The organism is Mycobacterium intermedium (genome assembly GCF_002086275.1).
GTDB classification, from domain to species: Bacteria; Actinomycetota; Actinomycetes; order Mycobacteriales; family Mycobacteriaceae; genus Mycobacterium; species Mycobacterium intermedium.
Map to the genome: position 1 here is coordinate 1 of NZ_MVHT01000058.1, position 42,759 is coordinate 42,759.

The 42,759-nt window shown below is 65.8% G+C and carries 44 protein-coding genes and 1 pseudogene; 18 read left to right on the forward strand and 27 right to left on the reverse strand.

From position 1 onward, the window contains the following. Positions 1 to 621 (reverse strand): PE family protein (locus BST27_RS19285; protein WP_139805244.1); only part of this gene is annotated, 621 nt, incomplete at its 3' end. Positions 622 to 1,140: 519 nt separating this feature from the next. After that, complete coding sequence (locus BST27_RS19290; RefSeq protein ID WP_069419835.1) at positions 1,141 to 2,445, reverse strand: mannosyltransferase; 1,305 nt, start codon at positions 2,443 to 2,445, stop codon at positions 1,141 to 1,143. Between the two features lie 94 nt (positions 2,446 to 2,539). Here BST27_RS19290 and BST27_RS19295 point away from each other — a divergent pair, with 94 nt between their 5' ends. Both BST27_RS19295 and BST27_RS19300 read left to right on the forward strand, forming a co-directional pair. After that, entirely contained in the window at positions 2,540 to 3,265 is a 726-nt protein-coding gene (locus BST27_RS19295) for a hypothetical protein (protein ID WP_069419836.1), read from the forward strand. A gap of 48 nt (positions 3,266 to 3,313) precedes the next feature. Then, a complete protein-coding gene (locus tag BST27_RS19300) occupies positions 3,314 to 4,336 on the forward strand; it encodes an Rv1157c family protein (RefSeq protein ID WP_069419837.1) in 1,023 nt (340 codons plus the stop codon). Between the two features lie 90 nt (positions 4,337 to 4,426). On the opposite strand, the gene BST27_RS19305 is transcribed toward BST27_RS19300, so the two are convergent. The 4 genes from BST27_RS19305 to BST27_RS19320 form a co-directional block, all read right to left on the reverse strand. Beyond that, entirely contained in the window at positions 4,427 to 4,573 is a 147-nt protein-coding gene (locus BST27_RS19305; RefSeq protein WP_069419838.1) for a DUF1059 domain-containing protein, read from the reverse strand. Then, complete coding sequence (locus BST27_RS19310; protein WP_069419839.1) at positions 4,570 to 5,163, reverse strand: HhH-GPD-type base excision DNA repair protein; 594 nt, start codon at positions 5,161 to 5,163, stop codon at positions 4,570 to 4,572. The genes BST27_RS19305 and BST27_RS19310 overlap by 4 nt, the downstream gene beginning before the upstream one ends. 88 nt (positions 5,164 to 5,251) lie before the next feature. Further along, a complete protein-coding gene (locus BST27_RS19315) occupies positions 5,252 to 5,437 on the reverse strand; it encodes a DUF5302 domain-containing protein (RefSeq protein ID WP_069419840.1) in 186 nt (61 codons plus the stop codon). Between the two features lie 18 nt (positions 5,438 to 5,455). After that, positions 5,456 to 5,899, reverse strand: a complete 444-nt coding sequence (locus BST27_RS19320) for a PPOX class F420-dependent oxidoreductase (RefSeq protein WP_069419841.1) — start codon at positions 5,897 to 5,899, stop codon at positions 5,456 to 5,458. 42 nt (positions 5,900 to 5,941) lie between these two features. Between BST27_RS19320 and BST27_RS19325 the strand changes: the two genes are divergently transcribed. Together BST27_RS19325 and BST27_RS19330 are read left to right on the forward strand one after the other, a co-directional pair. Beyond that, positions 5,942 to 6,484, forward strand: a complete 543-nt coding sequence (locus BST27_RS19325) for a DUF1697 domain-containing protein (protein ID WP_069419842.1) — start codon at positions 5,942 to 5,944, stop codon at positions 6,482 to 6,484. Further along, positions 6,481 to 7,317: a class I SAM-dependent methyltransferase gene (locus BST27_RS19330; RefSeq protein ID WP_069419843.1), complete on the forward strand. Its 837-nt coding sequence runs from the start codon at positions 6,481 to 6,483 to the stop codon at positions 7,315 to 7,317. Before BST27_RS19325 ends, BST27_RS19330 begins: the two co-directional genes overlap by 4 nt. Positions 7,318 to 7,325: 8 nt before the next feature. Here BST27_RS19330 and BST27_RS19335 read toward each other — a convergent pair whose 3' ends face one another. After that, positions 7,326 to 7,694 carry an Rv1152 family transcriptional regulator gene (locus BST27_RS19335; RefSeq protein ID WP_069419844.1) on the reverse strand — a complete coding sequence of 123 codons (369 nt, stop codon included), beginning with the start codon at positions 7,692 to 7,694 and terminating at the stop codon, positions 7,326 to 7,328. A 37-nt stretch (positions 7,695 to 7,731) separates the two neighbouring features. Between BST27_RS19335 and BST27_RS19340 the strand changes: the two genes are divergently transcribed. After that, positions 7,732 to 8,445 carry an NAD-dependent deacylase gene (locus BST27_RS19340; RefSeq protein WP_069419845.1) on the forward strand — a complete coding sequence of 238 codons (714 nt, stop codon included), beginning with the start codon at positions 7,732 to 7,734 and terminating at the stop codon, positions 8,443 to 8,445. A gap of 19 nt (positions 8,446 to 8,464) precedes the next feature. Here BST27_RS19340 and BST27_RS19345 read toward each other — a convergent pair whose 3' ends face one another. From BST27_RS19345 to BST27_RS19355, 3 genes are read right to left on the reverse strand one after another with little or no spacing between them, the layout of a single operon-like run. Further along, positions 8,465 to 9,106, reverse strand: coding sequence for a class I SAM-dependent methyltransferase (locus BST27_RS19345; RefSeq protein ID WP_069419846.1), 642 nt, complete (start codon positions 9,104 to 9,106; stop codon positions 8,465 to 8,467). Then, complete coding sequence (locus BST27_RS19350; protein WP_069419847.1) at positions 9,103 to 9,822, reverse strand: TetR/AcrR family transcriptional regulator; 720 nt, start codon at positions 9,820 to 9,822, stop codon at positions 9,103 to 9,105. The genes BST27_RS19345 and BST27_RS19350 overlap by 4 nt, the downstream gene beginning before the upstream one ends. Beyond that, positions 9,815 to 12,133, reverse strand: a complete 2,319-nt coding sequence (locus BST27_RS19355) for an MMPL family transporter (protein ID WP_069419848.1) — start codon at positions 12,131 to 12,133, stop codon at positions 9,815 to 9,817. Before BST27_RS19355 ends, BST27_RS19350 begins: the two co-directional genes overlap by 8 nt. A 253-nt stretch (positions 12,134 to 12,386) precedes the next feature. Between BST27_RS19355 and BST27_RS34555 the strand changes: the two genes are divergently transcribed. Continuing rightward, positions 12,387 to 12,518, forward strand: coding sequence for a hypothetical protein (locus BST27_RS34555; protein WP_139805246.1), 132 nt, complete (start codon positions 12,387 to 12,389; stop codon positions 12,516 to 12,518). A 147-nt stretch (positions 12,519 to 12,665) separates the two neighbouring features. On the opposite strand, the gene BST27_RS19360 is transcribed toward BST27_RS34555, so the two are convergent. Both BST27_RS19360 and BST27_RS19365 read right to left on the reverse strand, forming a co-directional pair. Then, positions 12,666 to 13,418: a 3-hydroxyacyl-CoA dehydrogenase gene (locus BST27_RS19360; RefSeq protein ID WP_069419849.1), complete on the reverse strand. Its 753-nt coding sequence runs from the start codon at positions 13,416 to 13,418 to the stop codon at positions 12,666 to 12,668. 41 nt (positions 13,419 to 13,459) lie between these two features. Beyond that, positions 13,460 to 14,542, reverse strand: a complete 1,083-nt coding sequence (locus BST27_RS19365) for a CaiB/BaiF CoA transferase family protein (protein ID WP_069419850.1) — start codon at positions 14,540 to 14,542, stop codon at positions 13,460 to 13,462. A gap of 474 nt (positions 14,543 to 15,016) precedes the next feature. On the opposite strand from BST27_RS19365, the gene BST27_RS19380 reads away from it, so the two are divergent. Continuing rightward, entirely contained in the window at positions 15,017 to 15,817 is an 801-nt protein-coding gene (locus BST27_RS19380) for an enoyl-CoA hydratase (RefSeq protein WP_069419851.1), read from the forward strand. 4 nt (positions 15,818 to 15,821) lie between these two features. Here BST27_RS19380 and BST27_RS19385 read toward each other — a convergent pair whose 3' ends face one another. The 3 genes from BST27_RS19385 to BST27_RS19395 all read right to left on the reverse strand — a co-directional run bounded on the left by BST27_RS19385 (position 15,822) and on the right by BST27_RS19395 (position 18,310). Next, a complete protein-coding gene (locus BST27_RS19385; RefSeq protein WP_069419852.1) occupies positions 15,822 to 16,544 on the reverse strand; it encodes a CPBP family intramembrane glutamic endopeptidase in 723 nt (240 codons plus the stop codon). Next, positions 16,541 to 17,680 (reverse strand): NAD(P)H-binding protein, encoded by a 1,140-nt coding sequence (locus BST27_RS19390; RefSeq protein WP_069419853.1) that lies wholly within the window; start codon positions 17,678 to 17,680, stop codon positions 16,541 to 16,543. Before BST27_RS19390 ends, BST27_RS19385 begins: the two co-directional genes overlap by 4 nt. Positions 17,681 to 17,785: 105 nt before the next feature. Beyond that, positions 17,786 to 18,310 carry a gamma carbonic anhydrase family protein gene (locus BST27_RS19395; RefSeq protein WP_069419876.1) on the reverse strand — a complete coding sequence of 175 codons (525 nt, stop codon included), beginning with the start codon at positions 18,308 to 18,310 and terminating at the stop codon, positions 17,786 to 17,788. A 143-nt stretch (positions 18,311 to 18,453) separates the two neighbouring features. Between BST27_RS19395 and BST27_RS19400 the strand changes: the two genes are divergently transcribed. From BST27_RS19400 to BST27_RS19410, 3 genes and pseudogenes are all read left to right on the forward strand, one after another. Further along, positions 18,454 to 19,503, forward strand: coding sequence for a type III polyketide synthase (locus BST27_RS19400; protein ID WP_139805247.1), 1,050 nt, complete (start codon positions 18,454 to 18,456; stop codon positions 19,501 to 19,503). A gap of 18 nt (positions 19,504 to 19,521) precedes the next feature. Next, entirely contained in the window at positions 19,522 to 20,022 is a 501-nt protein-coding gene (locus BST27_RS19405) for an isoprenylcysteine carboxyl methyltransferase family protein (RefSeq protein ID WP_069419877.1), read from the forward strand. Beyond that, a pseudogene (locus BST27_RS19410) lies at positions 20,019 to 20,942 on the forward strand (NAD(P)/FAD-dependent oxidoreductase); the annotation flags it as partial. The gene BST27_RS19405 and the pseudogene BST27_RS19410, both read left to right, overlap by 4 nt. A 235-nt stretch (positions 20,943 to 21,177) precedes the next feature. Here BST27_RS19410 and BST27_RS35090 read toward each other — a convergent pair. The 5 genes from BST27_RS35090 to BST27_RS19435 all read right to left on the reverse strand — a co-directional run bounded on the left by BST27_RS35090 (position 21,178) and on the right by BST27_RS19435 (position 26,805). Further along, positions 21,178 to 21,345, reverse strand: a complete 168-nt coding sequence (locus tag BST27_RS35090) for an excalibur calcium-binding domain-containing protein (RefSeq protein ID WP_079220034.1) — start codon at positions 21,343 to 21,345, stop codon at positions 21,178 to 21,180. A 390-nt stretch (positions 21,346 to 21,735) separates the two neighbouring features. After that, on the reverse strand, positions 21,736 to 22,539 hold the full coding sequence (locus BST27_RS19420) for a crotonase/enoyl-CoA hydratase family protein (RefSeq protein WP_069419857.1): 804 nt from the start codon (positions 22,537 to 22,539) through the stop codon (positions 21,736 to 21,738). Next, positions 22,536 to 23,684, reverse strand: coding sequence for a thiolase family protein (locus BST27_RS19425; RefSeq protein ID WP_069419858.1), 1,149 nt, complete (start codon positions 23,682 to 23,684; stop codon positions 22,536 to 22,538). The genes BST27_RS19420 and BST27_RS19425 overlap by 4 nt, the downstream gene beginning before the upstream one ends. A gap of 212 nt (positions 23,685 to 23,896) precedes the next feature. Next, positions 23,897 to 25,855: a PE domain-containing protein gene (locus BST27_RS19430; RefSeq protein ID WP_069419859.1), complete on the reverse strand. Its 1,959-nt coding sequence runs from the start codon at positions 25,853 to 25,855 to the stop codon at positions 23,897 to 23,899. Between the two features lie 251 nt (positions 25,856 to 26,106). Beyond that, positions 26,107 to 26,805, reverse strand: coding sequence for a hemerythrin domain-containing protein (locus BST27_RS19435; protein ID WP_079220035.1), 699 nt, complete (start codon positions 26,803 to 26,805; stop codon positions 26,107 to 26,109). 226 nt (positions 26,806 to 27,031) lie between these two features. Here BST27_RS19435 and BST27_RS19440 point away from each other — a divergent pair, with 226 nt between their 5' ends. Together BST27_RS19440 and BST27_RS19445 are read left to right on the forward strand one after the other, a co-directional pair. Beyond that, positions 27,032 to 27,340, forward strand: a complete 309-nt coding sequence (locus BST27_RS19440; RefSeq protein ID WP_069419860.1) for an Rv3488 family transcriptional regulator — start codon at positions 27,032 to 27,034, stop codon at positions 27,338 to 27,340. Further along, on the forward strand, positions 27,294 to 27,905 hold the full coding sequence (locus BST27_RS19445; protein ID WP_232007306.1) for a DoxX family protein: 612 nt from the start codon (positions 27,294 to 27,296) through the stop codon (positions 27,903 to 27,905). The genes BST27_RS19440 and BST27_RS19445 overlap by 47 nt, the downstream gene beginning before the upstream one ends. Here the strand turns inward: BST27_RS19445 and BST27_RS19450 are convergent. The 7 genes from BST27_RS19450 to BST27_RS19480 all read right to left on the reverse strand — a co-directional run bounded on the left by BST27_RS19450 (position 27,887) and on the right by BST27_RS19480 (position 36,613). Next, on the reverse strand, positions 27,887 to 29,374 hold the full coding sequence (locus tag BST27_RS19450; RefSeq protein WP_069419861.1) for an aldehyde dehydrogenase family protein: 1,488 nt from the start codon (positions 29,372 to 29,374) through the stop codon (positions 27,887 to 27,889). The two genes, BST27_RS19445 and BST27_RS19450, sit on opposite strands and share 19 nt — an antisense overlap. 146 nt (positions 29,375 to 29,520) lie before the next feature. After that, a complete protein-coding gene (locus BST27_RS19455) occupies positions 29,521 to 30,738 on the reverse strand; it encodes a cytochrome P450 (RefSeq protein ID WP_069419862.1) in 1,218 nt (405 codons plus the stop codon). A gap of 12 nt (positions 30,739 to 30,750) precedes the next feature. Then, positions 30,751 to 31,743: an SDR family oxidoreductase gene (locus BST27_RS19460; protein ID WP_069419863.1), complete on the reverse strand. Its 993-nt coding sequence runs from the start codon at positions 31,741 to 31,743 to the stop codon at positions 30,751 to 30,753. 9 nt (positions 31,744 to 31,752) lie between these two features. Then, positions 31,753 to 32,886 carry a spirocyclase AveC family protein gene (locus tag BST27_RS19465; RefSeq protein ID WP_069419864.1) on the reverse strand — a complete coding sequence of 378 codons (1,134 nt, stop codon included), beginning with the start codon at positions 32,884 to 32,886 and terminating at the stop codon, positions 31,753 to 31,755. Positions 32,887 to 32,900: 14 nt separating this feature from the next. Then, positions 32,901 to 34,013 carry an ABC transporter substrate-binding protein gene (locus BST27_RS19470; RefSeq protein ID WP_069419879.1) on the reverse strand — a complete coding sequence of 371 codons (1,113 nt, stop codon included), beginning with the start codon at positions 34,011 to 34,013 and terminating at the stop codon, positions 32,901 to 32,903. A gap of 93 nt (positions 34,014 to 34,106) precedes the next feature. Further along, the gene (locus BST27_RS19475) at positions 34,107 to 34,919 is read right to left on the reverse strand and encodes a CbbQ/NirQ/NorQ/GpvN family protein (RefSeq protein WP_069419865.1); all 813 of its coding nucleotides are present in this window, start codon (positions 34,917 to 34,919) and stop codon (positions 34,107 to 34,109) included. A gap of 11 nt (positions 34,920 to 34,930) precedes the next feature. Beyond that, the gene (locus tag BST27_RS19480) at positions 34,931 to 36,613 is read right to left on the reverse strand and encodes a nitric oxide reductase activation protein NorD (protein ID WP_079220037.1); all 1,683 of its coding nucleotides are present in this window, start codon (positions 36,611 to 36,613) and stop codon (positions 34,931 to 34,933) included. A gap of 127 nt (positions 36,614 to 36,740) precedes the next feature. Here BST27_RS19480 and BST27_RS19485 point away from each other — a divergent pair, with 127 nt between their 5' ends. The 6 genes from BST27_RS19485 (at position 36,741) to BST27_RS19510 (ending at position 42,645) form a co-directional block, all read left to right on the forward strand. Then, positions 36,741 to 37,880: an acyl-CoA dehydrogenase family protein gene (locus tag BST27_RS19485; RefSeq protein ID WP_069419867.1), complete on the forward strand. Its 1,140-nt coding sequence runs from the start codon at positions 36,741 to 36,743 to the stop codon at positions 37,878 to 37,880. After that, positions 37,877 to 38,968, forward strand: a complete 1,092-nt coding sequence (locus BST27_RS19490; RefSeq protein WP_069419868.1) for an acyl-CoA dehydrogenase family protein — start codon at positions 37,877 to 37,879, stop codon at positions 38,966 to 38,968. The genes BST27_RS19485 and BST27_RS19490 overlap by 4 nt, the downstream gene beginning before the upstream one ends. Beyond that, positions 38,965 to 39,894, forward strand: coding sequence for an SDR family NAD(P)-dependent oxidoreductase (locus BST27_RS19495; protein WP_069419869.1), 930 nt, complete (start codon positions 38,965 to 38,967; stop codon positions 39,892 to 39,894). Before BST27_RS19490 ends, BST27_RS19495 begins: the two co-directional genes overlap by 4 nt. A gap of 11 nt (positions 39,895 to 39,905) precedes the next feature. Further along, complete coding sequence (locus BST27_RS19500) at positions 39,906 to 40,553, forward strand: nitroreductase family protein (protein ID WP_069419880.1); 648 nt, start codon at positions 39,906 to 39,908, stop codon at positions 40,551 to 40,553. A gap of 147 nt (positions 40,554 to 40,700) precedes the next feature. After that, the gene (locus BST27_RS19505) at positions 40,701 to 41,960 is read left to right on the forward strand and encodes a TetR/AcrR family transcriptional regulator (protein ID WP_069419870.1); all 1,260 of its coding nucleotides are present in this window, start codon (positions 40,701 to 40,703) and stop codon (positions 41,958 to 41,960) included. Positions 41,961 to 42,003: 43 nt separating this feature from the next. Beyond that, complete coding sequence (locus BST27_RS19510) at positions 42,004 to 42,645, forward strand: SDR family oxidoreductase (protein ID WP_069419871.1); 642 nt, start codon at positions 42,004 to 42,006, stop codon at positions 42,643 to 42,645. The last annotated feature ends 114 nt before the right edge of the window (positions 42,646 to 42,759 follow it).

Here is a 42,759-nt window from a genome sequence, read left to right on the forward strand (position 1 = left end):
TCCGCACCACGCCGTACAGCGAGGCCACGATCGCGGCGTGCCACAAGAAGGCGACGAGCCCGAATGGCAGCAGGTGCGGGTGGCTTCTTCGGCGGCTTTGGGGGCCCCGCCGGCCCCGCCGTTGCCGAACAACAGGCCGGAGTCACCCCCGGGCCCGCCGGCCTGGCCGGTCCCGCCCGAACCGCCGTTTCCGCCGTTGCCGATCAGGAAGCCGGCCGGCCCACCGGCTTGCCCGGTTCCCGGAGCGCCATCGGTTCCATTACCGATTAGCGGACGCCCGAACAATATGTTGGTGGGCAAATTGATCAGGTCGAGTATCGGCTGGAGAATTCCCGCGTTGGTGGCCTCGGCGGTCGAATACATCAAACCGCCCGTCGCCACCGCCCGCACGAAATTTTGATGGAACAGCGCCACCTGCCCGCTGACGGCCTGGTACTCAAGGGCATAGCCGCCGAACAGGGCCGAAATCGCCGCCGACACCTCGTCGGCTGCCGCGACCGCCAACGATGTCGTCGAGTTCGCCGCCGCCGCGTTCGCCGCCGTCACCGCGGATCCGATACTGGTCAAATCCTCTGCGGCCGTGGCCAATACCTGGGGCAAAGCGATCACATATGACGACATAGTTGCTCCCCTGAACTCACTAGTGCGGCCACCTCATTGTCATCCAGCAAAGCGTCGGAAAGTGGCGTGTTGGAGAAACTACATTCTCGGCGCCCAGCTACTCGTCGACCTTCGGTTGGACCTCGACCCCCACGCAAAGCCGGTGGGGAACCCGGTCGGATTTCATTCGTCGATCCCGTCGGCCGTTCGGCCCGTCACCCCAACGTGACGCTCGACGTCGACAGCCACCCCAACGTGACGCTCGGCGCGTCGCCACCGCACCAGCCCACCCGACACCGCCGGCCCGTCACGCCAACGTGACGCTCGACGTCGACAGCCACCCCAACGTGACGCTCGGCGCGTCGCCGCAAACGCAAACCCCCCGACACCATCGGCGTGTCACCCTGGCGTGACGCTCGGCGTCGACGGCCACACCAACGTGACGCTCGGCGCGTCGCCACCACACCAGCCCACCCGACACCAACGTCCGTCACCCCAACGTGACGCTCGGCGGGTCGTCATGGTGACGTCGGGCGGTGACTACTCGACTTCCGCCGGCGCATCTCGGCGCGTCCGCACATATTGGCCGGCGATCCAGCCCAACGTCGCCAGCGTCGCCACCACGTAGATCAGCCCCGCCCAGGCCAGATACCAGGGCCTGCCGATCTCCCAGATGGTCGGTTGCTGGAAGCTCAGCAGCCACGGCACGCCGACGACGGTCAATGCCAACCAGCCCCAGCCCAGGATTCGCGTGCCCAGCCGCTCGCGCATCGGGCCCTGCAGCAGCCACATGATCAACGGCACCAGCCACACCCAGTGGTGGGTCCAGGAGATCGGTGACGCCAATAACCCGAAGAGTTCGACCACCAGCAGCTTGCCCAGCCGATCCGACTCGTCGAGCGCTCGCCAAGCCAACACCGCCACGACGGCGGTGACCGCGAGCGCGGCCAGGACCAGCGGGCCCATGCCGGCGTCGTGACCCAGGATCCGGGAGATCGCGCCGCGCCAGGACTGGTTGAACGAGGTGCCGACCGGCCCGACCCGCCGCGCGTCCCCCAGCAAATCGGTGAAGTAGAAGCGCGCCTGCTCCCCCGCGATCAGCAGCGATACGCCGATGGTCCCCAGGAAGACGACGACCGAGAATGCGGCCGCAGCCCAGCGCCGCACGCCGAGAAAATAGACGACCGTGATCGCCGGCGTCAGTTTGATCCCGGCGGCCACACCGACGAGCAAACCCGACAACCACCATCTCGCGGTGTAGACGCCCCACAGCAACGCCAAGACCAGCATCACGTTGATCTGGCCGTAATCGAAGTTGCTGCGCAGCGGTTCGAGCCAGATGGCGATGGCCGTCCACAACATCGCAACACGCCGGCCCGCGCCTCCGTCGCCGATGCCCATCAACCGCTGGCTGATCCGCACCACGCCGTACAGCGAGGCCACGATCGCGGCGTGCCACAAGAAGGCGACGAGCCCGAATGGCAGCAGGTGCAGCGGGTAGAACACCACCGCGGCGAAGGGCGGGTAGGTGAACGGCAGCGGGAAATCCGGCGTCTGATCTGCGTAAACGTAGCTGTAGAGGGTGCCGGGATGGTTGAGTGCGGCGGCTCCACTCACGTACACGTGCAGGTCGACGAAGTTCGCCCCGCGCGGCGCGAGGTAGGTCAAGGCGAAACGCACGCCAACGCTCAGGGCCAGCAGTAATGGCCCCGCGCGAGCGATCCGTCTGGCCAGTGGTTGGCCCGGGGGTGCCGCCGGGGCGGCCGAGATGGTGTCTATTCGTCCGACTCTATCGAGGGCCGCGGATCCGGTCACTGTGACCACTCGTATGAATAACGATCCCATAAATGCCACACGTGTCACTTGAGTCACTTCTGTACCGCGATAGCTTCGGCATCAGGTCCTGTGGGGGACCTGTCATCGACAACCAGGGAGAGCCATGCCAACCACTTGGACCGTCGTACGAGCCGCCGCCATCCTTCTCGGTTCGTCCGCCGCACTATTGACGGGCGGTATCGCCCATGCAGATCCGGCACCGGCGCCGGCGCCCGACGTGAGCAACATTCCTCAGCAGCTGATCGCTACAGCCGCCAATGCACCGCAAATCCTGCAAAATTTCGCGACGGCGCTGGGCGCGACCCCGCCGCTGGCCACGCCGCGGGCACCCGACCCAGTACCCGCCGCGACCTCGTTGCTGCCAGGTTTGTCCCCGGCCGCACCGTCGACGCCCGCCGGCTCGCCCGCATCGGTCCCGTCGATTCCGGGAGTGAACACTCCGATCCCTGGCCTCACGGCCCCCATCGCTGCACCGGCAGCACCGGCACAAGCGCCCGCGAGCGTGCCATCCATTCCGGGTGTCAACACGCCGCTCCCGGCCCTCGCCGCGCCGGCTGCAGCCAACACCGCACCGCCGGCCGGGGTTCCGACCATCCCCGGGGTGAACACCCCACTTCCGGGGCTCACCGCGCCGGCGGCTCCGGCCGCGGCCACGGCGCCTGCAGCGGCGCTTCCCGGCATCGCATCGGCGCTGCCCGGTTTGGCCCAGGCGGCGCTGCCGGGCCTGACCAACGCAATTCCGGGATTGCCCGCGGCGGGTGCTCCCGGGGCGCCGGCCAACCCGGCCGCACCGGCTCCGCCGCAGACGCTGCTTGCGGCACTGCCCTGAGCCATCCATTCGACGACTGACCACTACAACCACCACCGGGAGAACACCGTGGCAAGCACTTGGCGTCTGTCCAAAGGTTTGGCCGCAGTCGTCGTCACTTCGGCTGCCGCGCTCGCTCTTAGTCCGAGCGCGGCAGCCGACCCGGCGACACCGCCGCCCAACCCCATCCAACAGCTACCGGGGCTTCCCGCGTTAGATCAGTTAAGCCCGATAATCCAGCAGGCGGCCACCAACCCCGGCCAAGCCACCCAGATGCTGATGGCCGCGGCTCAGGCGTTCACCCAACGCAATCCCACTGCTCCCGCCGAGGCCCAGAACGTCGCCAAATCGGTCGGCGAGTTCGTCGCGGAGCCGTCCGGCCCCAACGGCGTGGTCCCGACCGAGGGCGTTCCGCACGTGCCTCCGGCGGGGGTGCAGCCGGGCACTCTTTCGCACCTTCCGACGGGCATCGACCCCAATAACGCGGCTGGCCCGCCGCCCGCTGCCCCGCCGGCTCCGGAACCGCACCTTTCCTCGCAGCGCCCCGTGGACCCGGTGCGCGCCGAGGTTCCCGTCCGGCAGCCGGGCGCGGCCACGGCCGCTCCCCCGGCGGCGGCTCCGGCACCCGCGCCCGCTCCGGCTCCCGCGGCGGCCGCGTCCCCGGCACCGGGTTTCGGGCCGGACACACCCGTCACCCAGGACTTCATGTACCCGTCGATCGGCTCGAACTGCATTGCCGACGGCACCAACGCGTTCGCGACGGCGTTGTCGGTGGCCGGTCCGGCCCCCATTCCCGCGCCCGGTCCCGGACCGGGTCAGACCGCCTACGTGTTCACCGCCGTCGGCACCCCGGGGCCGGCCGATGTGCAGAAACTGCCCCTCAACGTGACCTGGATAAACCTGACCACCGGCAAGTCCGGGAGTGCGACGCTCAAGCCGCGCCCCGACATCAACCCGGACGGGCCGACGACGCTGACCGCGATCGTCGACACCGGATCGGGCAGCATCATGTCGACGATCTTCGGGCAGGTCACCACCAAGGAACGGCAGTGCCAGTTCATGCCGACGATCGGCTCGACGGTGGTGCCGTAGAACTTTCGGCCGCGAGGGTGCGCAAATGTACGTCGTACACGGCGTGTCGCTGTACAAACACGCGCGCTCGCGGGTACTGGGGGGGCTAGGTCAGTAGGCCATGAACAAGATTGCGTCGCGGTCGTATTCGAGACCCGGGTGAACAGCGGCCAAGTGAGCCTGCGTCAGCTCGACCAGTTCATCCTCGTCCTTGCCGACGATGGCCTCGCCGCACGGACACGTGATGTGCGTCTTCATTTGGCCGCCTTTCCTTTAGCTTTCTCAGAGGCCTGAGCTTTCATCTGCTTTTTATAGGAACGCACTCGCCCCAGGGATTCGGCATCGACGATATCGGCGACGGACAGGTAACTGCCCGATTTCCCGTAGTCGCCGGCGGCGGCTTGCCAGCCCGGCGGCCGCACGCCGTACTGCTTGCCCAGCAAAGCCAGAAAGATCTTCGCCTTCTGCTCGCCGAAGCCGGGCAGCCCCTTGAGCCGCTTCAGCAGTTCTTTCCCGTCGGGGTCACCGGCCTGCCACACCGCTGCCGCGTCGCCGTTGTACCGGTCCACGATGATCTGCGCCAGGGCCTGGATGCGCTTGGCCATCGAGCCCGGAAAGCGGTGTATCGCAGGCCTTTCCGAGCACAGCGCGGCGAACTTCTCGGGGTCGTAGTCGGCGATCTCGGCGGCGTCGAAGCTACCCATCCGATCAGCGATCTTCTTCGGCCCGGCGAAAGCCACTTCTAGGGGAATCTGCTGATCCAAGAGCATCCCGGTCAGCAGCGCGAACGGGTTTTCGGCTAGCAGTTGATCGGCCTCGGGTTCTTGCGCGAGGCAGAGCTGACTCATGGTCGAACTCTAGCTCTCACCCGCTCGGCCGCTTAGCGCAGCCCGCGGTCCCGAGAGCTCAGCGCCCCAAAACGGCTCGCCGCCAACGCTACCCGCCGCTCTTGCGCCGGAATTCGCGGCGATTCCCCTCCGGCCCGTGGCCGTGCGGTCCGTGCGACTTCTTGTCACTGCCGTCTTTGTGGTCCGAGCCGCCGGACGACTTGGCCAGCTTGCGGTCGAGCGCCTCGCGAAACTTGCGCTTGGTCTCGTCGGCCGGGGATTCCGATTCAGGCATATCAGCAGCCTAACCCGGTTACCGCTTACCTGGTGGCAAGCCGTAGACGTGCGTGATCGGCATCGTCATGAGCACCCGGCGGTCGGTGACCATCGCCTCCCGGAACTCATCCCAGTCTGGATGTTCACCAGCGATGTTGCGATACAAGGTAATCAGTCCCTCGACGGTGTCGTCGTCGGGAGCCGCGGCCGGCGGCGTGAGCTCCGCCGTACCTTCCGCCACGGCGTACGACCAGCCGTCGTCGGCATCGACGAGCAGCGACGCCCGCGGGTCACGACGCAGGTTGCGGGTCTTGGCCCGCGGCTCGGTGATCGACACCTGGATCACCAGGCGACGCGGGTCAAAGTAATAGGAAACATTGGACAGCTGGGGTCGCCCGTCACGCTTGATGGTGGCCAAAACCCCGAGAGAGTTCCCACTGATCACGGCCAGCAGCTTGTCGTCGAAGACTTGGCGTCCCATGCCGAAAGCCTACGTCTCGACCCGGACTGGTGGAATTGGACCATGACTCGATCCGAGGCGACCGAATTCGCGGCCTTCCTGCGCGGCGTCAACGTCGGCGGCGTCAACCTCAAGATGGCCGACGTGGCCGCCGCGTTGACCGACGCCGGCTTCACTGCCGTCCGCACCATCCTGGCCACCGGCAACATCCTCCTCGAATCGAGCTCATCAGTCGCGACGGTACGAAAGAAGGCCGAAGCCGCCCTGCGCGAACGGTTCGGCTACGACGCGTGGGTGTTGGCCTACCCGGTCGAGACGGTCCGCGAGATCGTCGCGGCGTACCCCTTTGAGCGCGAGGTCGAGGGCTACCAGTCCTACGTGACCTTCGTTGCCGACGCCGATGTCCTCGACGAACTGGCCGCGCTGACCGCCGGCCCGGACGAGCGGATCAGCGCCGGCGAGGGAGTCATCTACTGGCAGGTGCCCAAGGGCAGCACCCTGGACAGCACCATCGGGCAGACAATGGGCAAGAAGCGTTACAAGTCCTCGACCACGACCCGCAATCTGCGGACCCTCGAAAAGGTGCTGAACAAGGTGTTGCCATGACCCCTCCCGAAGACTCGTCGCGAGCAAAGGTCACCCTGGCCGGAGTCTCCGAAACGGCGCTGCTGACGCTGAATTCCCGGGCCACCGAAGCGCGCCGGCCCGATTCACTGATCGATGATCCGATGGCGGTCAGGTTGGTCGACTCGATCCAGTTCGACTTCGCCAAGTTCGGACGCACCGGCCAGGACATCGCGCTGCGGGCACGCGCTTTCGACATCCAAACGCAGCTCTACCTGCGCCAGCACCCGTCGGCGACCGTGGTGGCCCTGGCCGAGGGTCTGCAGACCAGCTTCTGGCGTTTGGACGCGGCGATCCCAGACGGCCAGTTCCGTTGGCTCACAGTCGATCTACCACCGATCATCGATATCCGCGCACAGCTGCTGCCGACGGACCCGCGAATTTCGGTGTGCGCCCAGTCGGCGTTGGACTACAGCTGGATGGACTCGGTCGACCAGTCCGACGGCGTGTTCATCACCGCCGAGGGGCTGCTGATGTATCTGCAACCCGAGCAGTCCATGGATCTGATCGCGCAATGTGCCAAGAATTTCCCGGGTGGCCAAATGCTCTTCGACCTGCCGCCCCGCTGGTTCTCGATCTGGAGCCGGCTTGGTATGCGGACGTCGTTGCGCTACAAGGTGCCGCAGATGCCGTTCAGCATGTCCGTCGGCGAGGCCGCAGACCTGGTGAACAAGGTGCCCGGTGTCCGCGCGGTTCGCGACATTCACCTGCCGCCGGGCCGCGGCGCGCTACTCAACGCCGCCATGTCCACCGTCTACAGGATGACGGTCTTCGATTCGCTACGCCCGGTGCTGACCCTGCTCGAATTCGGCTGACCGTTCGGTTATCCGTCGTCGTTGACGGCCAGTAGGTAGCGCATGGCGTCTTCCTTGGTGAGCCCCAGCGCCTTGGCGACCTCCACGTACTCCTTGGCCGCGGCGGCCATCGCCGCGTCGGTCGGGTCGAAGCGGGAGATGAAAGTGCCGAAACGACCCCGCGTTTCGATGATCGCCGCCGACTCGAGCTCCCGGTAGGCGCGGGCCACCGTATTGGCCGCGACCCCCAGCTGGCCCGCCAAATCACGCACCGTCGGCAACCGCGTGCCGGGCGGCAACTGGCCGGCCCGGACCCCCTCGATCACTTGAGTCCTGAGCTGGTCGAATAGCGGCTTGCCCGCCTTGACGTCAACCCGCAGTAAATCTCGCAGCTCCACATCCCCAGTATTCATCACGCACGACTATGTTTGTGGGATGCGAGTGGCGGTGCTGAGCGGCGCGGGCATCTCCGCGGAGAGCGGGGTGCCGACGTTTCGCGATGACAAGAACGGCTTGTGGGCCCGTTTCGACCCATACGAGCTGTCCAGTGTGCAGGGTTGGGAACGCAACCCCGAGCGCGTGTGGGGCTGGTATCTGTGGCGCCACTACCTCGTCGGAACGGTCGAACCCAACGCCGGCCACCGAGCGATCGCCGACTGGCAGAAGGACGCCGACGTCACCGTCGTCACCCAGAATGTCGACGACCTACACGAGCGCGCGGGCAGCTCTCCCGTGCACCATCTCCATGGCAGCTTGTTCGAATTCCGTTGTGCGCATTGCAATAAGCCCTTTCACGAGGAGCTGCCGGCGATGACGGAGCCGGCCATCGAAGTGGAACCTCCGGTCTGCCATTGTGGCGGCCTGATCCGGCCGGACATCGTGTGGTTCGGCGAGTCGTTGCCTCAGGGACCCTGGCGGCACGCGGTTGACGCGATGGAGTCCGCCGACGTGGTCGTCGTCGTGGGGACGTCGGCGATCGTGTATCCGGCGGCCGGGTTGCCCGAGATGGCCTTGGCGCGGGGCACCGCCGTGGTCGAGGTGAATCCCGAGCCGACACCGTTGACCCCATATGTCACGCTCAGCATCCGCGAGTCGGCGAGTCGCGCCTTGCCCGGCCTGTTGGAGCGGTTGCCGACGTTGCTGAAGTAGTCGGGTCGGCTGCCAAGTCTCAGGCGGCCTTGCGCGCGCGGCCGAGCGCCAATTCGGACACCGGCAACGGCGCCCACACCGGCAGCGTCCATTCCCGCCGGGCTTCGGCCACTTCGAAGCCGGCGCCGATTATCGCGCGCTCGGTATCGCGGTGGGTGTGGCAGTTGCCCAGCATCCTGGGCCAGAAAGTGGCGTCGACGAGCCGCTGGAATCGTCCCCGGCCACCGGCACTGGCCACGTGTTCGAGATACCGCAGTTCCCCGCCCGGGCGAAGCAGTGAGTGCAGGCGCCGCAGCACTGCGTCTTGGTCGTGCACCGAACACAGCACCAGCGAGCAGACGACGGCGTCGAACTGTTCCCCGTCGCTGAACGCTTCGACCGTCTCGGCCGTGACCGCGACCGGAATCGCCGCGCCGGATGCCGCATCACGTGCGATGGCCGCCAGCCGTGGTTCCGGCTCCACTGCGACGACCTGCTCGACGGACTCCGGATAGTAGGCGAAATTGGCCCCGGTACCGGCGCCGACTTCCAGCACTCGGCCAGACAGGCCGGCCAGGTTCTCGCGGCGCAAGGCCTTCACCGCCTTGGCTTCGTGAGCGACGAAGACGGACCAGAATCGGGCGAAAAACGGGTGGTGGACTTCCGATGCCGCGGCGGTCATGCCGGTCGCTCCTCGCTTGGTGAATGGCAGGATTGATGAGCCAACGCCCAGTCGGTGAGTTCACGGAACGTCGCCCCGGTCCCGACCAGGCCAGCGACCATGTGGCCGCAGATGACGGCCCCGAACACGCGGTCGGCAAACGCCTCGACGTCGCCGAACGGCAGGTGCGGCTTGGAGATGAACATCGCCGCGATCCCGTGCGAAACGCACCACAGTTCCAGGGCAATCGTCGTCGCGTCGTCGCTGCGGTAGACGCCTTGATCCATCAGCGTCTGCACCGAGGCGCGCATGTGCTTGAACGCCGAACTGTGCAGGGCGATGTCGACATGGCGTCCGGACCGAAACTCACCCATGGTGGCGAGGCGGTACAGCTCAGGGGTCTGAAGGGCGAACCGCACGTACGCCATACCCTGCGCGCGCAGCACGTCGACCGTCGGCGGCTGCCCGATGGCCGCCTGCTCCATGGCTTCGTCGAGCCTGTCCAGGAAGCGGGCACACACCGCGTCAAGTAGCGACTCTTTGTCTTCGAAATGCAGGTAGATGGACGGCGGCGTGACGCCGACGCGCTGGGCAACCGACCGGATCGACACGGCCTTGGCCTGCCCCGTTTCCAGCAGCAGCTCGGTTGCCGCGTCGAGGATTTGCTGCCGGAGCAGATCGCCGGACCCACGGCGAGCGCGAGACCGGCGAATACCCTCCGTAGAAACGTCAACCATCGCGGCTCACGGTGGCGGCTATCGGCTCTTCATCCCGCGGGTCCGCGCCGGCATCGGACTGATCGAGAGCACCCGCCTCACTGATGCCGAACCGTTCGTGCAACCACACCAACGGCTTGGGCGCCCACCAGTTCCACCGGCCCATGACGTGCATGAACGCGGGCACCAGGACCATCCGCACCAGCGTGGCGTCGGCAATGACGGCAAGCGTCAGGCCGAGGCCGAACATGCGCATGAACGACACGTGCGCGGCGATCAGTGCGGCGAACGACATCGACATCACCAACGCGGCAGCGGTGATGACCCGGCCGGTCCGCGCAACGCCGAGCGCCACGCTCTCGTCGTTGGCGGCGTGCGCCTCGGCTGGGGTCGGCTTGGCCGGACGAGCGGCTCCCGAGGTCAGCCAGTACTCGCGGATCCGCGAGACCAGGAACACCTCGTAGTCCATGGACAGCCCAAAAGCGATGCAGAACAACAACACTGGCATGTTAGCGACGAGTGTCCCGCTGGGCGTCGTCCCCAGCGCACCGAGATGACCGTCCTGGAAGATCCACACCAGCGCCCCGAACGCCGCGGTCAAAGACAGCACGTTCAGCACCAACGCCTTGGCCGGCAACACCACGCTGCCGGTGAGCAGGAACAGCAGTATGAAGGTGATGACGGCCATCAGGCCCAGCACCAACGGAAGCCGATGGGTAACCGCATCGACGCTGTCGCGGTTGACTTGCGCGACGCCGGCCATTTGGACCGCGCGGCCCCCGGGCCCGGCGACCTGGTGCAGACGCTTGAGCTGGGCGTCGGAGGCATCCGAAAACAGCGGCGCGGCGCTGCTCACGGTCACGAACGCGCTGCCGTCGGCCAGGCCCGTCGGCGCAGTCGGCGGCCCCTTGCGCTCCCCGCTCACGAACGTCCCGCTGGGAGCGCTGACGGCCGACACGTCGGGAATGCGCGAGAGCGCCGCGGCGTAGGCGTCGAGGTCCGCCGGGTTCAGTCCCCGGGCATCGGGGATCACGATGGGCACTGCGGTCGCGGAATCGTGCTCGAAGTTGGTGCGCAGTTCGTCGCCGACTTGGTGGGCCGACTTCGAATGCGGGAGCACCCTGTCGTCAGGGAAACCCCACTTGACCGAAAAGAACGGCAACCCGAGCAGGATCAGCAACGCGACCACGGCCCCACCGAGGGGCAGCCAGCGGCGCATCACGAACTTGCTCGACCGGTACCAGAACAGCTGCTCGACGGGCTTGTGCACCGGCTCGGGGCGGCCCAGGACCCGACGGATCAGGCGGCGCACGTCCAGTGCGTCCAGCCGGTTGCCGAGCAGCACGATCGCCGCCGGAGTGATCACGATGGACGCGGTCGCAACAAAGGCCACGGTGGCCACGCCGGCATAGGCGAACGACTTGAGGAAGTACATCGGGAACAGCGCCGTCGCTGACATCGACAAGGCGACCGTGACCGCGGAGAACAACACCGTGCGACCGGACGTCGCCATCGTCCGGATCAGCGCCTCGTCGCGGTCGACGCCCTCGGCCAGCTCGTCGCGATAGCGGCTGACGATCAGCAATGTGTAGTCGATGGCCAACGCCAGGCCCAACGCGGTGCTCAGGTTGAGCGCGAAAATCGACACCTCGGTGGTGAAGGTGACCAACCGCAGCACCGTCATCGAGCCGACCACGGCCAGCGCGCCCAGCGCCATGGGCAACGCCGCGGCCAGCAACCCGCCGAAGACCCAGACCAACACCAGGAAACTGAACGGGATGGCGATCATCTCCATGACCAGGAGGTCGTCCTGGTTCTGGCTGTTGATCTGGGCGTACTCCACCGCCGGGCCGCCGGCGCGTACCGTGACGCCGTCACGGTCGTGAACGATGTCGTCGGTCAGCGTTTGGGCGTTCTTCTGCGCGTCGTTCTCGCCGCCCTTGAGGTTGACCACGATCAACCCCGACTTGCCGTCGCGGCTGGTCAACTCAGCCGCGGCCGTGGGGTCGGTCCACGGCGAAGTGGCGTTGTACACCAGCGGGGATCGCTGCAGCTCGTTGACCAGGTCGGTGCCCACCTTGCGGGCCTGATTGCTGTTGACGCCGTCCGGTGCCGTCACCAGCACGAGCATCTTCTGGCCGCTCTGGCCGAACTTCTTGGTCAAGACTTGGATCGCGCGCGCCGACTCAGAGTTCGGATCTTGGAAGCCACCCGGCGACAGGCTCTTGGCGACGGGGATGCCGAAGATCGCGGCGCCTACGAAAACTAAGAGCGCGACGGCGATGATTCGTCGCGGGAACGCAATAGCCAATCGAGCTATCCACTGAAGCATGTGCGTCCCTCCACCGCAGGCGCGATCCCCCCGGATGGACACGCACCGTATCCGCGATAACTTATCAACGCTAACTGACAGGCGTCAAACAACATTGCCTTGATGACGGATGCAGTTCAAAAACGGTTCAACGCTGACGTGAAGTGGGTATACTTGCGCCGCCTCGACGCAACCTACCCGTCGGTAAGAATTGCCATCATTTTCCGAATCGTGACTCAAGGAATCCTTAACCGCGACTCCTACGCTCAGTGTCATGTGGATCGACGACACCAGTGCCGATGTCATCAAGGCTGACTTCGAGGCTCTCTACCACGGCGACATGCTCGTGGAGGGCGAGACCTCGGAGCAGTTCGAAGAGTGGGCTCCGCTGCCCACCGCGAGCTAAGGACGATCATGGGCGTAATTGCACGGCTTCTCATGGCCGAACCGGACATCACTCGGTGGTTCCGTCGATAACCGACTCCGTGTCGTACAGATAAGCCCCCCGCTAGGTGCGGGGGGCTTTTCCGTCTGCAGTGCTATTGCGCCTGGCTTACCGCGGTGCCATGCGGATGGCGCCGTCGAGGCGGATCACCTCGCCGTTGAGCATCGGGTTTTCGACGATGTGCACCGCCAGCGCGCCGTACTCGTCCGGGTCACCCAGGCGGGCCGGGTGCGGAACCTGCTTGCCCAGCGACTTCTGCGCCTCCTCGGGCAGCGAACCCAGCAGCGGCGTCTTGAACAATCCCGGCGCGATGGTGACCACCCGAATGAGCTCACGGGAAAGGTCCCGCGCGATCGGCAGCGTCATGCCAACCACGCCGCCCTTGGAAGCCGAATAGGCGGCCTGGCCGATCTGGCCGTCGAAGGCGGCAACCGAGGCGGTGTTGATGATGACGCCCCGCTCTTCACCGATCGGCTCGGTCTTGGCGATCCGCTCGGCGGCGAGGCGAAGCACGTTGAACGTGCCGATCAGGTTGACCTCGACCACCTTCCGGAACCCTTTGAGCGGGAACGGCCCGTCCTTGCCCAGCGTCTTGATGGCGTTGCCGATGCCGGCGCAGTTGACGTTGATGCGCACCGGACCCAGGGACTCGGCGAGATCCAGCGCCTTGGCGACGCCGTCCTCATCGGTGACGTCGGTCTGCGCGAACTTTGCGCGCTCTCCGAGTTCGGCGACCGCCTCCTCACCCTTGAGGTCGATCACCACCACTTGTGCTCCGGCGTCCAACAGCCGCTTGGTGGTGGCCAGGCCCAGACCTGAGGCACCTCCGGTGACGACTGCGACGGCGTCCCTGATCTCCACGTGTATATCCCTCCGTTAGCCAACCTACTGGTTGGTTGGGACTATACCCAGTCGTTGAGAATGGCTTCGATGTCCCCTACTTCCTGCGCCGGGCGGGGTGTGCCCGGCGAGGTGCGCGAGAAACGGGGGGCGGGCATCGGCTGCAACCCACCATTGACTTCGTAGAAGGTGTTCCGCTCGGTGATGTGCGGCTCCGTCTGCACTTCGCCGAACGCCAGCACCGGCGTCACGCATGCGTCGGAATCGGCGAACACCTTGGCCCAGTGGTCGCGGTCGTGGGCGGCGAACGCCTCGGTGAGCACCGCCCGCAGTTCGGGCCAACGGGTGACGTCGTTCTGCGGGGGCAGACTGGCGGCGTCCAGTCCCAGCCCTTCGATCATCGCGGCGTAGAACTGCGGCTCGATCGCGCCGACCGCAACATAGCGGCCGTCGGCGCACTCGTAGGTGTCGTAATAGGGCGCGCCGCCGTCGAGCATGTTGGTGCCGCGCACATCGGTCCACAGGCCAGCGGACCGCATCTGCCACATCATCTGCACCAACACGCTGGACCCGTCGACCATCGCGGCGTCGACCACCTGTCCCTTGCCCGAGGTCTGCCGCTCCCACAGTGCCGACAGAATGCCTAGCAGCAGGAACATCGAGCCGCCGCCGAAGTCGCCGACCAGGTTCAGCGGCGGCACCGGCCGCTCGTTGACCCGGCCGATGGCGTGCAGGATGCCGTTGATCGAGATGTAGTTGATGTCGTGGCCGGCTTGCTGGCTACGCGGCCCGGTCTGGCCCCAGCCGGTCATCCGCGCGTAGATCAGCCTGTCGTTCACCTTGGCGCAGTCTTCCGGCCCTAGGCCGAGGCGCTCGGTGACGCCGGGGCGGTAGCCCTCGATCAGCACGTCGGCCTTGGCGACGAGCTTGAGTACCAGTTCTCGGCCCGTTTGGGACTTCAGGTCCGCGGTCACCACGCGCCGGTTGCGGTTCATGGCGTCCTTGACCACGCCACCCGGGGACCCGGAGGGACGGTCGACGCGCACCACGTCGGCGCCGAGATCGCCGAGGATCATCGCCGCGTGGGGGCCCGGCCCAATTCCGGACAGTTCGACAACACGCAACCCGCTGAGTGGTCCCGACATGACTAATGACCCTTTCGTCTACTTTGACGTCCTATGCATCTTGGCAGCCGCCCCCAAGCGGGCGTGGCTGAGGGTGGCGATCGCGAGCGCGGCGGAGCCGGGCGAAGCGGGTCGCCACCATCCAGCCCCGTGGCGATCGCGAGCGCGGCGGAGCCGGGCGAAGCGGGTCGCCACCATCCAGCCCCGTGGCGATCGCGAGCGCGGCGGAGCCGGGCGAAGCGGGTCGCCACCATCCAGCCCCGTGGCGATCGCGAGCGCGGCGGAGCCGGGCGAAGCGGGTCGCCACCATCCAGCCCCGTGGCGATCGCGAGCGCGGCGGAGCCGGGCGAAGCGGGTCGCCACCATCCAGCCCCGTGGCGATCGCGAGCGCGGCGGAGCCGGGCGAAGCGGGTCGCCACCATCCAGACCCGTGGCGATCGCGAGCGCGGCGGAGCCGGGCGAAGCGGGTCGCCGCCATCCAAATAGGGTGGGGCCATGCTGGATTCGCTAACGCCCGTCGACGGGCTGCAAGTCGCACTGAACGACGGCGTGCTTTCGCTGACGATCGACCGCCCCGAGAGCCTGAATTCGCTCACGGCGCCCCTGCTGGAGGGCATGGCCGACGCGCTGGAAAGGTCGGTCACCGATCCGCGGGTCAAGTTGGTGCGCATCGGCGGTGCCGGTCGCGGCTTCTGCTCCGGCGCCGGCATGAGCGCCGACGACGTCGGTGACGGCAATTCGGGCGTTGACACCATCACCGAGATCAACCGCACGATCCGAATCATCACCGCGCTGCCTCATCCGGTGGTGGCCGTCGTGCACGGCCCGGCAGCCGGTGTCGGTGTTTCGCTGGCCTTGGCCTGCGATCTCGTATTGGCTTCGGACAAAGCGTTTTTCATGCTCGCGTTCACCAAGATCGGGCTGATGCTCGACGGCGGTGCATCGGCCTTGGTGGCCGCCGCGGTCGGCCGGATCCGGGCGATGCGGATGGCGTTGCTGCCCGAGCGACTGCCCGCCGCCGAAGCCCTGTCCTACGGTCTGGTCAGTGCGGTGTACCCGGCCGACGACTTCGAGACCGAGGTGGACGCGGTCATCGCCAGGTTGCTTGCCGGTCCCTCGGTGGCGTTCGCCAAGACCAAAGAGGCGATCAACGCCGCTACGCTGACCGAGTTGGAGCCCACCCTCGAGCGTGAGTTCGACGGCCAAGTGGGCTTGCTGGGGTCACACGACTTCATCGAGGGCGCAACGGCTTTCCAGCAGCGCCGCTCCCCCGTCTTCACCGACTCGGTGAACTAGGCCACTAGATCCCGAATAGCCGGGGCAGCACCAGCACCATGATCAGGCCCCACATGAAGTGGGTCAGCATCGGCGCCAGCACTCCACCGGTGGCCCGGCGTTCCAACGCGCACACGGTCCCCAGAATGATCGCGGCGAAGCCGAGCATCGGGTTGCCGCTGGCCAGGGTGGCGGCGATGTACAAGACGGTCGAAATGATCACCGGATAGTGCCGGCCCAATGCGGTGTAGAGCGCTCCCCGGAAGAACACCTCTTCGGCCAGGCCGTTGATCAGTGTGAGCGCTACGACCAGGGCAAACGATCCCTGGTTGGCGTACTTCAGCACGTGGGTGATGTATTCGGCGATGACCGGGATCTCGCGGGCGATGAGCCCACCCAACACGAAGACACCACCCAACAGCAGACCGGCGGTGGTGCCGGTGATGACCGGCCGCTGGTTGCGTCCCCGCCAGCAGATGCCACCCAGATGCAGCGGGCCGGACAGGAATCCGCCGACGAACCACACCGCAGCCAGCAACAGCGTCAGCCAATAGAAGCTTGAGTCACCGGCTTCGACCCGCAGCGAAAAGCCCAGTACGACAGCGCCGACGACCAGCGTGATGACGACCACGATGCGTCGGCGCAGCACGACGGCGGGCGGTTCATGGTGGGGCACAGCAACATTGGTAATCGCACGACGAACCTCTTCAAGCACGCTGGCTCGGTGGGGTTTCGCGGCTTGAGTCATACCGTGAGTGCCTTCGGTTTCAACGTGAGCAGGATGTCCAAACTGGTCCGCAGCGCGCCGGCCAGGGGGCCGGGCACCAGATTCACCAGACCAAGGGTAGGCCGTGCGAATGACGGGGTCACCGCGTGGGCAAGGCGCCGGATACGCAGAGCGTCACCGCCCGCCCAGACCGGGTCGGTGTCTGCGAGGTGATGGGGGTCCGCCAGCTCATTAACCGGCAGTGGCTTGTGCGGCGCCAACGCCAGCGCGATGGCGTCGTCGACCTCCAGCAAACCGCCGGGCGGGTCGGGTACGTGGCCTTGCAGGCCGTGACCGGAGGCCCGCATCGGGTGATCCAGCGATTCGACCAGATCGCCGGACAGACCCTGGGGCACCGGCAGCGCTAACGCGGCGAACAGCGAAGCCACCGCAGTATCGACGCGGGGCACCCGGACACTCGCGTGCCACCGCCCGGAGATGCGGGCATAGCGTTTCAGCAAGTCGCGATACGACGTGCGGTCCGGACCGCTGATGTCGTAGGCGCCCGCGGGAACCAGCTCGGGGTCCGCGGCGGCGACCAGGTAGTGCAGCACATCGCGGATGGAGATCGGGTCGAGCGGATTGTGCATCCAGTCCGGCATGGGCATGAAGGGGAACCGGTCGGCGACGTAGCGCAGCATCTCGAATGACGTCGAGCCCGCGCCGATGATCAGTGCCGCACCCAACCACACCAGCTCGGGACCGCCCTCGACGGTAAGGGCTTCGGCGACTTCGGCGCGGCTGGCCAGGTGTTCGGACAGCACTTGGTCTTCGGGCACGAAGCCGCCCAGGTAGACGATGCGGCGCACGCCCGCTTCCTTTGCCGCGGCCGCGACGTTGGCCGCTGCGGCGTTGTCGGCTTCGCGGAAGTTCGCCTGTCCGATGCCGTGGACCAGGTAATACACGACATCGATGGGACCTTCAGCCGAGAACGCCGCGCGCACCGATTCGGCATCGCCCGCATCGAGACGCACCGGGATGACTTCGGAGTACCAACCAAATTGCTTGAGACGATCCGGGTTGCGGGTCGCGGTTACCACCTCGTGGTTTTCCGCTAGCAACGCCGTGACCAGCCGTGACCCTATGTATCCGGTGGCACCAGTCACCAGAATTCGCATGTTTCCAACCTATCCGTTGACGATTCGAAGCCTCGAAGGCTCGCGGCGAAGACACGCCCCTCGGCTGTCTGATACCCCGAACCGCCGCCAACGGAACCGAAGCGGCTAGCCGGTCGAAGCGCGGTGCAGGTCGAGCGAGCGCCGATACAGTTCCGCGTTGTGCTGATTGTTGGCCACTTCGGAGGCGCTGAGTTCGCGGCGGACCCGGCCGGGCACCCCGGTCACCAACGAGCGGGCGGGCACCACCATCCCCTGCGGAATCAGAGCGCCGGCGGCGACCAGTGCTCCGGCCCCGATGATCGCGCCGTTGAGGACCACCGCTCCGGCGCCGATCAACGCGTCGTCTTCGATGGTGCAGCCATGCACGACGGCGTTGTGCCCGACGCTGACCCCGGCCCCGATACGCACCGGGAATTCCTTGTCGACGTGGATCGTGACGCCGTCCTGGATGTTGCTGCCGAAGCCGACTTCGATCATCTCCGCCTCGGCGCGCAAGGTCGCGCCGTACCAGACGCTGACCCTGGCCGCGAGACTGACCTGCCCGATCACGCTGGCGTTGGGCGCCACCCAGGCTTCGGCGTGCAGTTGGGGCGTGTGCCCTCGGATGGAGACGATCAACGGCGCGGACATGCCGGCCATCGTAAGTGTGCGCAGGTCAATGTCCATAGCTTCCGGGCACTGAACCTATCCGGCGCCAGTAACGTGACTCCTACATGAGCACCATGCCAGGGGGAGAATCCGAACGTCTCGGTGGGCGGGCACCGACGACCACTATGTCTAGGCATCCGTCGATAGCCGGTGTGGCCGTGCAGTTTCCACGCCACCGGCACAGCCAGGAGCAGGCCATCGAGGCATTGACCGACTTTGCCGGTCCGGACTTTCGCCGCTTCGCGCTGAGCAGCGGAGTACGGGCGCGCCATACCGCATTGCCGCTTTCGCGCTATAGCCAGTTGGGCGGATTCACCGAAGCCAACGACGCTTTCGTCGACATCGCCCTGGACCTGGGCGAGCAAGCGCTCAAATCGGCACTGCACGAGGCCAATATCAAACCGTCGGAAGTCGACATCGTTTTCTCGACGACGGTCACCGGGCTTTCCGTGCCGACCCTGGAAGCGCGACTGGCCACCCGGGTAGGCCTGCGCCAGGACGTCAAGCGCGTACCGCTGTTCGGCCTGGGTTGCGTCGCCGGAGCCGCCGGGGTGGCGCGCATGCATGACTACCTGCTCGCGTTTCCCGACGAGGTGGGCGTTCTGCTGGCCGTGGAACTGTGCTCGCTGACCATTCAGCGCGAAGACCACTCGGTGGCAAACCTGGTGGCGTCCAGCCTGTTTGGCGATGGTGCGGCCGCCGTCGTCACCAAGGGGGCGCAGCGCGCCGGGTCCGGGTCGCGCGGTCCGCGGGTATTGGCGACCCGCAGCCGCATCTACCCGAACACCGAAGAAGTCATGGGCTGGCGTATCGGCAGCGACGGTTTTCGCATCGTCCTGTCGGTCGATGTGGCAACCGTCACCGAGAAGTACCTCGGCGGGGACGTCCGGCGATTCCTCGCCGACCACGACCTGACTACCGATGACATCACGACGTGGGTGTGCCACCCCGGCGGACCCCGGGTGATCGAGGCCGTCGAAAACATCCTGCAGCTACCGCCCGAGGCACTGACTCATACCCGAGATTCATTGCGCGACAACGGCAATCTCTCGTCCGTGTCGGTTCTGGATGTGTTGCGCGCCACCATGACAGATCCGCCACCGCCCGGCTCGCTCGGCATGATGATCGCGATGGGGCCGGCTTTCTGCTCGGAGTTGGTGCTCCTGCAATGGTAGGTGCATGGTAGAACGATGATTTATTACCTGCTGATCCTCGCGGTCGTCATCGAGCGCGTTGCGGAGTTGGTGGTAGCCCGACGCAACGCGCGTTGGTCTTTTGACCAGGGGGGCAAGGAATTTGGGCAACGGCACTACGTGGTCATGGTTGCCCTGCACACAGCGTTACTGCTCGGCTGCCTCATCGAGCCATGGGCGCTGCACAGACCGTTCATCCCGTGGTTGGGTTGGCCCATGGTCGCCATCCTGGTGCTGAGCCAGGCTCTGCGCTGGTGGTGCATCAAGTCACTGGGCAAGCGGTGGAATACTCGGGTCATTGTGTTACCCGATGAGCAGTTGGTACAAAAGGGCCCGTACCGCTTTATGCACCATCCGAATTATGTCGCGGTAGTGGCCGAAGGGTTCGCATTGCCACTGGTGCATACGGCGTGGTTGACGGCGCTGCTTTTCAGCGTCGCCAATGCGATCCTGCTGAGCGTGCGCGTGCGGGTGGAGAACGTCGCGCTGGGTTATCGATGACGACCTACGACACCGACCTGTTGGTTGTCGGGGGTGGTCCGGGAGGACTCGCGACGGCGTTGCAGGCCCGCAGCCAAGGGCTTTCGGTGATCGTGGCCGAACCCCGCGAGAGTCCTGTCGACAAAGCGTGCGGTGAGGGCCTGATGCCCGGCGGGCTCGCCGAATTGCTTTCGCTCGGTGTAGACCCGGTTGGCGTGCCGTTTCGCGGAATCGCCTACGTCAACGAGCATCGCCGGGCCGAGGCTCGGTTTCGCACCGGACCCGGCCGCGGGGTGCGACGCACCACGCTGCATGCGGCGCTGACGGCCCGCGCCAAAGAGCAAGACACCGAATGGATCCGGACCCGGGTGACCGCCGTCGAACAGGATGCGCACGGTGTGACGGCCGCCGGGGTGCGCGCGAAGTGGTTGGTCGGGGCCGACGGATTGCATTCGCCGGTCCGGCGTGCGGTAGGGATCGCGGCGACGACGGGTACGCCGCGCCGCCACGGCGTGCGGTGGCATTACCGCGTGCCGGTGTGGTCTGAATTCGTCGAGGTGCATTGGTCCCGTTGGGGTGAGGCTTATGTGACGCCCGTGGAGCCGGATCTGGTTGGGGTGGCGGTCTTGTCCCGTCAGAAACCCGAAATCGATTGGTTCCCAACGCTGCGTCCTTACCTGGACGGCGCCAGCCGCGGGCAGGCTCGGGGGTGCGGACCGTTGCGACAGGTGGTTTCGCGACGCGTGGCCGGGCGGGTGCTGTTGGTCGGCGACGCGGCCGGCTACGAGGACGCCCTGACCGGCGAAGGCATCAGCCTTGCCGTCAAGCAGGCTGCGGCGGCGGTCCGCGCCATTGTCGACGACGCGCCGGAGTCGTATGAGGCTGCCTGGCACCGAGTTACCCGTGACTACCGGCTGCTCACTCGCGGGTTGGTGCTCGCCAGGATGTTCACGCCCCAGCGGAACAGCGGGGGCAGCGACGCGCACGCCGGCACGATGGCGCGGGAAGCAGGCTTTCTGCCCGCCTTTGAGCGACAACTCTCTGAGCCAACGGAACCTGTTCTGCCGTCAGGAATTCTGCCGCTCGGCGACATCCAGCATTCGCCTTTCGATCCGGCGCGGACTGATATTGAAGAGCCTTCCGAATCCGACTGATCATCGCCGCAGCAAGGAGAAGCTACTTCTCGCAGGCCACGCCATCCCCGTCCCGGTCCAGCGCCGGGTGGTAGGCGTCGTCGCCCCGCGGGATGTTGGCCCTGCCGTCTGCCCAGGCTTCGGAGCAGTTCTTGTACTTGCGATGTGTGGTGGTCACAGCCGGGGTGGTGGTCGGCCGGTTGAGGTGCACGTTGTCCCAGTCGACGTCGAGAGCTCTGAGAATGACGACAAGAATGACGATCACGACGAAGACGACAATCTGAACGACAACCTGCCGCTGGGTGGGAGTGAGCTCAAAAGGTTTATCCCGCACAGGCAATGCCGTCCTCGTCAGGGTGTCCTTGCGACGCCGAACATGCCCATGCCGAGGAGGCCAATGATCGCGGCCACGGCAGCTAGAAGAACACGGGTCTGCATCTCACACCTCCTTGCGGTTGTGTGAGATTGCGACGAGTCCGACTGCTCCGAGTCGAATTCGGGAAAGAATGTCTGGCTCAGATCCGCAGCTCCTCTGACGAGCGTTTAGTGCTCGACGCCGGCGACCCGCCCGCGCCCGGCTATGCCGCGCTTGCGATCGCCACTAGCGCGCCTTCCAGACGGGCTCGCGCTTCTCCGCGAACGCCAACGGCCCTTCCTTGGCGTCCTCGGACCTGAGCAGCACCGCCATCTCCTTCATGGTGCGGTCCCAGCCCGGTTCGTCGCCGGTGATGACGCCGTCGTCAACGCCGTACGCGATGCGCTTGCTGGCCTGCACCGACAACGGCGCGTTAGCGGTAATCCGCGCGGCCAGCGCGAGTGCGGCGTCCAGCACGGTGCCCTGCGCGACCACCTGGTTGATCAGGCCCCACTTGAGGGCGTCGGACGCCGACAGCGGCTCTCCGGTCATCAGCAGCTCCATCGCCACTTTGCGGGGCAGCTGATCCACGATCCGGAAGACCCCGCCCGCGGCGGCGATCAAGCCCCGCTTGACCTCGGGCAACCCGAATTGAGCGCGCTCGTCGGCCACCACCAGGTCGCTGGCCAGCGCCAGTTCGGTGCCGCCACCCAGCGCAGTGCCGTTGACCGCCGCGATGGTGGGCTTGTCGATGAAGTGGTGCACGTACCCGGCGAAACCCCATTCGGGGTGGTCCGGGTGATAAATGTTCTCCCGCCGCGAGATCGCCTTGAGGTCGGCACCGGCGCAGAACGACTTGTCGCCGGAACCGGTGATGACGACCGCCCGTACGTCGGGGTCGCGCTGGGCTTCGTCCAGCGCGTCCCCGACGCCGATGCTGACGGCACCGTTGACCGCGTTGCGGGCTTCCGGCCGGTTGATCGTGATGATCGACACGTTCCCCTGACGCTCGACGAGCGCTCCGGGCCGGCCGTCACCGGCTACGGTCACAGCAGCTCCAGAATGGTGGCGTTGGCCTGGCCGCCGCCCTCGCACATGGTCTGCAGGCCGTACTGAATTCCCTTGTCCCGCATGTGGTACAGCAGCGTGGTCATGATCCGGGCACCGGAGCCACCAAGCGGGTGCCCCAGGGCGATCGCGCCACCGTTGGGGTTGAGCCTCTTCTCGTCGGCGCCGATGTCCTTGAGCCAGGCCAGCGGAACCGGGGCGAACGCCTCGTTGACCTCGTACGCGCCGATGTCACCGATCGACAGGCCGGAACGCTTGAGCGCCTTCTGAGTGGCCGGAATCGGGGCGGTGAGCATGATCACCGGGTCGGCGCCCGCCAGGACGGCGGTGTGCACCCTGGCGATCGGCTTCATGCCCAGTTCCTTGGCCTTTTCGGCGGACATGAACAGCAGGGCGGCCGAGCCGTCGGAAATCTGCGAGGAGTTGCCGGCGTGAATCACGCCGTCTTCCTTGAACGCCGGCTTCAGCGAGGCCATCTTCTCGATCGGAGTGCCACGGCGGATGCCCTCGTCCTTGAGCACGACGTTGCCGTCCTGGTCCTTGATCCCGACGATCTGGTCGTCGAACGCACCGGAATCCTGTGCGGCCGCGGCCTTTTCGTGAGATTCCAGGGAGAACTGGTCGAGGTCGAGGCGGGAGAAGCCCCACTGCTCGGCGATCATCTCAGCCCCGATGCCCTGGTTGGGGATCTGGCCGTTGTAGCGGTTGAGGAAGGCCTCGGAGTAAGGCCGCCCGCCGTTGGCCAGCGACGCACCCATCGGGGTCCGCGACATCGACTCGACGCCGCCGGCGACCACCACGTCGTAGTGACCGGCCACTACGCCGGCCGCGGCGAAGTGCACGGACTGCTGGCTCGAACCGCACTGGCGGTCCACGGTCACGCCGGGCACGCTCTCCGGCCAGCCCGCCGTCAGCAGCGCGGTGCGGCCGATGTCGAGGGCCTGCTCACCGGCCTGCATCACGCAGCCCCAGATGACGTCGTCGACGAGCTCGGGATCAATGCCGGCCTTCTCGACCAAACCATTGAGCACCTGCGCCGACAGGTCGGCCGCGTGGATACCGGAAAGACCGCCGTTGCGCTTGCCGACTGGGGAGCGCACTGCCTCGACGATGACGGCTTCAGCCATGAGAATGTCTCCTTTGACACGTGTTGTTAGTCGATTGTCGACCAAAGGGGTCTGCGGCCCGGTAGCGGGGTCGGTTTTACTTAGAGCTCCTATTAATAAAGCAGGAGTTTGTTCGGTGGGGGTAATCGCGACTTCGTGATTATGGTCACGTGAGACGGCGAATCCGACCGAGGTCGACTCAGCTATGCCGCTGGCGACCGTTGATTCGATGATCAGATGAATGGATTGAGGTCCGGCGGGATGATCCGGTTGCCGGTCACCCCGGTGAAGCGGACGAAGATCTGCGCCGGGATATTGAACGTCTGGTAGACGGCCGAGCCGAGCCACGAGACCGGCACCTGTAGGAAGCTGGGCGTCACGGCGAGGAGATTGTTTATCTGCCCGTACAACAGGTAGGGAATGGTGACCGCGACCGTGCGCGCCGACAGGTTTATGTTCGCCGGGACATCGGGATAGCCCTGGGTGGCGAACGATTGGTTGAGCACGCTGTACAGGTTGGCGCCGGGATCGAAGTAGTAGTTGTCGAAGGTGGGGGACGTTATGGGCGCACCCTGCATGTACGCCGGCGGCGTGATGCCGAATTGATCCAGAATCGTCGGCGTGACACTGACGATCTGCCATTGGTTGTTGATCCAGCCGTTTCTCATGTCGCCGGCTTGATCCCAGATGAGGTAACTCGCTGTCTCCAGCGGTGATTGGAACCCGTGACCGGCGCCGAGCGGGTCTCCCCCGGTGTGCCCATGGTCGGTGGTCACGAGGATGTCCCATGATTCGCCGTGTAGGGACTCCCAGGCGGCTATGGCCCCCAGCAGGCCGGTGCCGTTGGTACGTGACCCGATGTTGGCGTCGATGACCCGAAGGGCGTGGGCGTACTGCGGTGAATCGCCACCGTATTCGTGCCCGTTGACGTCGACACCAGTGAAGTAGGTGAAGATCAGATTGCCCTTGTTTGGATCGGCGGCCATGATCGCGGCTTGGGCCTGCGTGCCGACCAGGTTCGTCGTCGCTTCCCAGTGCGCGTCGCCCGGGACCTGGGCGATGTACTCGATGTGGTCTGCGGGGAACGGCCCGGTGGCGGCGATGTTGGTGATGACGTCCCAGTCGGCGATGACCGTGGTGTTGATGGCGTCTCCGAACGTTCCCTCGAGTTGCGTGTACACCGTGGGCCAGTCGGCGTAGGTCCAGGGGGTGAAGACGTTGTTGGTCACGCCAGCGATCTCGCTCCACACACCGGTTTGAATGGTCGTCCACGACGGGTTGGAGATGGTCGTGTGGCCGATGATCGTTGACGCCGAGGTGATGCTTTGGCTCATCAGTTCGTGGAAGTTCGGCGTGCCGGTGGGGTCGGCGAGGACCCTTGCCAGATTGACGCCGTCGGTGCCGATCAACAGGAAATTCTCGTCGGGCGCCGTCGCGAGCAGAGCCTGAAGGGCATTCGCGTCAGACGGCACGAACAGGAAGTGTCCGTTGCCGAACCCGCCTTCGCCGTTGGCGCCCGGTGTGCCGAACAAGGACAAGGCGCGCCCGCCGAGCCCGCCGAAGCCGTAGGTGATCGTGCCGACCCCTCCGGCGCCGCCGGCCCCGCCGTTGCCCCACAGCAACCCGCCGTTACCGCCGTTGCCGCCGACCCCGCGGTTGATGCCGCCGGCGCCGCCCGCGCCACCGTTGCCGATCAACCCGGCGTCGCCGCCGCGCCCGCCCCTCGATCCCGGCGCACCCGAGCCGCCATTGCCGCCGTTGCCCCACAGAATGCCGCCGGCGCCACCGTTTTGGCCTGTGCCGGGCGTCCCGTCGGCACCGTTGCCGATCAACGGACGTCCCAAGAAGAAGTTCGTCGGCGCATTGATCGCACCCAGCACCTGGTCGCCGAGGGCCTGCAGGGGGTTGGCGTTGGCGGCCTCCGCGGCCGCATAGGCCAGGCTGGCGCTGTTCAATGCCTGCACGAAGCGCGTGTGGAACGCCACCGCCTGAGCACCGATCGCGCGGTATTCCTCTGCGTGAGCGGCAAACAACGCCGCGATCGCCGTCGACACCTCGTCAGCAGCAGAGGCGGCCAGTGTGCTGGTCGGACCTAACGCGGCCAGGTTCGCCGCCCGAATCGAGGACTCGATACCGGCGACATTCGCGGCTGCTGTCGCCAACAGATCCGGTGCGGCAAACAGGTACGACACTGCGCCCTCCCACTCGGCAAACCACGATCGGACGATTTGACTTAGACGATAATTACATAACTCCGGTTGTTTGCCGAGAGATTTCCGCGCCCATATCGAAACTTGGCTCGCGCTCTTGTGGCTCGACAGTTTTTAGGTGGCTTTGATAACTGCCAGGCATTCGTCTAGCTGCCACGAGACGGGCGGTGTCGGCGCAAGAGGGGACAACCCCGTTCGACGAGCCAACAGCTGCCTCGCGTCGCGCTCCGCCTTCACGCCGGGGTGAATTGGCTCAGGTCGTAGATGCCGAGACTCTTTTCAATATCGACGACCTTTGCGACCATGCCTTCGAAACCCGTTGGGCCGAAACGCCGATGCTCCTCGTCTTCGAAAATTTCGGCCATGTCGCGGAACTCTTTCGGGGGCACTACGTCACGCAATGCCGGGAATACGACGGTGTCTTCGCGTGCCTCATGCGGCTCATACATCCGGATAAACGCCGCCAGGTCCTGTGTCAGTTCTTCTCGTTGCGATCGGTCGGACACGCCCGCACCGGAGGTGAGGGACAGCACGCGGTCGGTGATGGTGCGGCCTCGCTGGTGCTGCGTGCGCAGGACCGAGGTGATGTCGGTGAGTTTGCCCGCTTGCTCGAGCCTGGGAAAGACGTACTGCTCTTCCGAGTGTTCGTGATAGTCGTGGATGAAAGTTCGAATGATCTCCGCGCCCGCGTTGAGGGCCTGACTTGCAGCCGCGTCACCAACCTGCACGCGCCGGATCCCCTCCCGATAGATGAGCAATATGCGCTTGAGCACTCCGTGCTCCTTCATCAGGTCTTCCGGCGGTGTAACGGGCAGTTCACCTTCCGACGGTGCGCCGGACTCGCCGCCTTTGGGCGGGGGGCTGTCGCATGCCGACAAGGCGATGCCGCCGACTGCCGATAGTGACATCCCGACGAGGCTGCGCCGGCTCATCGCTTTGGGCAGTTCGATCACGGCATTGCCTTTCTTCGTGGCGTCGGTCTTGGCGTCGGTTGTCGGGAAATAGACCACCTTCGCGATGATATCGTGATCCGATATCGCGAACAGATATCATGGTTCAGGCTCATCCGGAGGCCGGCATGCCTACCGCGTCGTCGTGGCGATCCAGCTCGAAACCTGTGCGCCCGCAATATAATACGGTGTTCTGCGGTGTGCACCAATGAGCCAGTTCCTACGCGGTGCGGTCCGATTACACATACTGCACCATGCGAATATCGCGTCGATCCATGGCGCATGGATGGCCGACGAACTGGCCGGGCATGGCTACAGGATTTCGCCGGGCACGCTGTATCCAACGCTGCACCGCATGGAAAGAGATGGCCTGTTGGCCTCCCGGCAAGAGGTGGTGGACGGTCGCGCCCGCCGCGTCTACGACATCACCGAGCTGGGGCGAAAGGCGCTCGCCGAGGAGCGCGCCGCGCTTGAAGAACTGGCCGCTGAAATCCTCGGACCCAGGAAGGGGCGTTAGCCACGTGACCCAAGAAATGTCATGGCGTGATCGCTTGACCGCGACCAACGCGCCCGCCGCCGTGCTGCTGATCCGGTTGTATGTCGGCGTCGTGTTCGCCAGTGAAGGAATACTGAAATTTCTGCGGCCCGATGCTCTTGGCACCGGACGATTCGAAAAGGCCGGCATTCCGGCGCCCGGCTTCTTCGCCTACCTCGACGGCGTCGCCGAAATCACCTGCGGGGTAATGCTTCTCGTCGGTCTGCTGACGCGTTTAGCCGCTATTCCGATGATCATCAACATGATCGGCGCATTGGCGATCACCAAGGTGCCCATACTGTGGGGCAACGCCGCGTTGTTTCGAGGCAAGAGCGGGTGGTGGGACTTCAGCCACGAAGCTCGCCTCGACCTCGCTCAACTGTGCGGCAGCATTTTCCTGCTGATCGTCGGCGCGGGTGCCCTGTCTCTGGACAAACGTTTGCCGACGAGCGTGCGCAAAATGCCAGCCGCGGCGGCGTGTCGGTGTACCGACACGCACGCTCGCGGTCGTTGCGGTCATTGCGGTCATCAGGGAGCGGCGGGGTAGCCGACCGACTTGATCTCGGTGTACTGGTCGAAGCCGGCCACACCGTTCTGCCGTCCCACCCCGCTGTACTTGTAGCCGCCAAACGGTACGTCGGCACCGTACGGAGCGCCGCCGTTGGCACTCATGAAGCCGGCCCTGATTCGACGGGCCACCGCCAGCGAATGCTCCACCGAACCGGACATCACGTTGCCGGCCAGTCCATACATGCTGTCGTTGGCGATGCGGATGGCGTCCTCCTCATCGTCGAAGGGGATGACGGCCAGCACCGGGCCGAAGATTTCCTCTTGGGCGATGGTCATCTTGTTGTCGACGTCGGTGAAAAGCGTTGGCCGGACGTAGTAGCCCTTGTCGAACCCGGTGGGTGCGTCGGGTCCGCCGACCAGCGCGGTGGCGCCCTCTTCGACGCCCTTGCGGATGTAACCCATCACCCGCTCGCGCTGCTTCTCCGAAATCACCGGGCCGCAAAGCGTTCCGGGGTCTTGCGGGTCGCCGCAGGTGACGTTCTCGTAGATGCTCTTCAGGATCGCGACGCCCTCGTCGTAGCGCGACCGCGGCAGCAGCATCCGTGTCGGGTTCGCACACCCCTGCCCGGCGTGCATGCACGGCGCAATGCCGATCGCGCAGGCCATCCCGAAGTCGGCATCTTCCAAGACGATGGTGGCCGATTTGCCACCGAGCTCGAGGAAGAGCCGCTTCATGGTCGCCGCGCCCTTTTCCATGATCCGCTTCCCGACCACCGTCGAGCCGGTGAACGAGATCAAGTCGACCTTCGGCGACAGCGTAAGCTCCTCGCCCACAAAGTGATCCGATGCGGTCACCACGTTGACGACACCTGCCGGGATGTCGGTCTTCTCCGCGATCAGCCGGCCGAGGCGAGTCGCGTTGTACGGGGTGTTGGGCGCCGGCTTGAGCACCACGGTGTTGCCGGTGGCCAGCGCCTGGCCGAGCTTGTTGATGGTGACCTCGAACGGGAAGTTCCACGGCACGATAGCCCCGACCACGCCGACCGGCTCACGAAATATCTTGACGCTGGTGTTGGCGCCGGTGAGGCTGACCACCCGGTCCTCGAGGTCGGTCTCCCACGCGTACTCGTCGATCAGCCTGGCCGGGTACTTCAGCCCGTCCTGCAGCGGCGCGTCCAGCTGCGGCCCGAAGGTGATGGCCCGCGGCGAGCCGACTTCAAGGATGAGCTCCTCACGCAGCTCTTCCTTCTCGGCTTCGATCGCCTCGTGGAGCTGGAGCAGACAGCGCTTGCGCAACTCGCGGTTGGTCGACCAGTCCGTCTCATCAAAGGCGCGCCGGGCGGCGTCGATGGCCCGGTGCATGTCCTCCTTCGACGCGTCGGCGACCTCGCCGAGCGGCTCCTCGGTGGCGGGGTTGATGTTGGTGAAGGTGCCGGCTTGGCCGTCGACGAGCTTGCCGTCGATCAGCATCTTCGACTCGAACCGCACCTTTACAGTACTTGTCATATCTGTTCAGCTCTCTTTCGACGAGGCGCTGGTCGGAGCGCCGGGGACGTGTCTTGCCCTCGCGGGCCACAGCCGGAAAGGCCACCGTACAGTGAGCCTTACTGGAAACTAGCCGATTGGCAAGGTGCAACATATGACGGCCCCTATTACTGGGGGTCGAACAGCACCGGTACCGACGTCGGAGACCGGAACACCTGCCCGCGGACATGCGGGTCGTCTCCGTCGGGATCGAGCCGCAGATTCGGCAGCCGGTCCAGCAGCAGATTGATCGCGGTGCGCATCTCCAGCCGGGCGAGGTGCATGCCGAGGCAGACGTGCACGCCGTGCCCCCAGCTGAGGTTCGACTTGGGCTGCCGGAAGATGTCAAAGGTGTCGGGATCGGGATAGCGATCCTCTTGCCGGTTCGCCGAACCCAGCATTGGCATCACGGTGGCGCCCGCGGGGATCTTGACTCCGCCGAGTTCGGTGTCGCGGGTGGCCACCCGGGTGATCGTCAGCAGGGGCGCCTCCCACCGCACGCCCTCCTCGATGGCTTGCGGCAGCAGCGACCGGTCCTCGCGAATGGCCTTCAACTGATCGGGATTCGACAGCAGCGCCAGCAGCAGGCTGCCCAGCGACCGGTAGGTCGTCTCCACCCCGGCGGGCAACAGCAACCGCAGGAATGAGTAGATCTCCTCGTCCGCGAGCTTCTCGCCGTCGATTTCGGCGTGGGCCAGCGCGCTGATCAGGTCGTCTTTCGGTTCGGCGCGACGTGCCTCGAGGATCGGAGCGAAGTACTCGCACAAGGCCGCCGAAGCGGCAAGGCCGCGTTCGGGATTCATCAGCCAGCTCAGCAGCGAGATGGACCAACGTTGGAACTGGGGGTAATCCTCTTCCGGCAGACCCAGCAGGCCGGCGATGATCTGGCTCGGATAGTCAAAGGTGAACTCCTTGACCAGGTCCGCCTTCCCGTTGGGCGCGAACTTGTCGATGAGGCTGTTGGCCACCCGCGCGACCAGCTCGTCCTGCCAGCGCGCCAATGACTTCTGCGAGAACGCCTTGGACACCAGACCCCGCAGCCGGCCGTGAACCGGCTCGTCCATGCCGAGCATGACGCCTTCGCCAAGAACCGGTCCGAACGCCGCGATGACCGCGGCCGAGGAGAAGGTTTCGTTGTCGCGCAACATCTGCTGGATGTCCTCGTGCCGATACACGATGAACATCGGCAGCGATTCCTCGTGCGGCAGCGCCCCGGACGTTTCCAGCCGCTGCACGGGCTGCTCGCGACGCAACCGCGCCAACTCGGTGTACGGGTCACGCACGTCACCGGAAATGGCGTCGTCGAAGGCCCCGAAGTCCTCCAAGTCGTCGAAAAGCTGTACCACTGCTAGTCCCCTCTAGTCCTTCTCCGTCTTGGTCGAATTCCGCGCCGCCAGCGCAGCCAATCGCTGCAGCAGCGGTTGCGGGAGAACGCGCGCGGCAAGCACCATCGCCCGCTGCCCCGTGGTCAACGGCCATGCGCCGCCGCGCATCGACCCCTGCCTGGGTATGCCCAGCACGACCCGGGACATGTGGTGCATGCCCGACGCCGGGAGAATCCGGTTGGACGCCAACAGCATTGCGGCATCCGGGCCCACCGCCCGCCGGCGGAACGGTTTCTCGTCAGCCAAAGCCTTGACCAGGCCGTCGGTGAACTTCTCCGGCTTGCGGGCGAAGCTGACCGCGAACCGCCCGCGAGTGTTCATCGTGTGGTGCAACCGGGCATACGGGCCCTGGAAGTTGCGATCGTCGGTAGTGCCGGCGTCGGTGATGATGTCAGTGTCGTAAGTGCCGGTCACCAAGACGGTGACGCCGAGACCGAACGGTGCGATCTCGCATGCCATGGATTCGCCCCAGCGTTCCATCGCTGCCTTGGCCGCCGAATAGGGTGCGGTCCCCGGCTGTCCCCGCACCCCGGCCGTGCTGGCCACCAGCACGATGCGCCCCTCCCCCGTCGCACGCATCGCCGGCAGCAGCGCCTGCGTAAGTGCGACCGGACCCGTGACGTGAGTGGCGAACATCCTCTGCCACAACGCCATATCCGTCTCTTCCACCATTCCGGCGGCGGAGATGCCGGCGTTGTGCACCAGTGCGTAGGGTGCGCCGACGGCTTCTTCGATTGCCTTCGCCGCCGCGGCGATCGATGCGGGGTCGGTGAGGTCGAGTTGCACGCCGATCAGCCGGTCGTCATCGGGCGTTGCGCCGGTCGCCTCCCGGAGCAACGGCAGCGCGTTGTCGGGGTTGCGCATCGCAGCGACGACCCGCCAACCTTCGCGGTACAGGCGCACAGTCGAGGCGAAACCCAGTCCGCGCGACGCGCCGGTGATGACGACGCTGCGTGGCTCACTCATCGCGTGGGCTCATTGTTTGGGAGCACACCGGTCCGATGTCTCGCCGAGCTGCACGGTCGGGCGTCCGTTGGGCTGCGCGCTCATATAGGTCGACCAAATCCCGACCGCGTATGGCCCGGGCTGTCCGTTCTGTTCGTAAAATCCTTGTGGATCATAGACTTTCGCTTCGGGGTAGGGCCACGGGCAGGCCACCGACGTCGAGATGCGGGTCCACTTGAGGATGGCGAAACCGGTGCCGTAGGCGAAATAAGCCAGGTTGATCAGCACGAACATCACCACGAACATGCCGAGAGCGGGACGGTTGGGGAAGATGCGCACCCGTTGCGCCAATTTCTCGGCGACGGTCCGACCGGTGTCGTCGCGGTAGAGGAGCACGCCGGCGGGGACCATCACGAAGGTGACCATCACGGTCTCCCAGATGAACGGGAACTGGTATGTCTCGCCGGTGAAGACAGATCCGAACGGAACCACTTGGGAGTAGATGTAAAACCCGGTGCGCACCAACGTGATTTCGAGCATCGCGTCGATGATGATGCCCAGTGGCAGGATGATCAGGGCCAGGCTGATCAGCGGATGGCGCCAGACAAACGAGTCGACGGGCCTACGGGCCTGGATTCGGCGCAGGATCGCGATGGCCGGGAAGTAGGGGCCGAGGTAGAACATGATGTAGCCGATGACCAGGAACGGCTCCACCGTGGGCGACAGCGAGACCAGCGGCCAGTCCACGGGCCAGTGCCACAGCTGCGGGTTGTACACCGCGAACGGCGACCAGTTCATGATCGGGTCCTGCCAGACGATCAGCGTCGTCACGATTCCCATCAGCAGCACCGGATGCGGCCCGTGCTTTCGCCACGCGATGACGTACACCACGACGATGATGGACATCGAGACGATCGTGAAGATCTGGAACAACTCCAGCCAGTGGTCGTAGCCGAACAGCGGTTCGACCGGACGCGGCGCCCCTGTCACCTCGGGGTTGCGGATCCGATCCGAGGTCACACCCTTTTGTGCGAAGAAAGCGATAACCCCAAGCAGCGCAATGGCGACGGCAACCCATACCGCCACCAACACGCCCTTCCGCCGCTCGGCGGGCGGGGCGACTTCGGGCGGCTTGGCGGGCGGACTTGTTTGGGCTGTGGTCATGAGTTGGTGACTCCTTACTCCGCGCCGAACCGGTCGACCAGATGCGAGTTCACGCCGTCGGCATCCAGGCGACGGGCCACGAGATACCCGGCACCCATCCAGGCGCGCCGGGTCCACTTGCCCAACGAGACTCGGGTCCCGGGCGCACCGGAAGCCGCGGGCAGCATCTTCACCCGCTCCAGCGCTTCTTTCACACCGCGCGGACTCAGTGGGTGGGCGTCGGCGAAAGCGTGCAGCAGCGTGGTGGCAACGTCGCGGTTCACCACGGGTACGCAATATTGCGGACGGCGTCCGTACGCCGCTTCGTATCTGTCGAGGAACTGCTGTCCGACGGCGTTGGCCTCGTCGTATTGGTCGACACCGGTCCATCCCATGAAGGCTTGCCACAGCACCGGATTGATCCAGGCGTTCTGAAATGCGGTGCTGGTGAATCGCGGCGGGTCCCAATTGAGCTCTGCCAGCGCAGCATTGATGAACAGAATCCCGAAGCCGAAGCCGCAGTGCACCAAGGCGCTGGGCTTGGCGTCATGCATGGTGCGGATCGCCTCACCGACGTCCTGTGCGGTTTGCGCGAGCTGTGCTTCAGCGACGACGCGGATACCCTTGCGCCGGGCGGCCTTCCGGAAGTTCTTCACATAGCTCTCGCCAACGAGCGATTGCTCGACCAGTACGCCAACCTCGGTGTGACCGCCCTTGGCGAGCAAGTCCGCCCAGAAGATGGGTTCGTCGGTGAACGACCCTTGCGGGAATGCGAATGTCCACTCCCCCAACCAGTCGTCGCTGCCACAGACGTTGACCGCCGGAACACGGAACCGCTCCTCGATCGCTTCCTTGAGCGGCACCGCGTTCTCGCTGATGTGCGGACCGAACACCACCAGGCAGCCCTCGTCGACGAGTTCGCCGTAGGCGTCGATGACCGCCTTCACCGAGCCCTTGGGCAGGCCTTCCACCTCGCGGTAGATGATCTCCACCGGGCGGTCGATGACCTTTTGCTCCACTCCGTCCTGGAAGACCAGGTCGAAGGGCCGGGTCAGGTCGTCGCGCATCTCCTGCGGGTAGAACTCCGGCAGCAGGAAGTCGAACAGGTATCCGATCTTGATGGGCTGTGCTGTGCTTTCGTAGGACAACTTCACCTCCGGTGGCTGCGGTGCGGGCCGGCACAGCAAACAAACCTAAAATTTGTTCCTAACCCTAACGCGTTACACAAGTCAGCGTCAATGTCAATTTCCGCGGCCCGGCTCCGGGCCGGTCAGATAGGCATCGATCATTTCCCTGAGCCCGTTGGAGACGTGCGGGTCGTCCGTCAACGGACCGGCGATCGCGGCGGCGGCGGCTTCGCGCGGACTGAGCCCCTCGGCAACCAGCCGTCCGGCGGCAATAAGCACTCTGGTGGAGGACACTTCGCGCAATCCGCCGTTCTCCACGCGCCGGATGGCCTGCGCCAGGCGCACCAGTTCGGCGGCCGCGTCGGCACCAATGCCGGCCTCGTGGGCAACGATCTTCTCCTCGACATCGGGCGTCGGAAAGCCGAACTCGATGGCGACCATCCGCTGACGGGTCGAATCCTTGAGGTCCTTGAGGACGCTTTGGTACCCGGGGTTATAGGACACCACCAGGCAAAAACCCGGCGCTGCATCGAGGATCTGGCCGAGGCGCTCGATGGGCAGTTGGCGCCGGTGGTCGGAGAGCGGGTGCAGCACCACGGTCGTGTCCTGACGAGCCTCCACCACCTCGTCCAGATAGCAGATCGCGCCTTCGCGCACCGCCCGGGTCAACGGTCCGTCCACCCATTCGGTATCGCCGCCCCGCAACAGGTAGCGGCCGACCAGGTCGGCGGTGGTGAGGTCATCGTGGCACGCCACGGTGATCAGTGGCCGTCCCACGTCGTAGGCCATCGCCTCCAAGAACCGGGTCTTCCCGCATCCGGTCGGCCCTTTCAACAGCACCGAAAGTCCTTGCCGGAACGCCGCTTTGAAGACCTTCTCCTCGTTGCCGACCGCTACGTAGAACGGCCGGGACGCGGGTGCTGACACTCGTTTCTCCTTCAGGCGGGGTTGGGCGCAGCGTAGCGCGGAACAGATATTTGGCTCAAGCTTCGTCCGGATTGCGGTCGGCGTACCTCCGCCGCGCGCAGCGCATTGCGGAACAATGGCCCGACCACCCGACTCAACTCTTCGGGTCGCGCCAGGGTGGCGTGCGCGGCGCTGCCGAAAACCCGTTGCAGCTCCTCGGGATCGGTATCCGCGCCGACTGTCAGACACACGCATGCGGTGCCCCGCGCGCGGGCCTCGGCCAGCGCACGGCGGGCGTCGGCGGCTCCGTAAACACGTTCATAGCCGTGGTCGTAGGCCAGCCCATCGGAGATGACGACGAGCAGCCGACGCGTGGTACCACCGCGTTCCTCTAGTACGGCGGCCCCATGCCGAATCGCCGCACCCAATCTCGAATACGCGCCCGGCACCAACCCCCGAAGTTGCCGCAGTGCGAACACGTCCAGGGTTTCATCGAAACGCTTTATCGGCATCATCTGCACCGCCGAACGGCCTTGAGAATGAAACGCATACAGCGCCAGACGATCCCCGATGCCGTGCAAGGCAACGGCCAAGGCGCCCGCGCTGGCGCGCTGCAGATCGTGCACCGTCTTGCCATCCACACCGGCCTCCGCCACCGACCCGGAAATGTCGAGTAGCAGCAGCACGGCAAGGTCGCGCCGGCGCTTGAGGCTGGCCAGGTAGACCTCCTCGTCAGGTGCCGAACCGGCCATGGCCTCGATGCGCGCTTCGATGGCCGCGTCGATGTCGATGTCGTCACCTTGAACCTGTCGGCGCAGCCAATCCGGCCCCAAGCCCAGCCGCGCCAGCGGACGTCGCAACCCATACTCGTTCACGTGATCGTCGCCCGGAGACTCACGCACCTGGGGCGGCGCCTCCCGCACCGTGCACCAGTTCGGCCGATAAGCGCGTTGATGAATGTCCCACTCGGGGTAGGTAATTCCTGGATCCTTGGCGGCCGGTCCGTCGAGTGCACCCGTCGGTGCCGTCGAGAACCTGGCGCCACTACCCCGCTTTCCGGAGTGCGTGCGATGCGTCGGGGCGTCGGCCCCGGGCTCTCCGCCCTCACCGAGCCGTCGGACCGGGCGCAACAATTTGCTCAGCAGCTTGCCCAACGCGCCCCCGCCGCCCACCGGGCTGGTGAACATGTCTCCGGCGTCGGCGCCGCTGTCCTCGTCCTCGTCGAGTTCCTCAAGTGGCTTGTTGCCGCGCCGACGGGCGCTGTGGATGGCGGCGGCCTTCTCGTTGCTACGCCTCGCCGCCAACAGCTTGCGGGCCTGGATGGTACCGAAAACCTCTGGCGGGTTGCCGATTTCCCGTCCGCTGCGCGCTATCGCCAGGGAGCTGGCCGGGGAATCACTGCAAGCGGCGGCATCGACGTCGACCAAGCCGCGCGCAACCGGCGGTAACCAGCCTTCGTTCGCGGCGAGAGCCCGATGGCCTTCGATCACCAGATATCGTCTCGCCACGTCCGGCCGCCGCTTGAGTTTGCGCAGCACGGCCGGTTCCAGGCTGCCTGACGACAACAGCGTTGCTTGTACGGCCAGCGCCTGCAGCTGGGTGTGGACGGGTGCGGCGGGGTCGACGAAGACCGTGTTGCCATCCGTCCAGGTCGGCTCTCCGGGTGCGCCCGGCGCCACCTGCAGCGCGCGGTTGGCCAGCGCCGAGGCGAGCATGCCCAGTCGCGCCAACCGCTCGGAGTCCACGTCTCGCCCCTTCCATGATTGACCAAATATCTGTTCCAACGTAGAGTCCGGCTTGGCACGCAGTCAATCGCGCGATGACGAGGGGCCCTGAAGGCACGTGGATTTCTCTTACCCGGCGGAAGTGGAACAGTTTCGTGACGAGTTCCGCGCTTGGCTTGCCGCCAATCTGACCGATGAGCTGCGAACTGCTCGCCGCCAACCGGGCCGCGACGACGCACAATTCGAGAAGGTGCGGGCGTGGAACGCGACGATGGCCGACGCGGGCTGGGCGGCGGTGTCCTGGCCGCGCGAGTACGGCGGCCGCGGCGCCACCGTACTGGAGCAACTGGTCTACACCGAAGAGACCACGCGAGCGCGGGCGCCGTTGCCGCTCAACGTCATCGGAATGAACAACATCGCCCCGGCGATCATGCAATATGGCACCGAAGAGCAGAAGACCACGTTGCTGCCCCGGATGATGCGCGCGGACGACATCTGGTGCCAAGGCATGTCCGAACCCGAGGCGGGATCTGATCTGGCCTCGCTGCGTACCCGCGCGGTCCGCGACGGCGACCAGTTCGTCGTCAACGGACAGAAGATCTGGACGTCGCTGGGGCATCGGGCGCAGTGGTGCCAGTTGTACGTACGGACCGATCCGGATGCCCCGAAGCACAAGGGAATTTCCTGCTTGATCGTCGACATGGCGTTGCCGGGCATCGAGGTTCGGCCCCTGGTCACGCTGAATGGCGAAGCCGACTTCGCCGAGGTGTTCTTTCACGACGTGCGGGTGCCCGCGGACGCCTTGCTCGGTCCGCTCAATGGCGGTTGGCAGGTAGCCACCACCACGTTGAGTCATGAGCGCGCGGGTGCCGCGCGACTCTACGCCGAGATGCAGGTGCGCCTTGAGGAGCTGGTGGCCGACTTCGCCGCGGCCAAGGTGGGCGACAACCCGGTAACGCAGCGACGTCTGGGCGAGCTGGCGCTGCGCATCAGATATCTCGAAATCCTCTGCCAGCGAGCGATATCGGCGTCTTTGCACGGCGGCCCGGAAGTGGTGGCCTTCGGCACCGCGAGCCTGGCCAAGACGGTATGGGGTGAGATCGGACAGGAACTGGCCGCCCTGGCGTTTGACGTGCTGGGCAACGACCGGTGGTGCGACTACCGGCTGACGTCGCGTTCGCTCACCATCGCCGGCGGCACCACCCAGATCAACAAGAACATCACGGCCCAACGCGTACTCGGGTTGCCGCGCCGATGAACCTCGAACTCACCGACGAACAAGTCGCACTACAAGACACGGTGCGGCGCTTCCTGGCCGAGAAGGCACCGGTTTCCGGGCATGTGCGGCAACTGCTCGACGGTCCGACCGGCACCACCGAACACGTTTGGCGTGGTCTGGCCGACCTCGGCGCGACCGGGCTTTTGGTGCCGACGAGTTACGGCGGTGCCGGCATGACGATGGTCGAGGCCGGGATCGTCGCGGAAGAACTCGGCGCCGCCCTGCATCCGGGCCCGTGGTTGTCCAGCGCGGTAGCCGCGACACGCGCGCTGAGCCGGCTCAGGGTCGACGACGCAGCAGCCAAACTGTTCACCGGAATCGCCGACGGCACCACGACAGCCACGATCGGATTTCTCGGTGGCACTTCGGTAGAGGCCGTCGATCGGGATGGGGACTTCCTGCTGAGCGGCGAGCTGACGGCCGTTCCTGACGCCGCCGCAGCGGGCGTCCTGCTTGTCCTCGCCGGGGATGCGCTCTTCGCGGTGCATTCCAGCGACTCCGGCGTTACGGCTACGCCCGAAGGCGGTATCGACCCGACACACAAGCAGTTTCGCATCGACCTTGACGGCGTGACCGCGCACCGACTGGGTGCGTTTACACCCGACGACGTCAGCGCTGTCATCGACAACGTGCTCATCGCGAGGGCCGCCGACGCGCTCGGCGCCGCCCGTGCCGTCATGCAACTGGCCGTCGAGTACGCAAAGACCCGAACGCAGTTCGGCCAACCTATCGGGTCGTTCCAAGCCGTCCAGCACCTGTGTGTCGACATGTACGAAGCCGTCGAACTGGGCCGCAGCGGTGTCATTCATGCCCTGTGGGCGGCCGACCACGCGGATCCCGTCGAGCGGCACCTGTCCGCGATACGCGCCAAGGCGTTCTCCGGACGACTGGCAACCGTGGGCGACACCGCGATCCAGGTGTTCGGTGGGATCGGCTACACCTGGGAGCACGACGCTCACCTCTACCTCAAACGCCTGCTGGGTTGGAGCGCGTTCCTGGGCAGCCCCGATGACTACCTCACCGAGCTCGGTGCCCAGCTCGCCACGGCGAAAGGCGCTGTCCCATGATCGATTTCACCGATCAGGTCGCGGTTGTCACCGGCGCCGGCCGCGGCCTGGGGCGACTGTACGCCCTGGAGCTGGCCCGGCGCGGCGCGTCGGTAGTGGTCAACGACCTGGGTGGCACCATGCACGGTGAGGGTGCCGATACGGCGGTGGCCGACGAGGTCGTCGCCGAGATCGAGCACGCGGGCGGCACGGCGGTGGCGTCCCATGATTCGGTGGCCAACCCGGAAGGCGGCGAGGCCATCGTCGGACTGGCCGTGGAACGCTTCGGCCGCCTCGATGCGGTGATCAGCAACGCGGGCATCTTCAGCAGCGTTGCGTTCGACGAGCTGTCGGTCGACGACTGGCGCAAGATGCTCGCCGTGCACCTCGACGGCGGTTTCTATCTGAGCCAGCCGGCGTACCGGGTGATGAAGAGGCAGAAGTACGGCCGGTTCGTCTTCATCTCCTCCTCGGCGGGCATGTTCGGGCAGCCGATGGAAGCCCACTATGCCGCGGCCAAGGCCGGGCTGGTGGGACTGTCGAACGTCATCGCGATCGAAGGCGCCGAACACGGCATCCTGTCGAATACTGTGCTGCCATTCGGGTTTTCGCGCATGGTGACCGAAACCGTCGGAGACCCGAAAGTCCTGGAGGGCATCGGGTTCCTCAATGTGATCAAGCCGGAGCTCGTGGTGCCCATCGTTGCCTTCCTGGCGAGCCGAGACTGCCAACTGACCCATCAGAACTACTCGGCGTGCGCCGGTCGTTTCGCCCGGGTATTCGTTGGCCTCGGCGAAGGTTGGTTCGCGGAACGCGACAGTGAGCCGACCACCGACGACATCGCGGCGCACCTGTCCGAAGTGTCGGCGACCGAGCCGTTCACGGTGCCCGGTTCGATCTTCGAGGAAGTTTTCGCCATCGCCGCGCAGCTCGGCGTCACGACATGACGGGCCCGAACATGGACATAACCTACCTGCTCAACGCCACCCGGTCGGCCCGCAAGTCCCTCGACCCAGCGGCTCCCGTCGACCTGGCTGACATCCGCGAGTGCCTGCAAACCGGCTTGCAGGCCGCCAACGGTTCCAATGCGCAGTCGTGGCGATGGATCGTCGTTACCGACCCGGTCAAGCGTGCGAAAATCGCCGAGTTGTACCGCGAAGCCTATTTACTTCGGGTCGGCGGGCAGCTGCTTGCGGACTTTCTGCCCGCCGACACACCGGAGGGGCGGCTCATGTCGTCCACGGAGTGGTTGGTGGAGAACATGGCCAACCTGCCCTTGTTGGTAATCCCTTGCTACCAACCGTATCTCCCGCGCATCGATGGTGACGAATCGTTCTACCAGGCGACCCTGTACGGGTCCATCTTCCCGGCGGTGTGGAACTTTCAGTTGGCTCTGCATACTCGCGGCTACGGGACCTGCATCACCACCCTGCATCTGCACCGCGAGCAGGCGGTGCGGGAGTTGCTGGAGATCCCGGAAACATACGTTCAGGGGTGCCTGCTGCCGGTGGGGCGGCTACGTGCCGGGCACAGGTTTCGGCCTGCTCGGCGCAACTCCGTGGATGAGGTTGTCTGCCTGGACTCCTGGGAAGGCGGACCGATTTAGGATGGGTGACCATACCGGCCGCAGCGCCTCGAGCAGCGCGTTTGTCGGCGCAAGTCTGATAACCTCCAACAAAGATTTGGTTCGGTGGGGAGGGGTAAGTCGCATGGTGCCGGCACTGGAATCCCCCAGGGTGGCGTCCGGGCGACCATGACCGACAGCGCAACCGACACCGGTACCCGCCGCAGTGAGATCCTCGAGACCGCGGCATCGCTGATCGCCTCGACGGGCTTGCGCACCTCGCTGCAAGAAATCGCCGATGCCGCAGGCATTCTGCCGGGAAGCCTCTACCACCATTTCGAGTCCAAAGAGGCGATCCTGGTCGAGTTGATTCGTCGGTACCAGGCCGATCTGAATCGCATCGGGGCGGCCGCACAGGCACGGTTGGACGAAGCCGATTCCCGGCCCGCGGCGGAACAGATCACCGAACTCGGCTCGGAGATCGCCCAGTGCGCGGTGCGGCACCGCGCCGCTTTGCAGATGTCCTTCTACGAGGGGCCCAGCTCAGACCCCGAGTTGATGCAGTTGACGCGTCAGTGGCCGACCGCGATCCAAGAGGCGATGCTGCAGACGCTGCGCGCCGCCCGGTGGAGCGGCTACATCCGGTCCGACATCGACCTGCCCACGTTGGCCGACCGGATTTGCCAGACGATGCTGCAAGTGGGGCTGGACGTGATCCGCGAAAAGGCGTCCGCCGATCAGGTCGCCACGCTGCTGTGTCGGATCATCCTGCACGGGCTGGCAGCCGAACCGCCGAGCGACGCTGCTCTGGACCGGTCGAACGCCTTCACCGCGGCCAACGACATCATCGCTTCGTGGGCCGACGACGACGAGGCGGATCCCAGCGACAAGGCCGCCCACCTGCGCGCCGTCGCCCGAACCGAGTTCGGCCGCAAGGGTTATGAGTCGACCACCATCCGGGACATCGCCGCCGCGGCGGGCCTCGGGACCGGAACCGTATACCGGGTGATCGGCTCCAAGGATGAACTGCTCGACTCGATCATGCGGTCGTTCGGGCAGAAGGTGGAAGCCGGTTGGATCCGCGTGCTGCGCTCTGACGCGACACCGGTCGAGAAGCTGGACGCATTGAGTTGGGTCAATGTCAATGCGCTGGATCAGTTTTCCGACGAGTTCCGGATCCAACTGGCCTGGATGCGGCAATCGCCGCCAACCGCCAACCCGGGCTGGTCGTATACGACCCGGCTGCGGCAGATGAAATCCCTACTATCCGAAGGTATTCGGTCTGGCGCCATCCGGATTGACGCGCCGTCCACGGCGATGCTGGCCCGAGCGGTCATCGGCGTGCAGTGGATTCCCGAGAACATCCTGAGCGCGGTGGGTACGCGTGCCTCGCTCATCCTGGCCCGCGACACGGTCTTACGCGGCGCCGCCGTCCGCGGCGACCAGTAGCCGCGGCGCCACGCGAGTCACTGGGCCGCGCTAGCGTCGAGGGATGGCGCACATCATCGTTATCGGCGGCCACGGCAAGGTCGCGCTGCACCTGGGTCGCATCCTGACCGAGCGCGGCGACAAGGTGAGTTCGGTCTTTCGCAACCCCGATCACGCCGACGATGTGGCGGCCACTGGGGCCACACCGGTGGTTGCCGACATCGAACGGCTCGATACCGACGCCCTGGCCGACCTGCTGGCCGGGCATGACGCGGTGGTGTTCTCCGCCGGTGCCGGCGGCGGCAACCCGGCCCGCACCTATGCGGTCGACCGTGACGCCGCGATCCGGGTGATCGACGCCGCCGCACAGGCGGGCGTCAAGCGGTTCGTGATGGTGTCCTATTTCGGTGCCGGACCCAATCACGGTGTGCCGGAGTCTGATTCGTTTTTCGCCTACGCAGAAGCGAAGGCGGCTGCGGACGCACACCTGCGGGCCAGTGATCTCGATTGGACGGTGTTGGGGCCAGGACGGCTCACGCTGGAACCGCCGACCGGCCATATCGAAGTCGGCAAGGCGAAGGGCCAGGTGTCCCGAGCAGACGTCGCACTCGTCATCGCCGCGGCGCTGCAGGACGACTCGACCATTCGTCGCACGATCGACTTCAACAATGGAGATGTCCCGATCGTCGACGCGCTGGCAGGCTGAAGGACCGTCGCGCGGCGCTCTGACGCCGACCGTCACGCTGATATGGGAATCATTTTGTCAAGGGGCAGGGTGAAGCGGCGGCCACAACCGTCGTTGCGGCCGCCGCTTCGTTGA

Excerpts from the sequence above, each read along its gene's own strand:
- BST27_RS19290 (WP_069419835.1), bottom strand. The coding sequence starts at position 2,445 with ATGGGATCGTTATTCATACGAGTGGTCACAGTGACCGGATCCGCGGCC.
- BST27_RS19295 (WP_069419836.1), top strand. The coding sequence starts at position 2,540 with ATGCCAACCACTTGGACCGTCGTACGAGCCGCCGCCATCCTTCTCGGT.
- BST27_RS19305 (WP_069419838.1), bottom strand. The coding sequence starts at position 4,573 with ATGAAGACGCACATCACGTGTCCGTGCGGCGAGGCCATCGTCGGCAAG.
- BST27_RS19310 (WP_069419839.1), bottom strand. The coding sequence starts at position 5,163 with ATGAGTCAGCTCTGCCTCGCGCAAGAACCCGAGGCCGATCAACTGCTA.
- BST27_RS19315 (WP_069419840.1), bottom strand. The coding sequence starts at position 5,437 with ATGCCTGAATCGGAATCCCCGGCCGACGAGACCAAGCGCAAGTTTCGC.
- BST27_RS19320 (WP_069419841.1), bottom strand. The coding sequence starts at position 5,899 with ATGGGACGCCAAGTCTTCGACGACAAGCTGCTGGCCGTGATCAGTGGG.
- BST27_RS19325 (WP_069419842.1), top strand. The coding sequence starts at position 5,942 with ATGACTCGATCCGAGGCGACCGAATTCGCGGCCTTCCTGCGCGGCGTC.
- BST27_RS19330 (WP_069419843.1), top strand. The coding sequence starts at position 6,481 with ATGACCCCTCCCGAAGACTCGTCGCGAGCAAAGGTCACCCTGGCCGGA.
- BST27_RS19340 (WP_069419845.1), top strand. The coding sequence starts at position 7,732 with ATGCGAGTGGCGGTGCTGAGCGGCGCGGGCATCTCCGCGGAGAGCGGG.
- BST27_RS19345 (WP_069419846.1), bottom strand. The coding sequence starts at position 9,106 with ATGACCGCCGCGGCATCGGAAGTCCACCACCCGTTTTTCGCCCGATTC.
- BST27_RS19350 (WP_069419847.1), bottom strand. The coding sequence starts at position 9,822 with ATGGTTGACGTTTCTACGGAGGGTATTCGCCGGTCTCGCGCTCGCCGT.
- BST27_RS19355 (WP_069419848.1), bottom strand. The coding sequence starts at position 12,133 with ATGCTTCAGTGGATAGCTCGATTGGCTATTGCGTTCCCGCGACGAATC.
- BST27_RS34555 (WP_139805246.1), top strand. The coding sequence starts at position 12,387 with ATGTGGATCGACGACACCAGTGCCGATGTCATCAAGGCTGACTTCGAG.
- BST27_RS19365 (WP_069419850.1), bottom strand. The coding sequence starts at position 14,542 with ATGTCGGGACCACTCAGCGGGTTGCGTGTTGTCGAACTGTCCGGAATT.
- BST27_RS19380 (WP_069419851.1), top strand. The coding sequence starts at position 15,017 with ATGCTGGATTCGCTAACGCCCGTCGACGGGCTGCAAGTCGCACTGAAC.
- BST27_RS19385 (WP_069419852.1), bottom strand. The coding sequence starts at position 16,544 with ATGACTCAAGCCGCGAAACCCCACCGAGCCAGCGTGCTTGAAGAGGTT.
- BST27_RS19390 (WP_069419853.1), bottom strand. The coding sequence starts at position 17,680 with ATGCGAATTCTGGTGACTGGTGCCACCGGATACATAGGGTCACGGCTG.
- BST27_RS19395 (WP_069419876.1), bottom strand. The coding sequence starts at position 18,310 with ATGTCCGCGCCGTTGATCGTCTCCATCCGAGGGCACACGCCCCAACTG.
- BST27_RS19400 (WP_139805247.1), top strand. The coding sequence starts at position 18,454 with ATGTCTAGGCATCCGTCGATAGCCGGTGTGGCCGTGCAGTTTCCACGC.
- BST27_RS19425 (WP_069419858.1), bottom strand. The coding sequence starts at position 23,684 with ATGGCTGAAGCCGTCATCGTCGAGGCAGTGCGCTCCCCAGTCGGCAAG.
- BST27_RS19435 (WP_079220035.1), bottom strand. The coding sequence starts at position 26,805 with ATGAGCCGGCGCAGCCTCGTCGGGATGTCACTATCGGCAGTCGGCGGC.
- BST27_RS19440 (WP_069419860.1), top strand. The coding sequence starts at position 27,032 with ATGAGCCAGTTCCTACGCGGTGCGGTCCGATTACACATACTGCACCAT.
- BST27_RS19450 (WP_069419861.1), bottom strand. The coding sequence starts at position 29,374 with ATGACAAGTACTGTAAAGGTGCGGTTCGAGTCGAAGATGCTGATCGAC.
- BST27_RS19460 (WP_069419863.1), bottom strand. The coding sequence starts at position 31,743 with ATGAGTGAGCCACGCAGCGTCGTCATCACCGGCGCGTCGCGCGGACTG.
- BST27_RS19465 (WP_069419864.1), bottom strand. The coding sequence starts at position 32,886 with ATGACCACAGCCCAAACAAGTCCGCCCGCCAAGCCGCCCGAAGTCGCC.
- BST27_RS19480 (WP_079220037.1), bottom strand. The coding sequence starts at position 36,613 with ATGCTCGCCTCGGCGCTGGCCAACCGCGCGCTGCAGGTGGCGCCGGGC.
- BST27_RS19490 (WP_069419868.1), top strand. The coding sequence starts at position 37,877 with ATGAACCTCGAACTCACCGACGAACAAGTCGCACTACAAGACACGGTG.
- BST27_RS19495 (WP_069419869.1), top strand. The coding sequence starts at position 38,965 with ATGATCGATTTCACCGATCAGGTCGCGGTTGTCACCGGCGCCGGCCGC.
- BST27_RS19500 (WP_069419880.1), top strand. The coding sequence starts at position 39,906 with ATGGACATAACCTACCTGCTCAACGCCACCCGGTCGGCCCGCAAGTCC.
- BST27_RS19505 (WP_069419870.1), top strand. The coding sequence starts at position 40,701 with ATGACCGACAGCGCAACCGACACCGGTACCCGCCGCAGTGAGATCCTC.
- BST27_RS19510 (WP_069419871.1), top strand. The coding sequence starts at position 42,004 with ATGGCGCACATCATCGTTATCGGCGGCCACGGCAAGGTCGCGCTGCAC.